Source organism: Pseudomonas sp. S1(2024) (assembly GCF_046557535.1).
The window spans coordinates 1-57671 of the sequence record NZ_JBKGFP010000053.1 but is presented as its reverse complement, the minus strand read 5'-3'; the positions used below and the strand labels follow the sequence as shown (position 1 = coordinate 57671).

The window sequence follows — 57671 nt, the reverse complement described above, 5'->3', positions numbered from 1 at the left end:
CCCAGATAGAACCACGCCGCAGCAAACGATACGCTGGCGTAAAGCTCGCGGCGGAATACCAGGGGGATGTCGTTACAGAAAATGTCCCGCAGGATCCCGCCAAATACTCCGGTGATCACCCCGCTGATCGACGCCACCAGCATGCCCTGCCCCATCTCCAGCGCAGTCATGCAGCCAATCAAGGTAAAAGCCACCAGCCCCAGGGCGTCGAGCACCAGGAACAGCGAGCGCAGGCGGCGCATCATCGGCGCGATGAAAATGGTTAGCAGCGCCGCACAGCTGGTCAGCACCAGGTATTCAGGATGCTTCACCCAGGTCAGCGGGTAATGCCCGAGAAGCACGTCACGCACCGAGCCGCCACCCAGGGCGGTGACGCAGGCAATCAGCACCACGCCGAACCAGTCCATGCCGCGGCGGCCTGCAGACAACGCGCCGGTCATGGCTTCGGCGGTGATGGCGATGAGATAGAGCATCAACAACATGGTGCGGGGTCCGTGCGGGCGTGCGAGAAAGGCGCGCAGTCTAACCAGTTGCCCATGGCACCAAAAGAGGGCGCAGATACAATATCTGCGCCTTTTCGGCTCACACCTTGATGAAGTGCTCGCGATAGTGGCGCAGTTCGGCGATCGATTCGCGGATGTCGTCCAGCGCCAGGTGGGTGTTGCCCTTCTTGAAGCTGTCGCGCACATCAGGTGCCCAGCGTGCAGCCAGTTCCTTCAGGGTCGAAACATCGAGATTGCGGTAATGGAAGTAGTTTTCCAGGTTGCGCATGTGTCGGTACAGGAAACGGCGGTCCTGGCAGATGCTGTTGCCACAGATCGGGGACTTGCCTTTCGGTACCCACTGCTCGAGGAAGGCAATGGTCTGCGCCTCGGCTTCGGCCATGCCGACCTTGCTCTCGCGAACGCGCTGGGTCAGGCCCGAAGCGCCATGGGTGCGGGTATTCCACTCGTCCATGCGCGCCAGCACTTCGTCACTGTGGTGGATGGCAATCACCGGCCCTTCGGCCAGGGTGTTCAGTTCGCTGTCGGTGACAATGGTGGCCATCTCGATGATGACGTCGCTGTCCGGATCCAGGCCGGTCATTTCCAGGTCGATCCAGATCAGGTTCTGTGGGTTTTGCATGCGGGGGCTCCTCGTATAGGCCGTCATAGTAGCGTAGTGGCCAAGGCACGCCCATTCACGGTGCGAAGGTAAGCCAAATGGTCCGGCGCCTGGCGTGGTAAACTGCCTGCCGTTTTCAACCTGCCCCCACGCACGGAACCTTCATGGCCAAACGCCAGCTCAATCGCCGCCAGAACTGGCGCATCGAAAAAATCCAGAACGAGCGCGCCGCGCGTGCGGCCAAACGCGAACAGCACGTGCTGCAGGAACTGGAGGGTGGCGACCTTGGGCCAGAGCAGTTGGGCCTGGTGATTGCGCACTTCGGTGTGCAGGTAGAAGTGGAAGCCCAGGACGGCGAAGCCGCGGGCCAGGTGTTCCGTTGCCACTTGCGCGCCAACCTGCCGGCGCTGGTTACCGGCGACCGCGTGGTATGGCGGGCGGGCAACCAGGGCATTGGTGTGATCGTCGCGCAGATGCCGCGCAGCACCGAGCTGTGCCGGCCTAACAACCACAGCCAGCTGAAGCCGGTGGCGGCCAACGTCGACCTGATCGTGATCGTCTTTGCCCCCGCGCCCGAACCGCACCCCAACCTGATCGACCGTTACCTGGTGGCCGCGGAGCACGCCGGCATTCGCCCGCTGCTGCTGCTGAACAAGGCCGACCTGATCAACGAAGAGAACGGCCCGGGCCTGCATGCGCTGCTGGAGGTTTACCGCGAGCTCGGCTACCCGCTGCTCGAGGTCTCGGCACATCACGGTGACGGCATGCAACGCCTGCAGCAGATGCTCGACGGCCACATCAGCGTGTTCGTCGGCCAGTCGGGGGTGGGCAAGTCGTCGCTGGTCAACAGCCTGCTGCCGGAGGCCGGCACCCGTGTCGGCGACCTGTCGGAATGGTCTGGCCAGGGTACCCACACCACCACCACCGCGCGGCTGTACCACTTCCCCAATGGTGGCGACCTGATCGACTCACCGGGCATCCGCGAGTTCGGCCTGGGTCACGTCAGCCGCAGTGATGTGGAGGATGGTTTCATCGAGTTCCGCGACCTGTTCGGCACCTGCCGCTTCCGCGACTGCAAGCATGATCGCGAACCGGGCTGCGCGCTGCTCAAGGCGCTGGACGAGGGGCGTATCAAGCAGCAACGGATGAACAGCTACCGCTCGATCATCGCCAGTTTGCCGGAAGACGCTTACTGACCACTTGCTCCACAGGTTCTGCGCCGGCTTCAGCTACGGCACGATCCTGTGGGAGCGGCCTTGTGTCGCGAAAGGGGCGCGCAGCGGCCCCAGATATCAGCATTAATGCAAATATTGCCGGGGCCGCGTTGCGGCCCTTTCGCGACACAAGGCCGCTCCCACAAGGGACCGCGCAAGACGAAAAAGGGTTTACTGGTCCTTGGCCTCATCCATCTTCAGCGTCCCCTCTTCGAAGATGTTCAGCTTCTGGCGCAATTCACGCGGCTGCATGGGGGCCTGCCCGGCCTCCCCTGGCGCCGCCGGTGCCGCAGCGGCCGGCGGCGCGGGCTCGGCAGCCGGTGCTTCCGGCGCGCCCTGCTCGCCTTCGATATTGCGCTGGGCTTTTTTGGTCAGCACGATGATGTCGATGCGGCGGTTGACCGGGTTGAACGGGTCCTTGCGGTCGAACAGCGACGACGAGGCATAACCCACCACCCGCGCCACCTGGCCATCCGGGTAGCCGCCGGCCACCAGTGCACGGCGCGCGGCGTTGGCGCGGTTGGCCGACAATTCCCAGTTGCCGAACTCGCCACTGCCGGCATAGGGCTTGGCGTCGGTGTGGCCACTGATGCTGATCTTGTTCGGCACCGCCTTGATGGTGTCGGCCATCGCCAGCAGGATGTCCTCGAAGTACGGCTGCAGGCGCGCGCTGCCAATGTCGAACATCGGCCGGTTCTCGGCGTCCATGATCTGGATGCGCAGGCCGTCCTGGGTGATCTCGAACAGGATCTGGTCCTTGAACTTCTGCAGTTGCGGGTTCTCTTCCACCTTGTTCTGCAGTTCCTGCAGCAGCAACTCCAGACGCTCACGCTCGACCTGCTCGGCCATGGTCTCCACCTGGTCCTTGTCCAGCTGAATGCTGGTATCAGGCGTCGGCTCCGACTTGGCTTCGGGGTTGATGGTCTTTTCCGGCGCCAGCTGAGGCGAGCCGCCCAGGTCGATGACGTAGGGCGTTCCGCTTTCCGAGAAGCCGATCGGGTCCTTGAAGTAGCCGGCAATGGCGATCTTCTGTTCCGGGGTGGCCGTGGACAACAGCCACAGCACCAGGAAGAACGCCATCATCGCCGTGGCGAAGTCGGCGAAGGCGATTTTCCAGGCGCCGCCGTGGTGGCCGCCGCCAAAGCGCTTGACGCGCTTGACGATGATGGGCTGATTGTTCTCCATGACTCAGCGACCGCGAACCGCTTGTTCCAGTTCGGCGAAGCTTGGGCGGTGCTTGGGGTACAACACCTTGCGCCCGAACTCGACCGCCAGCGAAGGCGGCATGCCCGAGGCCGAGGCCACCAGCGAAGCCTTGATCGATTCGTAGAGGTTCAGCTCTTCCTTGGCATCGTGCTCCAGGCACTTGGCCAACGGGCCGAAGAAGCCGTAGGCCGCCAGAATACCGAAGAAGGTACCCACCAGCGCCGCACCCACATGGAGGCCGATGGAGGCCTGGTCACCATCGCCGAGCGAGGCCATGGTCACCACGATACCCAGTACCGCCGCAACGATACCGAAGCCAGGCATACCGTCGGCGATGCCGGTCACCGCATGGGACGGGTGCTCCAGTTCTTCCTTCATGCTCAGCAGTTCCATGTCGAACAGGCCCTCGAGTTCGTGCGGGGCCATGTTGCCGGTGGACATGATGCGCAGATAGTCGCAGACGAACGCGGTCATGCGCTCATCGGCCAGCACCGTCGGGTACTTGGCGAAGATCGGGCTGGCGGCGGCATCCTCGATATCGGCCTCGATGGCCATCATGCCTTCGCGCCGGCTCTTGTTGAGAATTTCGTACACCAGGCCCAGCACTTCCAGGTAGAAGGCGTGAGTGAAGCGCGAGCCGAACATCTTCATCGACTTCTTGATGACGTGCATGGTCATGTGGCCAGGGTTGGCCTGCAGGAATGCACCAAAGGCCGCACCGCCGATGATCAGTACTTCGAACGGCTGGATCAGTGCCGCGATCTTGCCGTGGGAAAGCACGTATCCGCCGAGCACGCTCGCGAATACGACGATGATGCCGATAATTTTAGCCATAGGTTCAAAGCACTTGCTGTCGTGGTCAGGGGAAGAGACGGGAGCTTTAAAACTCTTCTTCTACTTATCGGCAGAACTGCGCCAGACTATAGCCACTCAATGCGAAAAGCCAGTTCGGACTGATGTCAAAATGCCAATTGAAACCAAGGTGCCCGCTCAGGCTCCACGTACGCTAGAGGCCTGGGTAAAGCTGCTCGAGAGTGTTCGCATCCCCGTGCCGAAGCACAGCTACGACCGGGTCATGGCCGCCATCCACGATAACCGCCGCTCACTGCGCGATATCGCCGAACTGATGCAGGATAGCCCGGCGCTGGTGCTGTCGGTGATGCGCGAAGCCAATCACCCCACCAATGCCAGCCTGGCAGAGCCCGCCGAAAGCCTGGAAGTCGCCCTCAACCGCCTGGGCCTGGAGCGCAGCGAACAGCTGCTCAAGCGCCTGCCAGCAGTGCCCGTCGAAGAGATTCCGCCGGTACTGTGCCAGTTCCAGCTGATCAGCCAGCACGCCTCGCAGCAGGCCAGCGGCCTGTTCGCAAGCCGCCTGGCACGGCTGTGGCAGGAAATCCACTGGGGCAGCCTGTTGTTCCTGTCGCCACTCTGGCCGCTGGCGCTGGCCTACCCCAAGCTGCTCGATACCTGGGAGCTGCAGGTTATCCACAAGGGCGAAGACGCCGCCCATGTCGAGGAAGAACTGTTTGGCGTGCGCATCATGGAGCTGTGCCAGACCATGGCGGAGTACTGGCGCCTGCCACAATGGGTGACCCAGGGTTACCGCCTGCTGCTGGAAGAGCGCGAACAACTGGCCCAGGTGCTCAGTATCGCCCGCGACCCGGACCTGCTCAGCCAGCAACACCGCCTGGACGCCGAGCCTGGCCTGCGCCGCTGGTTCAACCAGCCGGCCAACACCGTGCTGCTGGCAAACAACCTGGCCCTGGCGGCACAAGTGGGCTGGGACAACCCGCACCTGTTGCGCTGGCAGCTGCTGACCGCACTGTACCTGCAGACTTCGCTGGACGACGTGCAGCAGCAGGTGCACCAGCAGGCTGCGGCCAGCGCCCGCCGCCATGCCCAGCATGCCTTGTTCCACCCGGCCGAAGCGCTGATCTGGCCCTGGCACCAGCGCCGTCCGCACCCAGACATGCTGGCTCCGCCACCTCCCACAAGCGACGAACTGGCGCGCTGGCGCAAGCTGTGCCAGGACCTTCTGGCCCAGCCCAGCCCGTTCACCAACAGCGTGCACCTGGCCACGCAGGTTATCGAGGCCCTTCTGGCCTCTGGCATGCAGCGGATACTGCTGCTGAGCCTGGACAAGGCCAACGACCAGCTGCGCGTGCAGCAGATGGCCGGCCTGCCAAAGGAAGCCGGGGGGCTGGTACTGCCGGTGGCGCAGAACAAACTGCTGCAAAAGCTGCTGGCCAAAGCCGGGCAATTGCGTATCACCCCGGAAAACCACAGCCAGTTCTCGGCCCTGCTGCCGGCCCCGCTGCGTGCCTTGTTCCGCAGCGAGCACGTGCTGCTACGCTCGCTGGCGGTGGCGGACCAGGTGCTGATGCTGATGGTGGCTGACCAAGGCTGCCGGCCGCTGGCCGATATCAGCGTGCAAGCCTTCGGCAAGACCGCACAGTGCACCGAACGGGCGCTATCGGTGTTTGCCAACCGCAAGGCCTGAGCCTTGCGCTACAATCGCCCCTCTTTCCACACTGGAGACCGTGGATGACTGACTTTTCCGGCCTGCCCCTGGTGATCGAAGCCGCGGACCTGCTGCCGCGCCTGGATTCGCCACAGCTGATCCTGATCGACCTGAGCAGCGCCAACCGCTATGTCAGCGGGCATATCCCCGGCGCACGCTTTGTCGAAGGCAAGCGTACCCAGCTCGGCCAGCCCCCCGCGCCCGGCCTGCTGCCGGCCCTGGGCGAGCTGGAAAAACTGTTCAGCGAACTCGGCCACCGCGACGATGCCGTGTATGTGGTGTATGACGATGAGGGCGGCGGCTGGGCCGGGCGCTTCATCTGGTTGCTCGACGTGATCGGCCACAAGCGTTACCACTATCTCAATGGCGGCATACAGGCCTGGCCCGCCGACAAGCTCTCCACAGAAGTGCCCGCCAGCGGCAATGCGCCGGTGCGCCTGCGCATCGACAGTTCACCCACCGCCACCCGCGAGTACCTTCAAAGCCGCCTGGGCGCCGACGACCTGGTCATCTGGGACGCCCGTGGCCCGCAGGAATTCAGCGGCGAGAAAGTACTGGCAGCCAAGGGCGGTCACATCCCCGGCGCGATCAACTTCGAGTGGACCGCCGGCATGGACCTCAACGACCACCTGCGCATTCGCCAGGACATCGCCGAAGTCCTGAAGAACCTGGGCATCACCCCCGACAAGGAAGTGATCACCCACTGCCAGACCCACCGCCGCTCCGGTTTCACCTACCTGGTGGCCAAGGCCCTTGGCTACCCGCGCGTCAAGGCCTACGCCGGCTCGTGGAGCGAATGGGGCAACCACCCGGACACGCCTGTAGAAGTCTAAGGAACCTGCATGAAATCCCGTTTGTTCATCATCAGCCAGTACCTGCTGCCGCACCACTTGCTGTCGCGCCTGGCCGGCTGCATAGCCGAGTGCCGCGTGCGCTGGTTCAAGAACGCCTTCACCGCCTGGTTCGCCAAGCGTTACCAGGTCAACATGAGCGAAGCGCTGGTCGAGGACCTGAGCGCCTACGAGCACTTCAATGCATTCTTCACCCGCGCCCTGAAGCCGGGTGCCCGTCCGCTGGACGAGACCCCGGGCGCCATCCTTTGCCCGGCCGATGGTGCCGTCAGCCAGCTTGGCCCGATCGAGCACGGCCGCATCTTCCAGGCCAAGGGCCACGGTTTCAGCGCGCAGGAGCTGCTTGGCGGCGACCCGGCCATGGCCGCGCCGTTCATGGGCGGCGAGTTCGCCACCATCTACCTGTCGCCCAAGGACTACCACCGCGTGCACATGCCGCTGGCCGGTACCCTGCGTGAAATGGTCTACGTGCCGGGCCGCCTGTTCTCGGTCAACCAGACCACCGCAGAGAACGTCCCCGAGCTGTTCGCCCGCAACGAGCGCGTGGTCTGCCTGTTCGATACCGAGCGCGGGCCGATGGCCGTGGTGCTGGTGGGCGCGATGATCGTCGCTTCGATCGAAACCGTGTGGGCCGGGTTGGTGACGCCACCCAAGCGTGAACTGAAGACCTTCCGCTACGACGAAGCCAGCCGCGCGCCGATCCACCTGGAGAAAGGTGCCGAACTAGGCCGCTTCAAGCTGGGGTCGACTGCTATCGTGCTGTTCGGGCCGGAGCAGGTGAAGTGGGCGGAGAAGCTGGGTGCGGGTTCAGCGGTGCGCATGGGGCAGCAGTTGGCGGCGCCTGTGCAGGCTTGATTGCCTGATGGAACCTGGGGCCGCTTTGCGGCCCTTTCGCGACACAAGGCCGCTTCTACAGGAGATAAGCGATTCCCTGTAGGAGCGGCCTTGTGTTTTAGAAACGGAAGCTTGTTCAGGGGGGGGAGGGCTGTTCCTTGGGGGGAGCGGCTTTGTGTCGCGATGGGCTGCGAAGCAGCCCCGGATTCTCAAATCAGCCGCGCGCGTCGCGGTCGCGCAGGCCCAGCAGATACAACACTCCATCCAATCCCAGGGTAGAAATCGCCTGCTTGGCCGACTGGCGTACCAGCGGCTTGGCACGAAACGCCACACCCAGGCCGGCCAGCGACAGCATCGGCAGGTCGTTGGCACCGTCACCCACGGCAATGGTCTGCTCCAGCTGCAAGCCTTCTTCGCTGGCCAGCTTCTGCAGCAGCTCGGCCTTGCGCTGGGCATCAACGATCGGCTCCACAGCCACGCCGGTCACCTTGCCATCGACCACTTCCAGCTCGTTGGCGAACACATAGTCGATGCCCAAACGCGCCTGCACCTGGCGAGCAAAGTAAGTGAAGCCACCGGACAGGATCGCGGTCTTGTAACCCAGGCGCTTGAGCTCGGCAAACAGGTTCTCGGCACCTTCGGTCAGACGCAGCGACGCCCCGATCTCATCCAACACGCCCACATCCAGGCCCTTGAGCAGCGCCATGCGCTCCTTGAAGCTGGCGCGGAAGTCCAGCTCGCCGCGCATGGCGCGCTCGGTGATGGCGGCAACCTGCTCACCCACGCCAGCGGCCTTTGCCAGTTCGTCGATGACCTCGGCTTCGATCAGCGTCGAGTCCATGTCGAAGACCGCCAGACGACGGTTGCGGCGGAACAGGTCGTCCTTCTGGAAGGCAATGTCGATGCTCAGCTCTTCGGCCAGGGCGAAGAAGTCGGCACGCAGAGCCTCGGCATCGCTCGGCACGCCGCGCACAGAGATCTCGATGGCCGCCTTGCCCTTGTCGGTCTCGACATCCAGCGCTACACGGGCCGACAGGCGCTCGATGCGCTCGATGGTCAGGCCGTACCGGCTGATCACCGCACTCACCCGCTGCAGTTGCTCTGGAGTGATCTTGCGGCTGAGCAAGGTGACGATGTGGCGCGCCTCGCCCTGGCCATCGGCCCAGTGCTGGTAGTCCGCCTCGGAAATCGGCGTGTAGCGGGCCTGCAGGTTCAGTTCGTGGGCCTTGGCCTGCACGCTCTGCAGCAGGGAGGTGGCCACTTCGTTGTCCGGGATATCGACCAGGATGCCGAACGACAAGGTACCGTGCATGACTGCCAGGCCAATGTCGAGGATGCTCACACCGCCCTGCAGCAGGACGCCGGTGATAGCCGCAGTGAGACCGGGACGGTCCTCACCGGTGATGTTGATCAGGACGATTTCGCGCACAACCTGGCTCCGACTTCGATGAAAAATGCGCATTCTACCGATTTTCCGTGACCGTCGGGCGCCAACGATACTTTGCCGACAAAACCCGGCTCGCTATACTGCCCCACACTTTCATGCCATTAAGAGCCGAGCTCAGTGAACCGGCCCACGCCCGTCAAAGCAGACAACTTCTTCCTGATGATCTATCGCGCCCTGAGTCAACGTCGCGTGCCGCTGGCACTACGCATCGCCTGCACCAACATTTTCCTGGTGGCGCTGGCGTTGGTGATCTACGCCTGCGTGATGGGCCTGCAGTTCAAGCAGGCCATGCACGAGCAGGCCGATGCCCTGGGCCAGAGCCTGACCACCCAGACCGCCACCTCGGCGACCGAGTTGCTGGTGGCCAATGACATCCTCAGCCTGAACGTTCTGCTCGGCAACCTGGTGAAAAACCCACTGGTGGCCCATGCGGCGATCTACAGCGTGGACAACCGCATCCTCGCGGAAGCCGGCCAGCGCCCGCGCAACAGCCTGCTGGGCGAGGCCGAAGGCCTGTACCAGACCAAGATCACCTTCCAGGACGTGACCGCCGGGCAACTGCGCATCAGCCTGGACATGAGCCAGTTCCAGCAGCCGATGCTGATCAGTCTGCAGAGCATGGGCATCCTTGCCGCCATCCTGCTGGTGCTGGCGCTGACCCTGAGCCTGCGCCAGGGCCGCTTCATCACCCTGCCGCTGCTGCAACTGCGGGTGTGGCTGCGCGACCCGCAACCCTATACCCCGGCCACCGACCGCCAGGACGAGATCGGCGACATCGCCCGCCAGCTGCACGCGCGCCTGGCCCCGCCGCCGCCACCTGAGCCAGAGCCCGAAGAAGAAGAAGAAGAAGACGAGCAGTTCGACGACCTGCACGACGCTGCCCCGGCAGCCAAGGTCGCACCGCGCGCCAAGCTTGCCGCCCAGGCGGACGAGGATGACGATGAAGCCTTCGCCGGCCTGCTGGACGACGAAAGCGCGCCCAAGGCCGCCGTGGTCGAATCCGACGAGCCGCAGTACAGCGCCGTGCTTGCCGTGCAACTGGGCTCACAGGAGCAGCTGCGTCGCCTGCCGCGCACGCGCCTGACCGAACTGACCGAGCGCTACCGCGATTGCCTGGAGCATGCCGCCTCACTCTACGACGGTAAAACTCACACGCTCAACGACGGCAGCACCCTGGTGCTGTTCCACAGCCGCGACTGCGGCGAGGACTACCTGACCAACGCCATCTGCTGCGGCGAGCTGTTGCGCGCATTGGGCCATGCCCTGCAGATCGAGGTAGCGGACAGCGGCATTACCCTGCAGCTGCAGCTGGGCCTTGCCCTGGGTAACGACCTGCAAGGGCTGGAGCTGGTAGACCTGCTGATGGCCGAAAAGGCCCAGGACGCTCTGGCACTGTCGCAGCACAGTCGCAACTTGTTGCTGGTAGAACGGCAGATCAGTGATGACACGCTGATTCGCCAGCGCGCCCGCATTCGCCCGATTGCCAGCCCCGAGGGTGCCTGCTGCGTGGAGCGCCTGATGGAACCCTACCCGTCGATGCTGGAGCGTCAGCTCGCGCGGATGCACGAACGCCGGGCCTGATACAGCCCCTTGCGGGAGCGGGCGTGCCCGCGAATCAAGCGCCGCGGTGTATGGCACCGGCTGCGCCGGTGTTCGCGGGCATGCCCGCTCCCACAGGTCCCTGCAAAATCAGCGGTGCATGGTTTACAGCAGATACGAAAAAGCCCGCAATGATGCGGGCTTTTTCGTATCTGGCAGTTAGATCAGAACCGGTAGACTTCCATATCGGTTCGAATCGGCGCAGCCATCGGGATCTTGGATTTCTCAGGCGTCTTCTTCACCTGCACCGGAGCAGCCGATTTTTTAGGCGACTCTTCGGCAATCGCCGGCTGGTTAGCCAGAGGCTTGACCGCTGTGCTCAGCTGTTCGGCCAGTTTCTGAAGCAACTGGCCCTGGGCCTGCACCTGCGACGCCTCGCTGCCCGCGTGCGGCTGTTCGAGGTGAACGATGCGGTTGTCACGCACATGGCCACGGCGGTCCAACAGGCGCCACTGGGCATCCAGGACGGCCGGCTGGTCCTTGCCCGAGTCCAGGCGAGTGATCGACAGCAGCACTTGTACATCCGGGTTGAACCCGGCAGCCGCCGGGGCCAGCACCACGCGCTGGCTGTCCAGGCGCCAGGCGAGCTGGCGCACCAGCAGCTGGTCGATATCCGACGAAAGGCTGCCGGCCCAACGACCGTCGGTCGCCGAACTCAGGCTGCCATCGGCCTGACGCTGCAGGAACGTCTCACGTTGCAGGTAATCGGCAACCGATACCGGACCGAGCACCACGGCCATGCCCGCACTCTGCGAAGGCTGGCCAGGATCACCACTGTCGAGCTGGTACAGGGCAACCGGCTGATGCATGGTGCACCCGCCAAGGCCCAGCAGGCCAGTCATCAACAGCGCAAATGGAAGGCGCAGAAATTTCATCATCCCATCCAGGCGGTCGCCAAAAGGCCAACCGCAGTGATACATATAAATTCAAACGGGCACACGGCCACGCCGGCACCGCAAGGGCCATATCATCCGCGAAATAACCGTCCGACTCCAGCATTTCTGCCCGGAACGACGCTGAAATTGCCGCTCCAGACATTTCAACCGCTTACGCCGGCACTTCCACCTGCAACCCATCGACCCGCTGGAACCCGCGTGGCAGCTTGCTGCCGCGCCGTCCGCGCTCGCCCTTGTAATGCTCCAGGTCGTCCGCTTTCAGAGATAGGGTACGCTTGCCGGCTTGCAATACAAGCGTCGCGCCATCTGCTATTACGGCCAGATCGGTAACAAATTCTTCACGGCTCGCCACCCGGTCGCCCGGCACCCCGATAATCTTGTTGCCCTTGCCTTTGCCCAACTGAGGCAGGTCGCTGACCTTGAATACCAGCAGACGGCCTTCGGTGGTAACCGCCGCCAGCCAGTCCTGCTCGCGGTTGGCCACCGGGCGCGGGGTCATGACCTTGGCACCGTTGGGCAGGCTGAGCAAGCCCTTGCCGGCCTTGTTCTTGGCCTGCAGGTCTTCACCCTTGACCACGAAGCCATAGCCGGCGTCCGAAGCCACCACGTACAGTGCATCGTCGTCTGGCAACAGCACACACTCGAAGGTGGCCCCCGGTGGTGGCGTCAGGCGGCCGGTCAGTGGTTCGCCCTGACCACGCGCCGACGGCAGGCTGTGGGCGGCTAGCGAGTAACTGCGGCCAGTAGAATCGATGAGCACGGCAAACTGGTTTGAGCGCCCGGCAGCAGCGGCCTTGAAGCCATCGCCGGCCTTGTACGACAGGCCGGTGGCATCAATGTCGTGACCCTTGGCGCAGCGCACCCAGCCCTTCTCCGAGAGCACCACGGTGACCGGCTCGGTCGGCATCAGCTCGTTTTCCGACAGCGCCTTGGCCTCGGCACGCTCGACGATCGGCGAGCGGCGGTCGTCGCCATAGGTTTCAGCATCCTTGATCAGCTCGCTGCGTACCAGCTTGCGCAGCTTGGCATCGCTGCCCAGCAGGGCGAGCAGCTTGGCCTGCTCCTTCAGCAATTCATCCTGCTCGCCGCGGATCTTCATCTCTTCCAGGCGTGCCAGCTGCCGCAGGCGGGTCTCGAGAATGTAGTCGGCCTGGATTTCGGTCAGGTCGAAACGGGCGATCAGGGCCTGCTTGGGCTGGTCTTCGGTACGGATGATGTGGATAACTTCATCCAGGTTGAGGAACGCGGTCAGCAAACCTTCCAACAGGTGCAGGCGCTTCTCCACCTTGTCCAGGCGGTGCTGCAGGCGGCGACGGACGGTAGCGGTACGGAACTCCAGCCATTCCAGCAGCAGCGCTCGCAGGTTCTTCAGCTGTGGCCGGCCGTCCAGGCCGATGATGTTGACGTTGACCCGGTAGCTGCTCTCCAGGTCGGTCGTGGCAAACAGGTGCTGCATCAGCTCATCGGCATCCACACGGTTGGAGCGCGGGATGATGACGATGCGGCACGGGTTCTCGTGGTCCGACTCGTCACGCAGGTCGGCGACCATAGGCAGCTTCTTGGCCTGCATCTGCGCAGCGATCTGCTCCAGCACCTTGGCCCCGGAGACCTGGTGCGGCAGCGCGGTGACGACGATGTCGCCATCCTCGACACGGTAGACGGCGCGCATACGGATGGAGCCGCGACCGCTTTCGTACATCTTGAGGATTTCTGCCCGCGGCGTAACGATCTCGGCCTCGGTCGGGTAGTCCGGCCCCTGGATGTGCTCGCACAGCTGCTCGATGGTGGCCTTGGGCTCGTCGAGCAGGCGCACACAGGCAGTGGCCACTTCACGCAGGTTGTGCGGCGGTACGTCAGTGGCCATGCCAACGGCGATACCAGTGGTGCCGTTGAGCAGGATGTTGGGCAGGCGCGCAGGCAGCACGGCCGGCTCCTGCAGGGTGCCGTCGAAGTTGGGCACCCAGTCCACGGTGCCCTGGCCGACTTCGCTGAGCAGCACTTCGGCGTAGCGCGAAAGACGCGCTTCGGTATAACGCATGGCGGCGAACGACTTCGGATCGTCCGGCGCACCCCAGTTGCCCTGGCCGTCGACCAGCGTATAGCGGTAGCTGAACGGCTGGGCCATCAGCACCATGGCCTCGTAGCAGGCCGAGTCACCGTGGGGGTGGAACTTGCCGAGCACGTCACCGACGGTACGCGCCGACTTCTTGTGCTTGGCATCGGCATCGAGCCCCAACTCGCTCATGGCGTAGACGATGCGTCGCTGCACCGGCTTCAGGCCATCGCCGATGTGCGGCAAGGCGCGGTCCATGATCACGTACATGGAGTAGTTGAGGTAGGCCTGTTCGGTGAAGTCAGCCAGCGAGCGGCGTTCTACGCCATCCAGGCTGAGTTCCAGTGAGTCGCTCATGCGGGCCTCGTCATTTCAGGTTCTGGCGCAGCAGCATGGTGCCGCCGCGCTGGGTAAATTCAAGTTGTTTCAGGGCACTCATGCCCAGCAATACGGTCTGCCCGTCCAGGCCCGGCACCACGATGGCGCGCACGTCCTGCAGGCGGATATCCCCCAGCTGCAGGCTGGTCAGGCGCGTGCGGTAGCCTTCGGTACGGCCGTTGGCGGTACTGAGCTGCACCGGGCTGCCACGCTCCAGGCCCAGCTCGCGGCCCAGCGCCTCGGGGATGGCCACGTCGGTAGCACCTGTGTCGAGCATGAAATGCACTACCTGGCCGTTGATTGCGCCATCCATCACGAAGTGGCCCTGGCCGTTGCCCAGCAGGCGCACCTCGATAAAGCCTTCGCCATGCGTCGACTGCACCTGGGCATTGGGGTTGCGCTGGCTGTCTTCCCATTGGCCGAAAAAACGCGTGGCAAGGAACAGCGCCGCCGCCCAGGCGACGATCATCAATACCTTGCCAGCCCGCTTGCCCGGTGCCTGGCTCATGGCTTGGCGCTCCATCCGCCTTCCGGCGCATCGAAGCGCCAGACGATCGGGCGTGCTTCGCCATCGGCGCGGGCGCCGTTGTTGTTGTCCACGCCTATCCAGGCGCCCTTGGCATCGATCACCAGGGCCTCGGCCAGACCGAACGGCTGCTGGTAGCGACGCGACTCGACCAGGGCATCGGCAGCGAACGACCAGCAGCGCTCGACCATGCCGCTGTCGGTATCCCGACGACAGACGCGGTAGGCATTGCGTTCGAGAGTGAACAGCTTGCCTTCGAACCAGGCCAGGTCGGCGAAGTCGCGCGACAGTGCCTGGGCATTGGGCATCTGTGCCGGTTGCATTTCGACCCCGGCCTCGCTCAGCAACACGCAGCTGCGGCCGCAGGTCCACACCGACTGCTGGCGCTCGATAGCCACCAGGCCACGGCGCTCGCGCTCGGCGGCCAGCCACAGGCGGTCACCCGCCGGGTTGATCGCCAGACCTTCGAACAAGGCGTTGAAGTTCAGCAGCATGCCGCTGGCCCGGGCCTGACGAACCATGGCCGGGTCGATCTTCAACCAGTCCGCCTCGCCTTCCAGCGGCAGTTGCAGCACAGCGGCATGAGCTTCGCTGACCAGGTACAGGTTGCCCGCCTGGTCACAGCTGATGCCTTCGAAATCCAGCTCGCCACCACGAATATACGACGCCGCCCAGTTGCGCGACTTCAGGCCCCACGGCAGGCCACTTTCCGGCACCGCTGGCGGGGTGAAGGTGAGCGGCTGCGCGCGCCAGGTCGGGTTTTGCTGGTCGAAGCGGTAGATGCGGTCGTCGTCGCGGTCGGATACGCCCCACAGCCCGCCCCGGCATTCCACCAGGCCAGACAGGTTGCCACCGCGCATGCCTTCGATCGGGTGCTCGGCGCTCAGCTTCAACTCTGGCCAGTTGCCCGCCAGGCTCGGCAAGGCAACCAGCGCCAGGCAGGCAGCCAGAAGCCGCCGAATCAAACCATGACCTCGGCCAGGTTGCCCTTGGTTTCCAGCCAGCTCTTGCGGTCGCCCGCGCGCTTCTTGGCCAGCAGCTTGTCCATCAGCTCGCAGGTGGCCTGCACGTCGTCCAGGGTCAGTTGCACCAGGCGCCGGGTATTCGGGTCCATGGTGGTCTCGCGCAGCTGTGGCGGGTTCATCTCGCCCAGGCCCTTGAAGCGGGTGACCTGTGGCTTGCCGCGCTTCTTCTCGGCCACCAGGCGATCGAGGATACCGTCACGCTCGGCCTCGTCGAGTGCGTAGTAGATTTCCTTGCCCAGGTCGATGCGGTACAGCGGCGGCATGGCCACGTACACATGCCCGGCCTCGACCAGGGCGCGGAAGTGCTGGACAAACAGTGCGCACAGCAACGTGGCGATGTGCAGGCCGTCGGAGTCGGCGTCGGCGAGGATGCAGATCTTGCCGTAGCGCAGCTGCGCAAGGTCGGTGGCCCCCGGGTCGACGCCAATGGCCACGGCGATGTTGTGCACTTCCTGGCTGGCCAGGACTTCGCCACCGTCCACTTCCCAAGTGTTGAGGATCTTGCCACGCAGCGGCAGGATCGCCTGGAATTCCTTGTCGCGAGCCTGCTTGGCCGAGCCACCGGCCGAGTCACCCTCGACCAGGAACAGTTCGGCGCGCATCGGGTCCTGGCCGGCGCAATCGGCCAGTTTGCCGGGAAGTGCCGGCCCCTGGGTTATGCGCTTGCGCTCGACCTTCTTGCTGGCCTTCAGGCGGCGCCCGGCGTTGCTGATGGCCAGCTCCGCCAGCTGCATGCCCAGCTCGGGGTGGGCGTTGAGCCACAGGCTGAACGCGTCCTTGACCACGCCGGAAACGAAGGCAGCCGCCTCGCGCGACGACAGGCGCTCCTTGGTCTGCCCGGAGAACTGCGGGTCCTGCATCTTCATCGACAGCACGAAGGTGATGCGCTCCCAGACGTCTTCCGGCGCCAGCTTCACGCCGCGCGGCAGCAAGTTGCGGAACTCGCAGAATTCACGCATGGCATCCAGCAGGCCCTGGCGCAGACCGTTGACATGGGTGCCGCCTTGGGCGGTAGGGATCAGGTTGACGTAGCTCTCCTGGATGCTGTCGCCGCCTTCTGGCAGCCACAGCAAGGCCCAGTCCACCGCTTCCTTGTTACCGGCCAGGCTGCCGCAGAACGGCTCGTCGGGCAGGCGCTGGAACTCATTGACGGAATCGACCAGGTAAGAACGCAGGCCATCCTCATAGTGCCATTCGACTTTCTCGCCGCTGGCCTTGTCCTCGAAGCTGACCAGCAGGCCCGGGCACAGCACGGCCTTGGCCTTGAGCACATGCTTGAGGCGGCTGATGGAGAATTTCGGCGAATCGAAGTACTTGGGGTCGGGGCTGAAGTACACGCTGGTGCCGGTGTTGCGCTTGCCGACCGAGCCGACCACTTCCAACTCGCTGGCCTTGAAGCCATCGGCGAAAGTCATCTGGTATTCGTTGCCGTCACGTTTGACGCGCACGCGCACCTGGGTCGACAGGGCGTTGACCACAGAGATGCCCACGCCGTGAAGGCCACCGGAGAACTGATAGTTCTTGTTGGAGAACTTGCCGCCGGCGTGCAGCTTGGTGAGGATCAGCTCGACCCCGGACACCCCCTCTTCCGGGTGGATGTCCACCGGCATGCCGCGGCCATCATCGCTGACTTCCAGCGAGTGGTCGGCATGGAGGATGACCTGTACCGAACGGGCATGACCGGCCAGGGCTTCGTCGACACTGTTGTCGATGACTTCCTGGGCCAGGTGGTTGGGGCGGCTGGTATCGGTGTACATGCCCGGCCGCTTGCGGACCGGGTCAAGGCCCGAGAGGACTTCGATGGCGTCTGCGTTATAGGCGCTAGCGCTGGGAGTGGCCATAGGGTCTCGTCGTCAGTCTGGTGAATGCAAAAAAGTCAAAATACAGAAAAATCGAGCGCTGCGTACTGCCCACGGGCAATGCCGGCGAAGGCCAGCAGTGCCGGCAGGCGCTCGGCGAAGCCCTGGAAGCTGTGGTCGCCACCGGCCTGGATGCGCAGGGCACAAGCACGGTAATAGCGCTCGGCATGGCGATAGTCCAGGGTTTCATCGGCGGTCTGCAGCCACACTTGATAGCGGCTGGCATCCACCGGGGCTGGTACCTCAAGCTCGGCCAGGGCCTGCACATGATCGTGGGTCAGCTCCCACGCTTCACCGGTGTAGTGATTGTGCTGGATGCCCAGGTAGCCGTCGAAATGCTTGTGCGGTGTTACCGCCGGGTTCACCAGCAAGGCCTTGAGGCCGTGGCGCTCGGCCAGATAGGTGGCATAGTAGCCGCCGAGCGAACTACCTACCAACAATGGTGCGCCCAGTTCGGCGATGGCCGCTTCGAGCTGCGCGATGGCCTGCCGTGGGTGGTGGTGCAAGGCGGGCACCCGCAGTTGGGCCGACAGGCCCAGTTGCTGCATCACGGCCTCGAGTTGGCGCGCCTTGGTCGAAAGTGGCGAGCTGTTGAAGCCATGGATATAGAGGATGGAACCCGACATGCTGCCCCCGGAATCTGTGGCTTCGCGCCCAGTGATATGGGCGCAGGGACGCGCAGTGTAGCGCGTTCGCCGGGTTTTGACGCAGTGTCACGGGTTTCGCAACAATTTCTTCACCGAAGGCGCAACCACAGTTCCCTGTAGGAGCGGCCTTGTGTCGCGATGGGGCGCGAAGCGGCCCCAGGGTTTCAGCTGCGCCACAAATATTGCCGGGGCCGCTCTGCGGCCCATCGCGACACAAGGCCGCTCCTACAATTGACCGCGTCTGCAGGCGCAGCTCAATAGCCAGGGCTATCGAAGTCGAGCTTCACCTGGAAATCCACTGCCCGCTCCACCCCGGTCTCCAACCGCCCGTCGGTGTGGAGGCGCAGCCAGCGGTATCCAGGCTGCTCCTCGCTCACCTTGAAATCCTCGCTGCGCGCCGCGAACTGGATGCAGGTCGACGGAGTGGCCAGCAGGCGACGACCGTCGCGCACTTCATCCCACTCCTGGTGCACATGCCCCCACAGCAGCGCCCGCACCTGTGGATAACCCTCGACGATATCGAACAGCGCCTGGGCATTGCGCAAGCCGATCGGCGCAATCCAGGCACAGCCGATATCCACCGGCTGATGGTGGAAGCACACCAGGCAATGCCGTTCACCCGCCTCTCGCAAGGCCGTTTCCAGCACTGCCAGCTGGTCATCCTCCAGCAGCCCATGCGTCGCCCCGGGTACGGCCGTGTTGAGCATGACGATGCGCCACGCACCGATATCGGTCACCGCCTGTACCAACTCCGGTGCCACTTGCGCCATGACTCGGGCCTCGTCATGGTTGCCAGGCAACCAGCGGGTGGGCGCGGCAAACGGTGCGGTCAGCTCACGGAACGCTTCATAGGACGCCACGCTGGCGTCCTGGGACAGGTCGCCAGTGCACAGCAGCAGGTCGACAAGCGGTTGCTCCCGCCGCACCTGGGCCACTACATGGCGCAGGCTGTCACGGGTATTGAGGCCCAGCATGCTGCCGGCCGGGTCGGCGAACAGGTGGGCATCGGTCAGTTGCACCACATGCACGGGGCGCGATTGGTTTGGCTGCGGCAACGGCCGTCTCCTCGAACGGATTCAGCGCGAATTATGGCTGCACAACGGGTGCTAGCAAACACCCACGAACGACCTGCGTCACACTTCAGCGAACGCTCGCCAGCTCGTGACCACAAGCCAGGCAGTGGCTCAGCCATTCACCGAGGAACAGGTTGAGCTGGGCCTTTTCGTCCGGCTGGTGCATGGCCTCGTTCGGATACGGGTAGATGCTGCGCAGGCGCCGGGTGTGTTCGGCACTGACCACTTCGGCCATGCGCGCATCGTGGTACACCTGCACTTCCAGATGCGGTACCGGCAACCACGGCAGGCTGTGCTCCTGGCGCACGTGCAGGGTGGTGGTGTACGGGCAGGCCAGCACCACGTCGAGCACCAGCACGCCGAGCATCTGGTCGCCCTGGGTCATGCCGATGCGGCGCGAGCTCTGGGTGGTGCGCATGTCGGGCAACAGGCGCATCAGCCGGGCGTAGTTGGCCTCGCAGGCTGCCTGCAGCCCGACCAGGTCGACCCGATAACGCTCGCGCAGCAGGTTCACTTCCACATACCTCGTACTTCATCACGGTTCAGCGCCAGCCATTGCAGGCCGATGATGGTCGCCGCGTTGCAGATGCGCCCGTCGCGCACCGCCTGCATGGCATCCTCGAACGACCACACGCGCACGCGAATGTCCTCGCCCTCTTCTTCCAGGCCATGCAGGCCGCCCGCCCCTTCACTACTGCAACGGCCGAGGAACAGGTGAACGTACTCGTCACTGCCGCCGGGCGACGGGAAGTAACGGGTCATCGGCCACAGGGCGCTAAAGGCCAGGCCGGCTTCTTCTTCGGCTTCGCGGTGGGCGACTTCCTCGGGTTGCTCGTCCTTGTCGATCAGCCCGGCCACCATCTCGATCAGCCAGGGGTTGTCGACCTTGTCCAGTGCACCGACGCGGAACTGCTCGATCAGCACCACTTCATCGCGCAACGGGTCGTACGGCAGCACGCACACCGCATCATGGCGCACGAACAGTTCACGGCTGATCTCGCGGCCCATGCCCCCGGCAAACAACTCGTGGCGCAGACGTAGCTTGTCGAGCTTGTAAAAGCCCTGGAAGCAGTTGGCCCGCTCAATGATTTCGAAGCCCTTGGGCACTGAGTTCAACGCGTCTGACATGGAAATCCTCATTACCTCGAATACCGCATCGCGCCATCCTACTCTGCGCGCCTGCCGGTTTCACCCCTTTCCGGCAACCGTTCGCGCACTCGGGACAGCGCGCCTTCTCTCTGTTAGCTTAGTGGCGAACTGAAGGCCGCGCAGACGGTCAAAGGCCGACTTTTCCCTGTTCTGCAAGGATCCTCATGACACTTGTCAAACTGACTTCCGTGGCTGTGCTGGCCCTGGCCCTGGGTGCCTGCCAAAGCCTGTTCACGCCCAACTACCGGGCGCCGCTCGAGGTCAAGCGCGATGCCTGGGAGCATGTCAAACCCGGCTGTAGCGAAAGCGACTGCCCGCTGGTGAACATCGACATGATCCACTTCCCGGCCTTGCCCAAGCTCGATGGCATCGTCGAGAAACGCCTGCTGCAACTGACCGAAGACAACCAGCGCGGCAACGCACCGACCACCCTGCAAGCCTACGAGCAGCAGTACCTGGCCAGTGCCGACAAGCGCAACAGCAGCTACCTGCAGGCCAAGGTACGCGAGCAGCATGACGGACTGGTGATCATCGAATTGTCCAGCTACCTGGACAGCGGCGGCGCCCACGGCATGCCCGGGCGTGGCTTCATCAACTATTCGCGCAAGCTGGACAAGGTGCTGACCCTGCAGGACATGCTGGTGCCCGGCCAGGAAGACACCTTCTGGAAAACCGTCGAGGAATCGCACCACGCCTGGCTGATCAGCGTAGGCATGGACAAGGATGCCGAGTTCATCAAGACCTGGCCGTTCAAGCAGTCGCCGCACGTCGCCCTGACGTACGGCGCGGTGGTGGTCAAGTACGAGGTCTATTCCATCGCGCCCTACTCCATGGGCCACGTGGAGTTGAAGATCCCGTACCCACGCCTGAATGGCGTGCTCAAGCCCGAGCTGTTTCCCGGCCGCGGCTGAAGCTCAGCAGCCCGTGCAGTAGCCCTGCCAGCAGCAATGCCGGCAGGGTCGCACCCAGGTTCGGCGCTTGCGCGGCGATCAGATGGTACGCGGCAACGCCCACCGCCCAGGCCAGCAGTGCCTGCCAGTGCAAGCCATGCACCTGTGCCGGCAAGCGGCGGCGACGGATCACGTAATGGTCCATCAATACCACACCGAACAGCGGTGCAAACACCGAGCCGATCAGCAGCAGGAAGTTCTCGTACTGTGCCAGTGGCGCCAGCAAGGCGATCAGCGTGCACAGCACGCCAATGGCCAGCGCCAGGTGCTCGACCTTCAGGCGCACCAGCACGCCGGTGGAAACGGCCGCCGAGTGAATGTCGGCAAAAGCCTTTTCCGACTCGTCCAGCAGAATCAGCAGCAGTGGAATGCCCATGCCGGCGCCCGCCAGGGCCAGCAGCAGGGCGTTGGCTTCGCCACTGCCGGCGAAGGCCAAGGTATAGCCCACGCCCAGGCTCATCAGCCAGGTGTTGCCGATGAAGTAGCCCACCACCGTACCGCCGAATACATGTTTGCCGTTACGGGCAAAACGCGAGTAGTCGGCGATCAGCGGCAACCAGGACAGCGGCATGGCGATGGCGATGTCGAAACCCACAGCCAGCGACATCGATCCGTCGCCGGCGCGGTTCCACAGTGCCGCAAGATCGGCCTTGGCGAACAGGTTCCAGGTCAGCCAAAGGCAAGCGCCCAGCAGCAGCCAGATACCCCAAGTGCGTAGCACCTTGCGCACGAACGCCAGCGGCCCACCGACTGCGAGCAAGGTGGCCAGGGCGCCGAAGCACAGGGTCCAGAGCACAGGGCTGTTCCAGGCGCTGGCTTCGCCGAACGCCCGCGCGCCCAGCAGGCTGGCGGCATCGCGCATGACGATGATCTCGAACGCGCCCCAGCCCACCAGTTGCAGCAGGTTGAGCAGCGCCGGCAAGCGAGCGCCATGGCCACCCAGGCTCAGTTTCAGCGTGCCCATGGCCGACAGGCCGGTATCGCTGCCGATGACACCGGCAGCCCCCAGCAGCAGCACACCCACACCGGTGCCCAGGGCGATAGCCAGCACCGCGTCGGCAAGGCCCAGGCCAGGGGCCAGCATGGCGCCGACCTGCAGCACCATCAGGCCGATACCGAGGGAGAACCATAGCGAGAACAGGTCGCGGGCGCCGAAGATGCGCTGGGCGGTGGGGACCGGGTGGTCGGGGGAGAATTGGCTGGGGGTGGTCATGCTTTGACACTCGGCAAGGTATTGGATTGGACGCGGTCGCTGTAGGAGCGGCCTTGTGTCGCGAAAGGGCCGCAAAGCGGCCCCAGGTTTTCAGCTTCGCGACTGAAATTGCCGGGGCCGCTTTGCGGCCCATCGCGACACAAGGCCGCCCCTACAGGGGTCAGCGCTGCGACTTAGACTTTGTGATACAGCTGGCTGCCTTCCTGGCGGAACCGCTCGGCCTGCTCACGCATGCCTTGCTCGACCGTCACATCCACGGTTTCGATCTTGGCGGCGTATTCACGCACTTCCTGGGTGATCTTCATCGAGCAGAACTTCGGCCCGCACATCGAGCAGAAGTGCGCGACCTTGGCCGATTCCTTAGGCAGGGTCTCGTCGTGGTAGGCACGGGCAGTGTCCGGGTCCAGGCCGAGGTTGAACTGGTCTTCCCAACGGAACTCGAAGCGTGCCTTGGACAAGGCGTTGTCACGGATCTGCGCACCCGGGTGGCCCTTGGCGAGGTCGGCGGCATGAGCGGCGATCTTGTAGGTGATGATGCCGGTCTTCACGTCATCCTTGTTTGGTAGGCCCAGGTGTTCCTTGGGCGTGACGTAGCAGAGCATCGCGCAACCGAACCAGCCGATCATAGCCGCACCAATGCCCGAGGTGATGTGATCGTAGCCAGGAGCGATATCGGTGGTCAGCGGGCCGAGGGTGTAGAACGGCGCCTCGTCGCAGCATTCCAACTGCTTGTCCATGTTCTCCTTGATCAGTTGCATCGGCACGTGGCCGGGTCCTTCGATCATGCACTGCACGTCGTGCTTCCAGGCGATCTTGGTCAGCTCGCCGAGGGTCTCCAGTTCACCGAACTGCGCGGCATCGTTGGCGTCGGCAATCGAGCCGGGACGCAGGCCGTCGCCCAGCGAGAAGCTGACGTCGTAGGCCTTCATGATTTCGCAGATTTCTTCGAAGTGGGTGTACAGGAAGTTTTCCTTGTGGTGTGCCAGGCACCACTTGGCCATGATCGAGCCACCACGGCTGACGATACCGGTGACACGCTTGGCAGTCAGCGGCACATAACGCAGCAGTACGCCGGCATGGATGGTGAAGTAGTCCACGCCCTGCTCGGCCTGCTCGATCAGGGTGTCGCGGAACAGCTCCCAGGTCAGGTCCTCGGCCACGCCGTTGACTTTTTCCAGGGCCTGGTAGATCGGTACGGTACCAATCGGCACCGGCGAGTTGCGGATGATCCACTCACGGGTTTCGTGAATGTGCTTGCCGGTGGACAGGTCCATGACCGTGTCCGAACCCCAGCGGATGCCCCAGGTCAGCTTGGCCACTTCTTCCTCGATCGAGGAACCCAGCGCGCTATTGCCGATGTTGCCGTTGATCTTCACCAGGAAGTTGCGGCCGATGATCATCGGTTCCACTTCCGGGTGGTTGATGTTGGCAGGGATGATCGCGCGGCCACGGGCAATTTCCTGGCGGACGAACTCAGGGGTGATTTCTTTCGGGATGTTGGCCCCGAAGCTGTGGCCGGCGTGCTGCTCGTCGAGCAGACCAGCGGCACGTGCCTCTTGCAGCTTCATGTTTTCGCGGATGGCCACGTACTCCATCTCGGCAGTGATGATGCCTTGGCGGGCATAGTGCATCTGCGAGACGTTGGCACCAGCCTTGGCACGGCGCGGGTTGCGCACGTGGGCGAAACGCAGCTTGGCCAGTTCGGCATCGTTCAGGCGCTGCTGGCCGAAGTCGGAGCTCAGGCCGGCCAGGCGCTCGGTGTCACCGCGTGCCTCGATCCACGCCGAACGCACATCGGCCAGGCCCTTGCGCACGTCGATGACAACGTTGGGGTCGGTGTACGGGCCGGAAGTATCGTAGACCAGCACCGGGGCATTGGACTCGCCACCGAAATCGGTCGGGGTGTCGTCCAGGCTGATTTCACGCATGGGCACGCGGATGTCCGGGCGCGAACCTTCGACATACACCTTGCGCGAACGCGGGAATGGTTGCACGGACTGCTGATCGACTTGTGCCGATTCGCTGAGGTTGATCGCTTTTTCTTGTTTGGTCATCACAGGCTCTCCAGACGGCTTCCTAGCAGTGGAATGTCGGGGTGAACCTGAAAGGCGCGGACGCACCCTTGATGGGTGCAGTGCCGGATTTGGGGTGCCTGAAGCTGCATGCAGCTGTGACATTCCCGGACCTGGCACAAGAGGCTCCCCGGGAAGGCGAGCAATCTTGTTCCCTACGCAGGCGCTAACCTGATCAGGTTCAACGGGATCCGCAACTTTGCGATCTCAGCCTTTGCTTCAAGGCACCCCGACAAGAACATGCGCAGTCTAGACTGGAGTGGTCGGCAAAGCCAAGCAGGTAAATGCGCGGATGATGAAAGGCACCCCGAGCGATTGTTGCCGGGTGCGCATGGCACTACACTGGCCCGTCGCTCGATACTCAACAGTTCAGTAATTAAATTTCGTACAAGGATTGCCTCTATGCTGCGCAAACTCTCACTGGCAATAGCCGTGTCTTGTGCGTCCAACGGAGTGGTCTGGGCAGCGGACGTGCCCACTACAGTGAAAACCGACCTGGTCAGCGTCTATCAGGAGGCGGTCGACAACAACGCTGACCTGGCTGCGGCCCGCGCCGATTACGGCGCCCGCCGCGAAGTGGTACCGCAGGCTCGCGCCGGGTTGCTGCCTAACCTGTCGGCCGGTGCCGAAATGCTGAACACCCGCACCAAGCTGGACGAACCATCGGCCACCAGCAACCGCAGCGGCAACACCTGGAGCGCAACCCTGGCGCAACCTATATTCCGCGCTGATCGCTGGTTCCAGTTGCAGGCAGCCGAAGCGGTCAACGAACAGGCGGCGCTGGAGCTGTCGGCGACCGAGCAGAACCTGATCCTGCAAACCGCGCAGAATTACTTCGCCGTGCTCCGTGCCCAGGACAACCTGGCCGCGACCAAGGCCGAGGAAGCGGCCTTCAAGCGCCAGCTGGACCAGTCCAACGAACGATTCGACGTCGGCCTCTCCGACAAGACCGACGTGCTGCAATCCCAGGCCAGCTACGATACAGCGCGGGCCAACCGAATCATTGCCGAGCGCCAGGTACAGGATGCCTTCGAGGCCCTGGTGACCCTGACCAACCGGGAATACACATCGATTCAAGGCGTGGTCCATACCTTGCCAGTGCAGGTGCCTACGCCCAACGACGCCAAGGCCTGGGTCGAAACCGCCGGGCGCCAGAACCTCAACCTGCTGGCCACCAACCACGCGGTCGTCGCTGCCGAGGAAACCCTGCGCCAGCGCAAGGCCGGCCACGCGCCGACCCTGGACGCAGTTGCCAAGTACCAGAAGGGTGACAACGACAACTTCGGTTTCACCAATCCCGCGCCGGCCCCCGTTACGCGCTATAGCGGCGACGTCGAGCAGACCAGCATCGGCCTGCAGTTGAACATCCCGATCTACAGCGGCGGCCTGACCAGTTCGCAGGTGCGCGAGGCCTACCAGCGCCTGAGCCAGACCGAGCAGCAGCGTGAAAGCCTGCGCCGCCAGGTGGTGGAAAACACCCGCAACCTGCACCGCGCAGTGAATACCGACGTGGAACAGGTGCAGGCGCGCAAGCAGTCGATCATCTCCAACCAGAGCGCGCTGGAAGCCACCGAGATCGGCTACCAGGTGGGTACCCGCAATATCGTCGACGTGCTTGACGCCCAGCGTCAGCTCTACACCTCGGTGCGCGACTATAACAACAGCCGCTATGACTACATCCTCGACAACCTGAGCCTCAAGCAGGCAGCCGGCACCTTGAGCCCGCAGGACCTGCAGGACCTCAAGCGGTACCTGAAGCCAGACTACAACCCGGACAAGGACTTCCTGCCGCCGGACCTGGCGGCTGCAGCGGCGAAGAACTTCGAGCGCAGGCCTTGAGATAGGTGTTGGACCAGTCGCGGGCAAGCCCGCTCCCACCGCGGGGTAACCTGGGGGAGTTGGCGTGCCGGCGATAGGGCCATCAAATATCACTCCAGCCGCTACAGGACAGCGACTAGGCTGCTACGGCAATCGTCGAGTCGATGCGTTGAACCGACATATCCCCGATCAGCGCAGAGCCAGCCGGCTCAGGGGCGAACGCAGCCATTGCATCAACAAGATTTCCCAGGCTCGGCAGCGAGTGCTCGACAGCAAACAGAGATGCCCCCGCTGAAAGGGCCAAGGCCTCAGGCATGGCAACCATTTCAGAGGTGACTATTGCCGGCTGCGCAAAGATGAAGTCCTCCGCTGTCACTTGCGCAACTTCGAGCGCATCCAGGTACAGTATATTCACGATACCTTCCTGCCCCGGCACTGCCTGGGTATCAACGGCCACACCATGAATCTGCGCAAAGTCATTGAGCATGAAGCGCTCGACTTTGCTGACCTGCAGATCCTCGAAGCGACTGATGCCTACCTGGCTGAGGTCAATCTTGTCGATACCGTGCCGGAACCCCCGCAAGGTGTTCCTGTAATCGCTCACGCCTTCTTGTTTTGTCACCAGGAACACGCTGGGCGCAACCGTTGGCGGGGCATAGATCGTGCCTGCCAGAGAAGCCACCAACTGCCCCGATTCGTCGCTTGTAAGCGACACGCCATCTGCACCACCGGTAAGCAGAACATTCGCGTTGACAGGCGGGGGCGCCTGCACTTCAGGGCTGCCCTCGAAGTAACCTGGCGCAGCAGTGAATGCGTCAAGGAAGCGGAAGTTCGCTGGCTGCAGTTCGGCGATCGGTTTGCCCGCAAGCGTCAGCTTCTGCCCATCGCCAAGGTCTAGCACAGCCGCATTGCCGTCCTGTCGCATCTGCAGGTCAGCAAACCCTAAACCACCAAAACCGACCAGATCGATCACTTCACGCGAAGTTTCGAATTGCTCGAGTACATCGTTTCCGGCTGCACGCCTGTGGATAACATAGCGGTCAGTACCCTCCCCGCCCTTGAGCAGGTTGTATCCACGGCCACCATCCAGTAATGCCCCGGTGGGCCCAGCGATCAAGGTATCGTCGCCGTCGCCACTGATGAGGTTCTGCACCGAACCAGAGGCTATGGTCAGCGCCACTCCGGCGATATTGGCACTGCCGCTGGCCAAATCCACCGAAATACTGCGACTTACCGCAGCCGCATTCAACGTATTACGCCCGCCAGCGGTGCCGCTGATTGCGTCGTCAAGCAGCGCTCGCCCGGCGTTTTCTGCCACCAGGTTCGCATAGTCATCGGTGAAGTAATAAGTATCATCGATGGTGCCGGGGCTGCCAACTAGGCGCAACGTCCAGCGATCGAGTGTCAACGGCAAACCAGCATCGGCATTGCGCACCTCGAGCTTCCACTCCCCCGCTGAGCGCTCTGCGCGATGATGGGTCGACATGAACCCATATTTGAACGCTCCTGAGCGCGAATCGCCCAGATCGTCATCACCGGAGCCCGGTGCCTTGCCCGTGCGATCGAGCAGCACGCTTCGCGTGCCGCCAGGCGACACCAGCGTGAGCGTCATGTCACCAAGACGGCCCACCATCGAATGGATATCGACCTCCACATGCTCCACCAGCACATCAGCCGGCAGGGTCAAGGACAAAGTCGCGACCTGCCCCGCCGCAACCTGGTGGGCAAGCGGCTCACTGGCAGCGGTCAGCACCCGTTCATTGGCCTTGGTCGCCTGGCTACCCCATGACTCGGCAAGACGCACAGCCGCACGGGCGTCGACCATACCAAAACCGTAGTCGTGACTGGTGTGCATGCCACCGCCATTCCAGTTGCGCCCTGCGTTGTAGGCCCATTGGGTGGATGCGTCATCCACCTTGCGCGCAGACAGTGCGAGGATCTGCTGGACATCCCGATAACCGAGCCCCGGATTGGCCTGCAGCATCAACGCCACCACGCCTGATACAATCGGCGCAGCGAAACTGGTGCCCTGGGTCGTGCTATAGGCGCTGCCCACCGATGCACCGCGCTCCGCTTCAAGGCTGACGCCAGTGGACAACACATGGCTGCCTGGTGCAGCGACCAGCAAGCTGGAACCTGGGTTGGAAAAGGGTGCAGTGGCAGCTTGCAGCACCGAGAGGTCTGCCTTTGCATTGATGGCCGCTACTTCTATGGCGTGACGGTTGTTGTTGGTCAGCGAGCCCTGCGCACTACCACCTTTGTCGCGCTGGTTGCCGCCAGAGGCGACGACGATGGTGCCAAGCCCGCCACGACCATTGGTGGCCGCAAGCGTAGTACTGAAAGCGAGCGCCAGAGCGGTATCGACCTTGCCTTCCGGTACATTCCCCAATGCGAAGTCCTTTTTGAACCCCCAACTGTTGTTGGCAATGTCGTAGTTGACCATTTGCCCCAGGTTGGTCAGGTCGTCGCCTTTGTTGGCCAGGTAGTGCCCGCCGATCGTCGCATCGTATGCAATGCCGATTCCCCCTTGATCATTGCGCGCTCCAACCATGACACCCGCCACTTGGGTGGCATGATTGGACGCCAGGGCAGCCAGCGTGCCATTGGTACGTTGGGTTTGCAGCCAGATGGGGTCGATATTCGGCTTGAGATCGGGGTGCTCGATATCGAAGATTTCCGGCGCGACGGCAAATTCACCGCCAGGCTCGAACTGCCCGATCCTCACGCCCTTGCCCGTGAAGTCACGCCATACTGGCGCGACATCGATCTCGTCCAGATACCACTGCCGCCCAGAGAGCGGGTCACCAGGCGATTGCTCATGGCGCAACGTTACCGTCGCGCGCAAGGGCGCCGATGCACCGCTGCCCACCTCGGTAACACTTATGGAGGCGTTGCCGGCCGCATCGACCAGGTCGTAGCGGAAACTGACATCACCGTCATGGCCAGGCAACGGCGTGACCTCTACATCACCCTGCTCGTTCAGCCGCACTGTAGCGCCCTTCCCAGCACTGACCGACGCGATGCGCAACGGCCCACTGCTGTTGAATGGCTGGTCGTTGGCCAGCAGCGCCGTCGCAGGGACTATCAGCGCGATGTCAGTGGTGGTGAAGGTAGCCAGTTGCTCAGGCAACAGCCTGTCGCCGATTGGCATGGCGCCCGCGCCGAGAAGATCGATAGCGGCAATATCGGCGAAGCTGAGCTTCTGGATGTTGCTCACGGTCAGGCGGCCGTCTCGCCCCGCCACGGTGTCGGTGATCTGGTGACCCGATTCGGTACGCGTGATCAGGTACTCGTCGTGTGCACCATGCAAGCTGACCAAGTTGGTTCCCGCGCCTCCATCGATCGTGGCATCGCCCCGACCGGCTTCGATCACGTCATCGGCCGCCCCACCCGTAATCCGATCCGCGCCACCACCAGCGTAAATAATGCTGCCGCCCGCCGAGGCCTGGATGCGATCACCATTTGGGCCTGCGTAGATAACGGACTTGCCGGTACCACCAATGATGTCGTTGCGGCCGCTGCCACCGACGAGCACATCGTTGCCACCGCCACCGATCAGCAAGCTATCGCCCGAGCCGCCCTTGATGAAAACTCCGCGTTGACCGCCGCTGGCGATGATGTCCCTACCCCGCCCTCCTTGCGCGATGGTCAACCCGGCCTTGGCCATGTTCAGCCCAACGCCCTGCTCCCCCACGATCAGCGCCGTGTCACGCCCGCCATTGCCGTGCATGTTCGCCCAATCGTCACTGGCGCTGATCACGAATACATCATCGCCCGCCCCGCCGTGATAGGTATTGCTACCAGCGCCGCCGACCAGCCAGCTGCCACCCGGGGCTGCGGTCAAGACATCATCGCCTGCGGCGCCGTACAGCGTGTCCACGCCGAGCGCAGCGGCGTCCAGAGTGCTGCCTTGAGGACTCTGGCTGATATAAGCCCGCCGGGAAGTGGGCCCACTTGATGAAGTCAGTACCGTACCATCCCCCTGGGCCTCGATCCGATTGCCGACGGTATCGGCGAGGAACCTCACCGCCAGTACTTCCCGGTCCTCGCCATTGACGGTGAATGCACTGCGGGAGATGACCTGGTTACCCTGACGTGCTTCCCCCACCGGCTCGACCTGACCGAGCTTGATTTGGCTGATGCCATGCTCCTGCAATGCCTTCAATTCTCCGGCATCGGCACGCCCGTCGTGGTTGCCATCGACCCACACCTTCAATTGTGCCCAGACAGCATCTTCAACGTTGATACTGCCATCGGCGTTGGCGTCCACGCTTGCCAGGGCGGCGAAGCCATCTTTGAACGGTGTTTCGCCGGAACTGCCATCACTACCGGCTTTGCCTCCGTAGTATTCGGAAAACAGTTGGCTGATGTTGCTCACCTGCCCGGTGCCGTTGTCATGTACCAGCATCCCGGTCACACGATCTGCCCAGCCTGTACGACGTAACGTACCGCTGTTATCGACATCGAACAGCACGCCGTCCTCGATACCGGCCAAGCCCACACCTTGCCCGCTCAGATCGAGTAACAGAGGGTCGACGAAGGTGTTCACCGTGGTCATCGCCGCCAGCCCGTTGAGCACCACTGCGTTACGCAGGCTGAAGTCCGGCTGTTCGCTACCCTCCCGATAGAACTGGGCGAGGTGCTGGTTCGGCCGCACGTTGGGGTCGAGCTGGATCTCGCCGGGGCGGATACCCCCGGTGGTCAAGCTGCCCAACTGGGCGGAGGTGAAGTCGGTGTTGTCGAGGGTGCTGTCGGTGAAAGCGATGCTGTGGGTCAGGCGGCGGTTGACGTAGCCGCTGGAGACGTCGTTGCGGATGTCATCTTGGCCTTGGAGGTCGCGACGGGATTCAGTTGCGGGGGTAATTTCGATATCCAAGGATGAATCCATAGGTTCTACTTTTTCAGTACTTATGAGTTCGGATATCGCACTGGCCAAGCCATTTCCCGTAACCTCGCTTATCGAATAAAGAAACGATGCGATGGCCCCCGGCGAGTCAATACGGGATTTCCAATACTTGGCCAGGGGACGTAAATCATCCGGAGCCATTGCAGTAGTGTTAGCCATGATACTATCAGTTCGAATTGACAACCATAGCTCACTAACAGGGCTTCCCGCCGCGTCAAGTACCTCTTTCCAATATGACTCACGCCGCTCCGGATAGGTTAATTCAAATACAGCATTCAGAGTCCAGGCATCTTTCGATCTGCCTAGACCCTCAAAAACCTTACTGTGAAATGTCCAAACTTCCATATGATCTGGATCACCACCAGCCCTCCCTTCGCTCACCCTGCGCTCTTGAAGTTCCAGATAAGCCTTTCCCATCTCCAACCTTACTTGCTCTACATCTGCTTCACTCATGGGACGCCCGGCATCTGCTTCAGTTCTCCTCATGAAATTTATAGCAGCCAACCCTGCTATGGAGTTACCCTTAGCAACGCCGTTGGCAAGTATCGCATATCGATCCCCCTTCATAGCCATGTAATCATACATATCGCCAACACCTTTGGAATCCAAGATATTACGCGCCTTTTCTAAATCTTCCTTGGTCAACCCAGACATTATTCACCTCGCTTTATACTAGCAATTAAAAACTCTTCCACTGAGCGTCTAACCTTCAACCATTGCCCCAACTTGTCAGGGCGCATTATCACCTTGACCAGTACGTCCCCGAACACCACGAAAGTCATTTCGCATGAATAGTAATTCGGTATTTTTGGCCGCCAGTCGCAATACCCCACAGAAGTCATATCATCGAGCTCGCCTTCCCAGTAGATAAGCTTCTTGTGATTTTCAAAGACAGCGTCACGCGCCTCTACGCGATAGAGGCTGTATGACTCATCGTATTCAGCAACCGTTATTGTTTCTGCAGGGCTCTTCCGCAGAAGAAATTCGAGCTTAAGTCGTAAATCTCCCTCTCTTGCAGTTATCGGGGCCACAGCGACCAATAACCCTTCATGCTCCAAGCCCTGCCTAAACACCAAGCTATCGTCCGCCGGAGCAAGTCCCGGCCAGGTCATTGATAAAAAAACAGATACAAGACTTGCGTCACAGCCTTTTTTGTTATTGACAAAATCAGGATCAAAAGAGCTTTTTCCTTCGTACTCTGGCCAGAACGGAAAATACAACCTTGAAAATTCGTATACCTTCCCTGATATTTTCCCACATACTATAGGATCAACGGCTATCCTCTCCCTTTTCTTCCACGGCTCACTTTTCCAGGCCACACTTATCATCACGACCACGGGAATCAATAAGAGTACAGCAGCACAAACTCTTAGAAAATTCCAAGCCCACAGGCAAAACCGAAAGAACAGTTTCCTCATAATCACTCAGCGCTCCTTCAAGCTTTCTTGCATATGCCACCGCATGGGGCCCAGGAAGTAACTTATAATTCTGCGCCTATCTACAACGACCTCCGCCCGCTATGTCATACCCGCAGCAAGTGGCAACTCTTCATCTCCTACGCCCCCCTGAGCGAGCTCTGCATATTTATCTCCATTTGCAGCCAACAGGTCGTAAATCGCTGACAGCCCCTTACCCTCTAGAGCGACACTCGCCTCTTCAATATCTGCAACCTCGAGCCTGATCATTTACCTTCTCCTTGTTTTACACTTCGCTTTAGAAATTCCTCAACTCTATTTACCATACTCCTCCACTCCCCTAGCTTACCCCGCAGAAACTTAACACTCACAAGAGCATCCCCACCAGAAAGCACAAACTTCAAATCGCAGTAAGAATTATCTTCATCATACGCCCTTACACAATAAACTATGTATTGCATGCGCCCATCCTTTTCCAGCCAGAAAAAGTCCTGCTTATCTCCAGGAAAAACTCTACTGACACCCTCTACATATGTCATTCCAATGTTTGGTTCGTAACCTGCCTGTTCAAACGCCGTTATCGGGGTTGCCCGAAGATAACTTTTGAGTCTCTTTTCTAACCCGGTCGCCCCATGAACCCAGGGCTCGACGGCAACGGTCACGCCACCAAAACTGAAAGATGTTGCCTCACCGTAAGGGACAGGCTGCATCTCCGGCCAACTCATTGCCATATAGAGCGAGACCAAATTTGCACCACAGCCTTTTTTGTTGTTTACGAAACCCGGCTCCCAGGAACTTTCACCTTCATATTCCGGCCAATAGATTACATATCTCCTAGGAAGCTCATAAACAACACCTGAGATCTTTCCACATACCATTGGACTAGAGGCAGTGAATTTCTTGGGTGCCCAAGTCGAGGTAGTAGCAACGGCAACCAACAGCCAGACGATACTTAGAAATAACAATAGCTTGCTGAGGCGCCACAACACACGACCAAAAAAATTGCCAATCGCACTCAGCCTCCCGAGCAGCACCTTCAAAAAAAACAAAAAATATTTGAACGTAACCATTACCCCCCTAGAGCCAGCCTACCTATATCAGGCACTAGGCCAACTGAGCTTCAGACAAATCATAAGCGACTTCGAAATTTCTTTCGCACAGCACGGATATCCTGCCCCTAGCTCCGAAAGTATCTGAACCCATGAGTCCAACACCATGAAAACCTGCTATAGCAGCCAAAATTACTGCGCAGGGTACATCGCCGACAGGCCTTCATTTTTCAGCAAGACCCTCGCAAGTTCTATATCAGAATGGCTTAGCCTCGTCACACCTCCCTATTTTTCATTAGACTTCAAGAAATTCTTGGATTGCAAAGCTATTTCATTCCATTTATCTAGCTTATCCCACCCACATTCGATCTTCACAATACTTTGCCTGTCATCATATGGTGCAATTGGCCTTGGTTTTCCACTGAGCATGACATATCCGAAAGCCAGCCCCGCACAACCAGCAGGAACACATAAAGCGACTGCCGCACTAACTCTAAGTGCATTCCATACAATCTCGTATAGCATTATCCAGCCGCCTTTTTTTTGCGCTCGCTCCGAACTCATTTTTATCGCTCCACTAGACTTTCATTCATATGCCGCTGCAGCGGGCTCAGGAAATAACTTATAACTTTCCGCCTATCTACAATTACTTCCGCACGCACAGACATTCCCGCTGTCAACGGCATATCCTTTTCCCCTATGCGCAACGTTTCCTTACCCAATTGGACCCGAGCGCTATAGACCAAGCCCCGCCGCTCGTCCTCAATGGCGTCATGTGAAATGCTCTGAACTACACCAGGCACAACCCCGTACTTGGTAAACGTGAACGTCTCGACTTTCACTTCCACCGGCTGCCCCGGATACACAAAGCCGATATCCTTGTTCTCGACTTTCACTTCCACTTCCACCGGCTGGCCCGTTGGCACAATGACCATCAATGTCTGCGCGGGTGTAACCACACCACCTTGGGTATGGATGGCCAATTGCTGGACGGTACCGTCAACGGGTGATGTCAGAACCTTGAGGCGATGGCGCTGCTCGGCCTTGTTCAATTCCTGTTCAAGGGTTGCAATGCGCCGCTGCGCATCACCGTGAAGATCGAGCATGGCTCTGCGCAGCTGGGCAATGGCACCGCTTCGACGGTGCTGAGCGGCAAGCCGTGCAGCGTTCAGTTCGTCGATGCGTGAGCGCTGGAGTGCCAGTTCGCGCTCTTGCTCCAGGCGGGCCTGTTCCTTTTCCAGGTAGGTGTGCTTGGCCACGGCCGATTCACTGAACAAAAGCTTGTAATCCGCCGTCAGTTGGCGGGTGATAACCAGCAGTTGCCGGAGCGCGTCAGCCCGGCCCTGGGCAGAACGGATTTCGGCAGCGCGTTGACCGATTTCGGCATCAGCCTGCTCCAACGTGGCCTGAAGCTCGAGGTACTGCCCTTCCAGCCAGCGTTGCGCGTTTGCCTGCTGCGCGGCCGTGGCCTGCGGTATCAGTGGTGCCAGGGAAGCAGGCGCGTCATCGCCGTCCAGCGCACTCAGCAGTGTGCTGGCTCGTGCCTGGTCGATCCGCGCCGCCAGCAGTTCGCTGCCCAAGCGCTTTACATCGGCCTCGGTCAACTGCCCTTCCAGCTCGACCAACGCATCGCCTTTGCGCACTGCCTGGCCATCGACGACATGGATCGCCTGCACCACCGCGACCTCGCTGGCCTGGATCAGCTTGCTCCTGCCGCTGGGTACGATCTTGCCCTCGGCACTGGCAACGACGTCGATCTCACCGATGCAAGCCCAGACAAGCGCCAGCCCGATGAACGTCAGCAGGCTCCACTGCAGGTAGCGCGGCAAGGGATGTACTGGTGTTTCCTGCAGGGACAGTGCCGCAGGCAAAAAGGCCAGCTCATCCGGCTCACGGATGGGGCCATCCATGCGTCGGCGCTGTCTCCAGGCCCCTCGCCACGCTTCTCGATAGCGCTCGAAAAGCTCCTTGAAGGCCGTGCTCATACGGCAGCCCCAAGTTGCAGCCGATACAGATAGGCGTAGGTGCCTTGTGGCTTGCCCACCAACTCGTCATGAGGCCCTTGCTCGATGATCTGCCCGCGCTCCATGACCACGATACGGTCGGCGTGACGTACAGCCGAAAGCCGGTGGGCAATTATGATCACCGTGCGCTGCGCGCAGATCCGCGCCATGTTCTGCTGGATGATCCGTTCGGACTCATAGTCCAGCGCGCTGGTGGCCTCGTCGAAAATCAGGATGCGTGGGTTGCCGAACAGCGCCCGGGCGATGGCAATGCGCTGTCGCTGGCCACCTGACAGGCTGGCACCGTGCTCGCCGACCAAGGTTTCATAGCCATCCGGCAATTCGAGGATGAACTCGTGGGCCCCCGCCAGCGTCGCTGCGGCGATGACCTCTTCAAGCGGTGCCGCCGGGTTGCCAAGGGCGATGTTCTCCCGCACGGTGCGCCGAAATAGCACGTTCTCCTGCAGCACCACACCGATATGCCGACGCAGTGAAGCCACATCGGCTACCGCCAAGTCAGCACCGTCGAGCAATACCCGCCCCCGCTCGGGTGAGTACAACCTCTGGATCAGGCGTGTCAGCGTGCTCTTGCCTGACCCCGAGCGACCTACAATGCCAACCACTTCTCCGGCAGCAATCTTCAGGCTGACATCGCGCACGACTTCCCCCCCGTCCGGCCGGTAGCGAAAACACACACGATCGAGCTCGATCTGCCCGGCTAGTGCTGGCAGCACCGTACCCTTGCCCTGGTTGACCTCGGTACGGGTGTTGAGAATGTCGCCCAGGCGTTGAATCGATACGCCTGTCTGCTGGAAGCTGGTCCAGAGTTGAGCCAGCCGGATAATGGGTTGCGAGACGCGCCCTGCCAGCATGTTGAAGGCGATCAGTTCGCCCACCGTGAGTTCGCCGTCGATGACCAGGCGAGCCCCCAGCCACAACGTGGCGACCGTGACCAGCTTGCCGATCAGGCCTACGCTCTCATTCGCGAGGTTGGAAAGGCTCTGGGTCTTGAAGCTGGCCGATACATAAGCTGCCAACTGATTGTTCCAGCGCCGGGTAATCTGCGGTTCCACGGCCATCGACTTCAGCGTATCGATGCCGTTCACCGCCTCCACCAGAAATGCTTGATTCTCGGCGCCGCGCTGGAAACTCTGATCGATCCGCGCCCGCAGCAGTGGGGTAACGACCAGGGATACGAGAAAATATAAAGGCAATGAGCCGACGACCACCAACGTCAACCAGCCGCTATAAAGGAACATGACAGCGATGAAGACCACCGTGAACACTACATCCAGCAACAGCGTGATACTGTTGTTGGTCAGGAAACTTCTGATGTTCTCCAGTTCGCGTACTCGGGCAACCGAGTCACCGACTCGCCTGGCCTGAAAGTAGGCGGCGGGAAGATCGACCAAGTGCCTGAACAGTCTTGCACCTAGTTCGACATCAATCCTTGACGCTGTATGAGCTGCCACATAAGTACGCAAACCACTCAGCAATGTTTCAAATAGAACCACGACCAACAAGCCCAGGGCGATAACATCCAGTGTGGTCAACCCACGATGCACCAGTACTTTGTCCATTACCACTTGGAAGAACAGAGGTGTCAGCAACGCCAATATCTGAATGACCAAGGAGACAACAAGCACTTCGCCAAATAGCCGCCTGTACTTCACCACGGCTGGAATGAACCAGGTCAGATCGAAACGCGACAGCCCATGCGGCAACTGGGCATCGGAGCGAACCAGAATGAGTTCTCCCGACCAGCGCATGGCAAGTTCTGCCAAGGTCAGTGCTTGTGGTGCACGGGAATCTGGGTCTTGCACCAGAACCTGCTCACCTTCCGCGCGAGCGATGATGAAATACTCACCACGCGTATCCACGGCTATGGCAGGCAATGGCGCATGCTTAAGCCGATTCGGATCGATGCTGCGATGCTTGGCCTTGAGACCTAGTTGCTGAAATGCCCGGAGTATTGCGCCAGTCGAGAATCGCTCACCCGCTGGTGCATGGTCGTGCTGCAACTGCTCGGCAGAGACAGCTATATCATGATAACGCGCCAGCGTGATCAGACAGACCAGCCCACTTTCAATAGCGCTGGTATTACACCCATAAGTCAAATCAGGCACCACGCCACCTCATATAAAAACTGAATATGAGGTGATACTAGCCTGAAGCAATAGGACAAGCGTCCTACAAGGCTCCGACAGATGCGTGGGACACTTCTGACTTTAAAGCAATATTCGTAGGAAATTTCCTATTGACGAAAAATTCAATGTAGGAAGTTATACCTAGCGTCGTAGGAAAGAATGACTAAAATTAATCATATCCACTCTAGAATGGGCATTTGAGTGGATATGTCGGAAATCAACGGATCAAGGCACCCAGCCCATCGAGCAACCGCTGCAAAGCCCCTTGATTGGCCCGCATTACCGCCCTGCCCGCCTCGCCCATGCGCTGTGCATCCTGCGGCAACTCGACCAGCCGCCGCACTGCTTCGGCCAGCCCGTCGGCATCATCCACCTGCTGCAACGCCCCCGCCTCGCGCAGCATCGCGCTGATTTCAAGGAAGTTGAACACATGCGGCCCCATCAGTACCGGCAAGGCCAGCGCCGCGGGCTCCAGCGGGTTGTGCCCGCCGGTCGCCACCAGGCTGCCACCGACGAAGGCAATGTCGGCCAGGGCATAGAGGAACAGCAGTTCGCCCATGGTATCGCCGAGCAATACGCGAGTCTGCGCATCGACCGGCGTGCCGGCAGAGCGGCGCGCGGTGGTGAACTGTTCGCTGCACAGCGCATGCACCGCTGCGAAGCGCTCCGGGTGGCGCGGCACCAGGATCAGCAAGGCATCACCATGCACCTGCAGCAACTGCCGGTGCGCCTGCAGGATCAGCGCATCCTCGCCTTCATGTGTACTGGCCGCGATCCACACCGGGCGCTGTGCAGCCCCCCACTGTTCACGCAATGCCTTGGCACGCGGCAACAGTTGCTCATCGATCTTCAGGTCGAACTTGATCGAACCGGTGACCTGCACGCACTCCGGACGCGCACCCAGGTCACGGAAGCGCTGGGCCTCGGTTTCGGTCTGCACGGCAATCAGGCTCATCTCGGCCAGCATCGGCCGGGTCAGCCCGGCAAAGCGCCCATAGCCACGGGCCGAGCGCTCAGACAAGCGTGCGTTGGCCAGCGCTACCGGAATGCCGCGCTTCGCACACTGGTGGATGTGGTTGGGCCACAGCTCGGTTTCCATGATGATGCCCAGCTTCGGCCGCACATGGTCGAGAAAGCGCCCTGCCGCCCAAGGCAGGTCGTAGGGCAGGTAGCAATGCTGCACGCGAGGTTCGTCGGCGAACATGGCGCGAATGCGCTCTGAACCGGTCGGGGTCATGCAGGTAAGCGTGATTGGCATTTCCGGGTAGGCCTTGAGCAAGGCGCGCACCATCGGTGCCGCCGCAATGCTCTCGCCCACCGATACCGCGTGCACCCAGATGCCGCCCCGGCGCATGGGCGGCAGCCTGAAAGCAAAGCGCTCGCCAATGCGTTGACCATAGGCCGGCGCCTTGCGCGCGCGCAGATAAAGGCGCAGCGCAACCAGCGGCAGGCCCAGGTGAAACAACAAGGTATAGAGAGTTCTGTTCATGGCCGCGGAGTTTACCCGATCGCGCGCAGGTGCACCGCAAAGCGCTCGGCCAGCCACTGCGCAGCAGGCCCCAGCGGCTCGTCGCGGCGCCAGGCCAGTTCCACCACCAAGGCCGGTGGCCGCCACTCGCTGTCCAGTTCGACCATGTGCGCCTGATAGGTCGGGTACTGCACCACGTGCCGCGGCAGCCAGGCCCAGCCCAGGCCACGCATCAGCAGTTCGGCCATGGCGTAGAAGCTGTCGGCGCGCCATACCTGCGGGCTGATCGCTTCGCCGCCGGGGTAGCCGCTTTGCTGCGGGGCAATCAGCAATTGTCGGTGGCGCGCCAGTTGCTGCCGGGTAACCCGGCCTTCGCCGGCGAGCGGGTGACCGACCGCGCATACCGTGACCATTTCGACGCTACCCAAGGCGCGCCGCTCCAGCGAAGCCGGGATGCTCTCGTGGTGGAAGAACAGTCCAAGATCGGCGCGCCGCTCCACCAGCTTGCGCGCCACATCGCCCTGGGCACCGCTGGCCAGCTGCACCTCCAGGAACGGGTAGCGGCTGGCCAGTTCGTCGAGGCTGTCAATGACCGGCTGATAGGGCATGGCTTCGTCCTGGGCGACCCGCAACAAGGCCTCCTGCCCGCGCATCAGCGCCAACGCACGGCCATCCAGACGCTCGCACTGGCGCAACAGTTCGCGGGCATCTTCCAACAGGGCGCTGCCGTTCTCGGTCAGCTTGGGTTGCCGGCCACTGCTGCGCTCGAACAAGGTTACCCCCAGGTCGGTTTCGAGCAGGGCGATCGCGCTGCTGATTGCCGACTGGGCCTTGCGCTGCTCGCGGGCCACGGCAGAGAACGAGCGCAGTTCTGCAACGCGCAGGAAAGTACGCAACTGTTCAAGGTTCCAGTGCTCGGCCATCGACCTATCTCGCATAGTGATAGGTAATGACTTTACCCCATTCGGGGTGGGACTAGAATCTGCGGCCAGCTAACGGAGGATCTCGCCATGAATGCCTACACCTACCTCGCCATCGCCATCTGCGCCGAAGTCATCGCCACCGCTTCCATGAAAGCGGTGAAAGGCTTGAGTACGCCCTTGCCGTTGCTGCTGATGGTGGTTGGTTACGGCATTGCTTTCTGGATGCTGACCCTGGTGGTGCGCAGCATTCCGGTGGGGATCGCCTATGCCATCTGGTCGGGGCTGGGGATTGTGCTGATCAGTGTGGCAGCGCTGGTGATCTATGGGCAGAAGCTGGATGTGCCAGCGATGCTGGGGATGGCCATGATTGTGGGTGGGGTGGTGGTGATTCAGCTGTTTTCGAAGACGGCTGGGCATTGAGGCAGCCTGTACGGGCCTTATCGCCGGCAAGCCAGCTCCCACAGAGTTGATACAGGCCGCAGGGTCAACGCCATCCCTGTGGGAGCTGGCTTGCCGGCGATAGGGCCATCACAGGTATACCCTGTATACTTGCCAGCTGTCCCAGTCTTCGAGGTACCGCCATGCCATCCGCCATTTCCACTGACGTACTGATCGTCGGCGCAGGGGTCGCAGGCCTCTGGCTCAATGCCCGCCTGCGCCGGCTGGGCTACTCGACAGTACTGGTGGAACGCGCCAGCCTTGGCGGCGAGCAGACCATCAAGTCTCAGGGCATCATCCATGGCGGCACCAAGTACGCCCTGCATGGCGCCCTCACCGGCGCTTCGGAAGCCATCGCCGACATGCCGCGACGCTGGCGCGAAGCGCTGAGCGGCAGCGGCGAGCTGGACCTGACCCGCACTCGCCTGCTGTCCGACGCCCATTACCTGTGGTCGCCTGGCACCCTGGCCGGCAATCTCACCAGTTTCTTCGCCAGCAAGGCCGTGCGCGGCCGGGTCGACCAGGTGAAGGGCGAGCAACTACCGCCCGCGCTGCAGGACCGCGCCTTCAAGGGCAAGGTCTATCGCCTGGCCGAGCTGGTCATCGACGTGCCCAGCCTGCTGGCCAACCTGGCTGAGCTGGCAGGCGACAGCCTGCTGGCCGGTGAGCACATCGAGCCGCTGCGCGAGGGCGAAGACCTGGTTGGCCTGCGCGTCGACGAGCGCGACATCCGCGCACAGCGTATCGTGCTCAGCGCCGGCGCCGGCACCGAGCAGCTGCTGCATGCCCTGGGCCTGAACCAGCCAGCCATGCAGACACGCCCGCTGCATATGGTGATGGCCAAGGGTACCAACCTTAAACCGCTTTATGCCCATTGCCTGGGCGGCGGGCCGAAGCCACGGGTGACGGTGACCACCCACCCGGCCGCCGATGGCCAGTGGGTCTGGTACCTGGGTGGCGACCTGGCCGAAGCCGACGGCGTTGCCCGCGAGCCGGCTGCGCAAATCGCCGCGGCACAGAAAGAAATCGCCAGCCTGCTGCCATGGGTCGACCAGAGCCAAGTGCGCTGGGCCACCCTGCGGGTCGACCGAGCGGAACCGGCGCAATCGGGCCTGGTACGCCCGGACAACGCCTTCCTCGCCGACCAGCAACGCCTGCTGGTGGGCTGGCCGACCAAGCTGGCCCTGGCACCGGACTTCAGCGACCGGGTCATCAGCCACCTGGAGCGCGACGGTATCCGCCCACAGGCGCAGGCCGACCTGGCTGACCTGCCACGCCCACCGCTGGGCGTACCGGCCTGGGAGCAACTGCTGCCATGAGCCTGCCGACCCTGCACGACTTCCATCGCCCCTTGGGCAGCACCGGTTTAAAGGTTTCGCCGCTGGGCCTGGGCACGGTCAAGCTGGGCCGCGATCAGGGCGTCAAGTACCCTACCGGTTTCACCATCCCCGGCGACGACGAAGCCCGCCTGCTGCTGGCCCAGGCCCACGAGCTGGGTATCAACCTGATCGACACCGCCCCAGCCTACGGCCGCAGCGAAGAACGCCTGGGCCCGCTACTGCGCGGCCAGCGCGATGAATGGGTGATCGTCAGCAAGGTTGGCGAAGAGTTCGACAACGGCCAATCGCACTTCGATTTCAGCGCCGCCCATACCCGCCGCTCGGTGGAGCGAAGCCTGCGCCGCCTGGAAACCGACCGCATCGAATTGGTGCTGGTGCATTCGGACGGCAACGACCTGGCGATCCTCGAACAGCAGGAGGTTTACCAGACCCTTGCCGAGCTCAAGCAGGAGGGCAAGATCCTCGGCTTCGGCCTGTCTGGCAAGACCGTCGCCGGCGGCCTGAAGGCACTGGAGCAAGGCGACTGCGCCATGGTCACCTACAACCTCAACGAACAGGCAGAACGCCCGGTGCTGGACTACGCTGCCGAACACGGCAAGGCCATCCTGGTGAAGAAGGCACTGGCCAGTGGGCATATCTGCCTTGCCCCGGGCGTTGACCCGGTACAAGCCAGTTTCGAGCTGCTGTTCGCCCACCCGGGCGTGAGCAGTGCTATCGTCGGCACCATCAATCCGTTGCACCTGGCCCACAACGTGGCCACCGTCGCCCGTATTCTGGGCCAGCATTGAGTTGCCCCAGGCCCATGGGCCTGGACTGACCCGACGCAAGGAGGAGCCTCGTGGCGCGAACGCTGATCCGCAAGAACCCGAGCAACTTCAAGACACTACCGCTACATGTCGAGGCCACGCCCGAAGGTCTGATCTACCAGAGCATCGGGATGCCGCTGAATTTTGCCCAGATCCAACAACGACGCAAGGCTATCCAGCTGCCCGACGTGCAGCGCTTCGTGATCGAACTGGCCAACCTTGGCGTGTCGGTACGGCTGACCCTGCATTGGCAGAACCGCGATTACTGGGTGCTGGTACGTCAGCGCCGGCAAGACCGTGGCGATGTGGTGCTGAAACTGATTTCCGGCTATGTGCCGGCGCAGGAGCTGAACCTGCCATTGCACACGGCCGTGCAGGAAGTGGCCGAGGAATGCTTGCTGGAAACCCCGGAAGGCTGGCTGGGCGGGCGCTTCAATGACACCTGGCTGCCGATTCCCTACGCTGCTGCCCTGCATTACCGCGAAACGCCGCACTTCGTGCTGGCCCCGGAGTCCGGTGCCGCGCGCCCGGTGCACTGCGGCAAGCTGATGCTGCTGGAGCGGCCACGCGCGTATGTGCACTTGCCCACCGCCTCGCTGCAACTGATCTACGATATGCGCCTGCAGGTACCACGGGACGCCAAGAAGCTCAGCCTGTTCCACGTTGATGAGCGGCTGGAGGGCGACCAACTGGTGGCGCGGCTAAATCGCAAACGACCAGACCTGTACCTGATGCCATTGAAGGACGGCCAGCCACTGGCTGAGCTGTATACCGTGAAGAAGGACGAACTGGTGCCGGCAAGCACGCGCGGGCTGTACCTGGCCGAAAGTTTTGCCCGGCAGGATGGCTGGGTGGTCACGGACGAGCGGGTGCGCTGGAAGGATTGGGTGAAGCAGCAGGGGTTGGTGGAGAACAAGCCGGTGCGGGCATCGCACCTGCAGCGGTTTGGCGACAAGGCGCTAGCGCTGCTGGAGCGGGCGCGTACTTCGCTGCATAAATGATGATTGGGGCCGCCAGGCGGCCCTTCGCGGGCATGCCCGCTCCCACAGGAGCGGTGTAATCCTCAAGCCTGCGCCGTACTTGTGGGAGCGGGCACGCCCGCGAAGGGCTGCACAGCAGCCCCAAAGCATCAGTTCTTGCGAATCTTCTCGACGATCGCCGTGGTCGAGCTGTTCTCGACCAGCCCCAGCACCTTCACGGTACCGCCATAGGCCTTGACGATATCGGCACCCACCACCTGGTCGATGCCATAGTCGCCACCCTTGACCAGCACGTCCGGCTTGACCTGGCTCAGCAGGTTCTCCGGCGTGCCCTCGGGGAAGCTGATGACCCAATCCACTGCCCCCAACCCGGCCAGTACGGCCATGCGCCGGTCGACGCTGTTGATCGGCCGGCCCGGCCCTTTCAGGCGGCTGACCGAGGCATCGTCATTGACCGCGACGATCAGGCGATCGCCTTGGGCCCGCGCCTGTTCCAGGTAAGTGACATGCCCGGCATGCAGGATGTCGAAGCAACCATTGGTGAAGACGATCTTCTCTTTGTGCGCCCGCGCGTCGTCGATGGCCAGCAGCAGTTGCTCCAGGCCCAGCACGCCGCGCTCGGAGCCTTCCTCACGCTGGATCGCCCGGCGCAGCTCGGGGGCGCTGATCGCAGCCGTACCCAGCTTTCCGACCACGATGCCCGCTGCCAGATTGGCCAGGGCCACCGCGTGGGGCAGGTCCTCGCCGGCAGCGATGGCCGCGGCGAGAGTGGAGATGACGGTATCACCGGCACCGGTCACATCGAACACTTCACGCGCCCGCGCCGGTAGGTGCAGGGCCGGCTGGCCGCTGCGCAGCAGGGTCATGCCGTGCTCGCCACGTGTCACCAGCAAGGCGCCCAGGTCCAGGTCCTGCAGCAGCTGCAAGCCCTTGGCTACCAGCTCGGCCTCATCGGCGCAACGGCCGACGATGGTCTCGAACTCGCTGAGGTTGGGAGTGATCAGGCTGGCGCCACGGTAGATGGAAAAATCCTTGCCCTTGGGGTCGGCCAGCACCGGAATGCCCTTGGCCCGCGCGGCCTGGATCAGGCTCTGGTGGTTTTTCAGTGCGCCCTTGCCGTAGTCGGACAGGACCAGCACCTTGACGCCCTCGAGCAGGCTGTCGACCTCCGCACCCAGCGACAGCGGGTCGGTAGCGAATGGCTCTTCGAAATCGATGCGCAGCAACTGCTGGTGACGGCTCATTACCCGCAGCTTGACGATGGTCGGCTGGTGCGCAATGCGCTGGAACACCGAGCGCACGCCTGCAGCTTGCAGGCTGTTGGCCAGGCTGTCGGCGGCCTCATCCTGGCCGGTGACGCCAATCAGCGAAGCCGGTGCACCCAGGGCGGCGATGTTCAAGGCAACGTTGGCCGCGCCGCCGGGGCGATCCTCGATCTGATCGACCTTGACCACCGGGACTGGCGCTTCAGGCGAGATACGTGAAGTACCGCCATGCCAGTAGCGGTCGAGCATGACATCGCCGACCACCAGTACCGGGGCTTGATCGAAACGCGGCATGGACAACTTCATGGGCAACCCATATGGAAATAATGAACAGGGACAGGATATTAGCACAGGGTAGACGACGGCTTTATGGCCAGATCACCCCAGGAAAATTCCCGTGACAATCGGGGCCGCGATGGCCCCGATCAGCGAGGGGTCAGGTGATATCGGCCTTGGCCGGCTCATCCAGGCCCATGGCATGCAGGCGGGCATAATGGCCATTGGCCGCAAGCAGCTCGGCATGGGTGCCGCGCTCGACCAGGCGCCCCTGGTCCATGACCAGGATCTGGTCAGCTTTCTCGATGGTCGACAGACGGTGGGCGATCACCAGCGTGGTACGGCCCTGCATCACATGGTCCAGGGCAGCCTGGATATGCCGCTCGGACTCGGTATCCAGCGCCGAGGTGGCTTCGTCGAGGATCAGCAGCGGCGCATTCTTCAGCAGTGCCCGGGCAATCGCCAGGCGCTGGCGCTGGCCGCCGGAGAGCAGTACGCCGTTCTCACCCACTTCGGTATCGAAGCCTTTCGGCAGCCGGTCGACGAACTCCTTGGCATAGGCATCGGCCGCAGCGGCTTCGATGTCGGCGCGCGGGGCGCCGGCCAGGTCGCCATAGGCGATGTTGTTGGCCACGGTATCGTTGAACAGGGTGACATGCTGGGTCACCTGCGAAACGTGGCGACGCAGGTTGCGCAGGCGATAGTTCTCGATCTCCACGCCATCGAGCAGGATCTGCCCCTGGTCGTGGTGATAGAAGCGCGGTATCAGCGCTGCAAGCGTAGACTTGCCACTGCCGGAGCGGCCGACCAGTGCAATCATCTGCCCTGGCTCGGCTACGAAGCTGATATCGCTCAGCACCTCACGCTCGGTACCCGGGTAGGTGAAGCTGAGGTTGCGCACTTCCAGGCGCCCTTCCACCCGCTCCTTCTCGACGGTACCGGTATCCACTTCAGGCTCTTCGTCCAGTTGCTCGAAGATGCTTTCGGCGCCGGCCAGGCCCTTCTGGATGGTCGAGCTGACTTCCGAAAGCTGACGTATCGGCTTGGGCAACAGGCCGGCGGCGGTGATGTAAGCCACCAGATCACCGGCAGTGGAATCACCGCGCAGGAACAGCACCAGGAACATCAGCGCGGCCATGGCGGTGTAGATCACCAGCTGCAGCATCGGCGTGTACAGCGAGCCGGTCTTGGTCATGTGCAACTGCTTGTCGGTATTGCTCTGGCTGGCCTTGCCGAAACGCTGCTCCTCGTAGGCCTCGCCGCCGAAGCTGCGCACCACGCGGTAGCCCTGGATGGTTTCCGAGGCGACATGGGTGACGTCGCCCATGGCTACCTGGATTTTTTTGCTCTGCTTGCGGAATTTCTTGCTGGCGACGCTGACCATCACCGCGATTACCGGCAGGATGGCGACCATAACGAGGGTCAGGTGCCAGTTCATCCACAGCAGGTAACCAAACAGGAACACCACGGTCAGGCCTTCGCGGATCACCACCTTGATCGCATCGGTCGCAGCACCAGTGACCATGGTCACGTTGAAGGTGATGCGCGAGATCAGGTGCCCGGAGTTGTGGTTGTCGAAGTAGCGGTTAGGCAGCACCAGCAGCTTGTTGAACAGTTCCACACGCAGGTCGTGCACCAGGCACAGGGAAACCTTGGCCAGGAAGTAGTTGCCGAGGAACGAGCCCAGACCCTGCCACGCGGCGATCAGGATAATCAGCAGCGGCACCGCCTGCAGCAGTTGCAGGTCGCGCAGGTAAGGAACGTTTGGGAACAACACCGCTTCGGGGTTGCTCAACCCATCTACGAAATACTTCAGGATCCCGGCCAGCATCGGCTGGGTCGAGGCAAAGATCACGAAACCGATGATGCTCAGCAGGAAAATGCCGACATAGGGTTTCACATAGCTCAGCAGCCGGAAGTAGATCTTCAGGCTGGAGGTGTGTTCCGCCGGTCGCGGTGTTTCGGCCATTATCAAGCTCGCTGTTCAGGTTGAACCGGAAATTTTACCACAGGCATCATTTTCGGCACTCCCCCATGGCAGCAACATGGCCAGGCCCACGGGCAGCCAGCTGATGAACCATTCGGCACGGGGCGTACCAGTGAGGCTGGCGGCATCGAACTGCATGGCCAGGGTGGAGTACACCCAGAAACCGAGCAGGATCTTGCCGAACAATGTGCCACGTGCGCGGACGATTTCGCCCAGGGTGTACAGCCACACCATGACCCACAGCAGCATGCCGGGCAGGCCCATCTCCACTGCGATGTGGGTGAACATGTTGTGGGTATGGTCGAAGTGCATGCCCACTGCATTCACGTCGTAGGCAGCGCCCAGGCCAAGGCCGGTCCAGGGATGTGCGGCAATCATGTCGGCCACGGCATGGAAGATTTCCGGCCGGTAGGACGAACCGCGCTGGGCGATAAGGTCGTAAACGAGATAGAAGGCCAGGCCGGTGGCAATGGCCGCCAGGACGGCAAAAACCCGGCTGTGGCGGTCACGGAACCACAACGGGGCCAGGATCACGGTGAGCACCAGGGCCAGGACTGCCCCACGGCTCTGGCTGAGCATGACAAACAACCCCAGGCACACCAGCGCTACCAGCCACAGCAACTGCAGGCCACGTTGCCGCGGCGGCTCGTAAAGCAGGAAAAGCACGGCTGAACCGATGACATAGGCGCCCAGAATCGGGTGCGATATCTCGCCAATGCCCTCCAGGCGGGCCAGCAAAGGCATGCCCAGCACGCCGTAGAAATGGACTATCGAGATCAGCGCGGCAACGGCCAGCAAAGCGCTGCCGGCCTGCAACAGCTGACGAACGCGGGCTTGGCCAAGCTGGCCCAGCAGCGGGAACGCCAGCAGGAATACCAGGATGTAGAGCAGGCGCTTGGCCTCGCGCCCCGGGTTTTCTGCGGCCGACCAGACCAGGCTGAGCCCACTCCATACCAGCAACAGCAACACACTTCCCCACAAGGCCGGCTGACGCCGCCAGGCCTGCATTATTACGTGCCTTGCGGACCACGCCATTGCCAGGGTCGGCAACCACAGGAACAGCACCAGCCCTTGCTGATAGACCTTGTTGCTCGGTGCCAGGGCAATCGCAGCCAGGAACCAGACCAGACCAAATCCCAACCAGGCTCGCGCCCAGCTTTTTTGATACAACATCCTTTCCCCCGATGAATCAAAGCACCATCCAATGGTGCTACAACATTATTTTCGGCATTATTGCCGGTCATTCTGTTCGCCCGACGACAAGGCTCTATTCATGCAATGCTCCCGGCTCCCCCAGGTCGACTTCGATCAGCTGACACAAGGCGCACAGGTGCTTGAGGCAGATAGCCATGGCGCCAAAGTCTACCTGCTCGCGGATGGTAATTTCCTCAAGGTTTTTCGTAGGAAGCGGCTGATTTCATCTGCACTGCTGCGCCCGTACTCGCAGCGCTTTGTCGACAACGCCGCGCGCCTTGCACAACTGGGCATCCCCACTCTGGAGGTGATCAGCCAGCATAAGCTCGAGCTACCGGGACGAACTGCCGTACTGTACCGCCCGCTGCCTGGGCGTACCTTGCTGCAGATGTCGCGCGATGAGGGTTTCAGCTGGGATACCTATCTGCCACGCCTGATCGAACTGATCCGCCAGCTGCACCGCAGCGGCGTGTATTTCCGCTCGTTGCACCTGGGTAATGTGGTGGTCACACCCGACCAGCAGTTGGGCCTGATCGACGTGGCCGACATGCGCTTCCTGCGCCCACCACTGTCGGCGCGCATGATTCGGCGCAATGTGCAGCATATGGTGCGCTATATCGAGCGGGAGAACCTGGGCGACCGCTTCCCCCTTGCCGCCTTCGAGGCAGCTTTGCTCGAGCGCTGAGCGTCAGCTGCGCAAAAGGCTCTGCGAGCCGTTGCAGAACGCCTGCCAGGCCTGCTCCGGGGCCAGCGCCTGGCGCTGCCGGGCTGCTACCGCCGGGGCACCTATAACCGAGCAACGCTCGATCGCCTCGGCCCAGGCATTTTCATCGGCAACGGGCAGGTAGCCACCGGTGTCCTGCAACTGCTCGCGGAACACCTGCAGGTCGCTGCATACCACCGGCACGTCGGCCATGACCGCCTCCTGCACCACCAGCCCAAGGCCTTCAGAACGCGAAGGCACCAATAGCCAGTCGAATGCCCGATACAGTCGCTGCAGGTCATCGCGGTGACCACTCAGGTGAACGCGCCCGGCCAGGCCCAGCGCGTCGATACGGGCTTGCAGCACCTCACGCAGAGGGCCTTCGCCGATGATTGCCAACTGCAGGTCCGACTGCCGCACACAGGCCTTGGCGAACGCCTCGATCAGCATCTCGAAACCTTTGCTTTCCACCAGTCGCCCGACCGCGCCCAGCATCACCCCTGTTACCTGTGGCAGCTGCAGGGCTTGCCTGGCCGCATCCCTGCTCAACAACGGTTCGGCGAAAGCCAGCGGGTCAAGGGCCATGCGCAAGGTCTGCACCGGCCTGCCCAGGTCGTGTTCGAGTGACGTGGCAAGTGTCTGTGAAACGGCGGCAATACTCAGCCGCTCGACCGGAAACATACGCAGCAGGCGAACATCACTGGCACTCAGACGCGTCTTGCCATGGAACAGCACCTTGGCACGTACTTGCGGAACTTGATGCATCAATGGCAACACCAACCGCGCCACACCGACACCGTCGATCAGCACGACTTCAGCCTGTGCCTCTTTCAGAGCCTTGCGCAAACGCATTCGCAACCATGGGCGCAACAGGCGCCAGAAGTGCCGCCCTTTCAGCGCCCGTGACGGCATATGCCACTCCCGGGTCGAACCAAGCCCACAGCAGAGTCCGCTACCCAGCAGCAGCCAATTACTGATCCGGGCATCGGCACCCGCATGTGACAGAATCTGCCGATGCACCTTGTGGATGGACATGTACGGCGATCCACCCGCCCACATCATATTGACGATGTTCATGGGCCCTCTCCCGCTCACGTAAGGTGGGACAGCGACTTCATTGAACAAAAATGGTGATTCCCATGCCAATCACGGCACCCGCCACCAGCGTCAATGCCAACTTTATCCGATCACGCTTACGACGTTTGGCCTTGCGTTCCACTTCGATGGGCAAGGTCACGTGATTACCAAATCCAGTGTGCAATACTGCATCACCCTCCAAGGTGACCGCTGTCAGATTTAACTCAGCATAGCGTCGGGAAAGTGCCTTCTCTCCAGCATAGGCGGCAAATGGCGCGCAACGCTGGTAATCGCTCAAACGGCGCAACCCGGGGTTGAGCGAAAATGCCTGCCACTCGGCCTTATCGGACAGCAGCGGGTAGCAAGGCACACCGGCGATCAACCGGCGATCCCCCAGGTGGATGTACGGGCTGTGGATGGCCAGGTCATGGGCATGGCTGCGCAGCCACACCTGCAACAGGTCGGGGCTGGCCTCCAGGATGGCCCGAGAGTCCTCGACGAAGCCCTGGCGATAGAAGTGCCAGTCGTCCTCGCAGTGAAAGATGTAGGGCGTCTTGACATGGCTGTAGGCCAGGTCGATAGACGGCAACTGCCCCAACTTGGGCCGGTTTACGAACACCTTGCAGTGCGGTTTCCAGTGCTCAGGCACAGCGGCATGCACGGCATCGTCACCGGAATCTTCGGTGATGAACACTTCGCGAATGGGCGCGGTATTGTAGCGATCGAAACTCTCAAGGGTGTCTTTGAGCAGATCGAACCGCCCACAACTGGTCACGACGAGCGTGACGTCACTCTCATTTGAAAAGCGCACCGGACTCCCTCCGCATTGCGACTATCGACTTTCAACGCCCGCTCCGTAGGCGCGAAAGTTCTAATGTTAGATGCCCAGCTTCAGGCGCAGCCGCTGCCATGCAGACAACGGCGGATGGGGCCTGAGCGCCGGGCGCATGTGGTCGACGATGCTACGTCCAACTGCCCCGAAACTGAAACGGGAAACCGCCAGGTGGCGGCCATTTTCTGCAATCTGCCGGGCCAGTTCAGGGTCCGCACGCAAACGGCGGAGCTTCTCCTGAAGGGTCGGGATGCTGTCATAGAACACTACGTTGTGCATGTCCTGCAGGCCCAGCGCGCGGTTCTCTTCCTCGCCTTGGTCATACGCCAGCAACACACAGCCGCAGGCCATGGCTTCGAAGTTCTTGATCATGTATTCGCCCATGCCAACGTCGGCACTGACGAAGAAGCGGATCCGGTTGAGTGTGTTGCAGTAATCTTCACCCGACTTGGTACGGGTCACCACCAGGTTCTCGACCCGACCCAACTCGTCCAGCAATGCCTTGCGGCCGCTGTAGGCCACGCTGTTGGTGCTGCCGACGAAGGCCAGCTCGATGTCGCGCTCACGCCCCTGGTCGGCCAGCAATTGCTCGTCGTAGCCCTTGGGCACGAACACGGCGTCGAAACCTTCCTGACGCAGGCGCTCGCTGACCATGTAGCCTGAGCTGATCACTCGCGCCCAGGGCAACTTGCGGTAATGGGCGCTGAACTTGCCTGTGTACTTGCACGGGATGTAGTTCTGGTAGGCATCGTGCTCGAGTATGACCAGGTTCGGCACGGTACGGATGAATGCCGCCTGACGGATTTCCTGCTTGAAACGCAGGAAGAAGACAATGCGGTCATAGCGCTCGACCTGCACTTCGCGCTTGAAATAGCGGCGCAGATTGCGCTGGTCTTCGCTGGTCAGCCAGCGCAGGTCGCACTCGCAGTTGGCCGCGACGCCATCGTACAGACGGTCGAGAATCGCCCGCTGTTCCTTCTGCACCAGAAATAGGACTTTCATTGGGTTCCTTGGGCGCTCTGCGCCATCGCGGTCAACCATGGGGCGCGGCTACAGCTCACGCCGCCAGAACAGTTCATGTCGGCGCACAGCCTTGCGAAAGAATTCGTTCTCGCCGTAAGGCGACAGGTGCCGCCCGGCCAACCAGCGCTGCAACAAGCGGCGCAGGCGGCGTTTGAACGGTGCTGGCGGCTGCAGGTCGTGCATCATGCCCAGGGCCATGGCCTTGTCGCGCTGGGTCGCAAGGTCCAGTACCAGGCTGCAAGGAGCCCAGGCCTGGACAGCGTCCAGCTGTGGCGGCAGGGCCACGCCATCACCACTGTCGCCCATCGGCCAGCGGTCGTTGTCATGCAGGTGGTTGGCGTAGCACAGCAGGGTTTGCGGCTGCCAGGCCAGGCCTTGCAAGGCTTCCAGCACCGCTGCCTGGGCACAGATGTGGTCGGGGTGCGGGTCGAGCTGCGGGTGCGGCATCACCAGCACCTCTGGCCTGGCCATTTCCAGCAAGGCCCGCAGGTCGGCGAGCAGGTTGCGCCAGGTCGGCGCGCCATCGCCATCGGCCGGCAGCGGGAACGGGTTGAATCGGCGGAATACGCGAATGTCGGCGAGGTCGGCCTCGCGAGAAGCGGCCGGCTGGTCTGGCGCAGCCTGCATGGCAGGTAGTTGCAGACAGAAGTAGCCCAGCTGCACGCAACGCGATTCCGCCACACCGGCCCAGCGTGGCACGGCGACACTATCCCAGGCCCTCAGGCGGCCCTTCAGGCGCGCGGCCTCGGCCTTTGCCAAGCCCATCTGCTGATAGTGCTCGGCCTCGATTTCACCAGCGGTCAGGGTCACTACCCAGGTTTCGTCGGCCTGGCTGTAAAGGCCGTAAGCGGCCAGCTCGGCATCATCGGCATGTGGCGCGATCACCATCACCCGGCGCCGTTGCAGCTCGACCGCCGGGGTTATCCACAAGCGCGGCTGGCCCGCCAGCCGGCAATGCCGGCCACGCACGCGCAACGCGCCAGCCTGTAGAGGTGCGGCGAGGCCGGTGAGGTTGAGGAAGCGCACGCCATCGACGCCGCGCTCGAAGGTTTGCCGGTCGGCCTGCTCGCCAGCCACCAGCTCGACCTGCGGGTCGAGGAAGCGCCCCAGCCAGCTGCTTTTTACCCGCAGCTCGAGGACCAGGGTTTCGTTGCCCTGCAGCACGCACTCAGCCTTGAGCAAGCCGCCGCTCAGGCTGGCAGGAGCCTCCCGGGTCTGCTCGCCGAAGTCGTAGGCGTAGTCCTCGCCTGGCGCGTAGAACAGGTGGTCGGAAAACCAGGCCTCGTGAGCCGCCCATAACAGCGGCAACAGCAGCAGTGGCAACCACCACCAGCTGAACGCACCTATGGCCACCAGCGCGATCAGGCCCGCCAACAGGCCCAGGCGCTTGTTGCGCCGGTGGCGCTTGAGCAACTGCTGCTTGCGACTCACGCCTGATACACCGGTACGGGGTTGCACCAGCGGTCCTTGTACTCGCGGTCGGCACGGCCGAACGAGAACCGCAGCGGCTTGTTGCGTGCACGGGCGTCTTCCCAGGCGGCCTGGGTATTGAGGAAGCTCAGCACGCTGCCGGGGCTGAAGGCCTTGGTTTCAGGGTCGACACCGCCATTGATGTACTCGACGCTGATCCATTCCGGCGCTTCGACACGGTATACCAGCTGGATGGCAATCGGCTTGCCGTCCAGCAGCAGCACCGAGCCGATCAGCAACTCACGCAGGCGTTCCAGCACTTCGGCCATGCGCTCGGCACCGGTCGCAGGGAAGCCCCAGCGGCGCTGGAACAGGTCGCAGTACATGCTGGCGATTTCCTGCGCGCTGAAGTCGCCGATCGGGCGCACCACACCGCCCGCCTCTTCCAGCAGGCGCAGTTCGCGGCGCTGGTTGTAGCGGAACTTCTTCGACAGGTCTTCATGGGCGCGGGCCATGGCCAGCTGTTCCTTCTGCGCCTTGAGGCCGCTGAAGCGGCCCAGGTTCAGTTCGGACAGGTAGCGCGCGGCATGGCGCAACGGTGCAGCGGCGTCGGCCGCCGCCGGCAGGATGATCTCGGCGTTGCCCAGATCGAATAGGGCCTTTTTGCCGGCACGCTTGAGCACGTCCTTGGACAGCGCAAGGTGGCGCCCCCAGGTAGGAATGGCGGCTTTCAGCTCGCCGGCCTGGTGCCAGCCCAGGTAACGCACAGGGATCTGCGCCAGGTCCGCCAGCTGCTCGACCACCTGGGGATGGGTGGCGACACTGCCACCAAACCGGGCCCATGCCTCGGCATAGGCCTTGGCGTCGATAACTTGCCAACCGCGTTCGCGGAAGGCCTGGATACGGTTGAGCATCAGGCCTGCCCCACCAACGCGCGGACTTGCGGCAGTTGCCAGAATGCTTCGCGCACCGCCTGGTCGGAAAAGCGTTCACGCAGGCGCTGCAGCATGTGCTCGGCACAGGCCTGGCGTTGCTGCCCATCGAGCACAGCCATGTGTTTCAGGCCCTGGGCCAATTGCCCCGCATCGCCCAGAGGGAACAGCACGCCAACACCCTCCACCACTTCGCGGGCACCACCACAGGCCGTGGCCAGTACCGGCACACCGGCGACCATGGCTTCGAGCAGGACCATGCCGAACGGCTCATGGTCGGAGCTCAGGGCGAATACGTCGAACGCCTGGAAGTAACGGCGCGCATCCGGCACCTGGCCAAGGAAGTCCACTTGCCCGGCAATGCCCAGCTCGGCGGCCAGTGCCTTGAGCCTGGCTTCCAGGCGGCCCTTGCCCATGATTGCCAAGCGGGCGCCAGCCGGCAGCCCCGGTAGCGCTTCGGCAAAGCCACGCAGCAGGGTGGCCTGGTCCTTGTCCGGGTGCAGGCGCCCGACGTTACCGACAATCCACGCCTGTGCGTCCAGCCCCAAGGCCTGACGGGCCTCGGCGCGTGGCACCAAGGCCGCTTGCAGGGCGTCGATGTCGATGCGGTTGTACAAGGTCTGGATACGCTCTGCCGGCCACTGCGGCAGACAGCGGCGCATGTCGTCACGCACTGCGTCCGACACGCCCAGCAAGCTCAGGCGTTTGCTGAACAGGTTGGCGAAGATGCGTCGCCCCTTGCGCTCGTAGTCACCGAAAGCATGGTGCACGCCGATCACCGGCAAGCCGGTGCCCAGCAACGCCACGTAGATCGGTTTGAAGCGATGGGCAATGCAAAAGGCAAAATTGCGCTCGGCCGCGATCCGCCGCAATGCACGGATGGCGCCGAGTTTCAGGCCGCGCACGGCCTTGGAGCTGAACTCCAGGAACAGCACCTCGTCCGAGGCGCAGCCTGCCGCTACCAGCGGGTCGGCGGCGCCGGTGAGGAACACCGTGGTGACCTGGTAGCCACGCCCCTGGAACAGGCTGGCGTATTGACGGGCGCAGTCCAGGAACGGCCCGTCATAGCCATGGCAGAACTGCAGGATGCGCGGTTCAGAGCGGCTGGTCATACGGGGCCGCGCCGTCCTTCACAACCAGGATGTCTTCCATGATCAGGTACTGCAGGTCCGAGCCGAAGAACATGTTCAGGGCGTCGGTCGGCGAGCAGATCATCGGTTCACCACGGCGGTTCAACGAGGTGTTCAGCGACACGCCGTTGCCGGTCAGTTCTTCCAGTGCCTTCATCATGTCGTAGTAGCGCGGGTTGTACTCGCGCTTGAGCACCTGGGCACGCGAAGTGCCGTCCTCGTGGACCACTTCCGGCACGCGGGTCTTCCACTCTTCAGCCACTTCGAAGGTGAAGGTCATGAACGGCGCCGGGTGGTCGACCTTGATCATTTGCGGGGCGACGGTGTCGAGCATCGACGGGCAGAAAGGTCTCCAGCGTTCGCGGAACTTGATCTGCTCGTTGATGCGGTCGGCTACGCCCGGCACGCTCGGGCAACCAATGATCGAACGGCCGCCCAGGGCACGAGGGCCGAACTCCATGCGGCCCTGGAACCAGGCCACCGGGTTGCCGTCGACCATGATTTTGGCGATGCGCTGCGGCATGTCGTCGAGCTTGCGCCACTTCGGTGCGTTCGGGTGACGGGCACAGGCAGCGATCACGTCTTCGTTGGAGTACGAAGGGCCGAGGTAGACGTGTTCCATCTTCTCGACCGGTACGCCACGGGCGTGGGAAACGTAGGCGGCAGCACCCACGGCGGTACCGGCGTCACCGGAAGCCGGCTGAACGAACAGCTCTTTCAGGTCTGGGCGGGCAATGATCTTCTGGTTGAGCTTGACGTTCAGCGCGCAACCGCCGGCAAAGGCCAGCTTGCCGGTTTCACGCAGCACGTCGCCCAGGTAGTGGTCGATCATCTGCAGGGCGATCTTTTCGAACAGCGCCTGCATGCTGGCCGCGTAATGGATGTACGGCTCGTCGGCGATGTCGCCTTCGCGCTTGGGGCCCAGCCACTCGATCAGCTTCGGCGAGAAGTAGAAGCCCTTGCCCTTCTCTTTATAGCGGCGCAGGCCAATGACGTTGGCGTATTCGGTGTTGATCACCAGTTCGCCGTTTTCGAAGCTGGCCAGACGCGAGAAGTCGTACTTGCTGGCGTCACCATACGGCGCCATGCCCATGACCTTGAACTCGCCATCGAGCATCTCGAAGCCGAGGAACTCGGTGATTGCGCCGTACAGGCCGCCCAGCGAGTCCGGGTCGAAGAATTCCTTGATCTTGTGGATCTTGCCGTTTTCGCCGTAGCCAAAGAAGGTGGTGGCGTATTCGCCCTTACCGTCGATGCCGAGGATTGCGGTTTTTTCCTTGAACCCCGAGCAGTGGTAGGCACTGGAGGCATGGGCCAGGTGGTGCTCAACCGGCTCGATCTTGACCTTTTTCGGGTCGAAGCCCAGTTGCTCCAGGCACCAGACGATCTTCTTGCGGTAGCGTTTGTAGCGACGGTTGCCCATCAGAATAGCGTCGAGGGCGCGATCCGGGGCGTACCAGTAGCGCTTGGCATAGTGCCAGCGCGCCTTGCCGAACAGGCTGATCGGGGCGAACGGGATGGCTACCACGTCGACGTCGGATGGCTTGATGCCAGCCTGTTCCAGGCAGAACTTCGCCGACTCGTAGGGCATGCGGTTCTTCGCATGCTTGTCACGCACGAAGCGCTCTTCTTCGGCGGCGGCAATCAGTTTGCCGTCAATGTACAAGGCCGCGGAAGGGTCATGGCTAAGGGCGCCGGACAGGCCAAGAATCGTCAATGCCAAGGGATTAGCCTCTTCATTCGGTAGAAATGCGCCAGCGGCCTCTTGGGCGGGTGGCGGCTAAAGGGCGGGATTATAACGCAAACATGTGCGCAACGCGGCAACCTGTACTGGCCTCATCGCCGGCAAGCCAGCTCCCACAGGTACACCGCCGACCTTGAGGCCCGCGCTGTATCTTTGGGGGGTGGTTTGTTGGCGGGTGGGGCTGTACA

Annotated in this window: 47 protein-coding genes and 1 riboswitch (1 of these 48 running past the window's edge); of the genes, 12 read left to right on the top strand and 35 right to left on the bottom strand. The window is 62.2% G+C overall.

Features of this window, described 5'->3' with window-relative positions; translation table 11 throughout:
* Together ACLCGK_RS14605 and orn are read right to left on the bottom strand one after the other, a co-directional pair.
* On the bottom strand, window positions 1-482 hold the 5' portion of the coding sequence (locus ACLCGK_RS14605) for a trimeric intracellular cation channel family protein (protein ID WP_046613337.1). Its footprint begins 130 nt before the window's first position; the window shows 482 of its 612 coding nt (coding positions 1-482); its start codon is at window positions 480-482; the stop codon falls past the left edge of the window.
* A gap of 100 nt (window positions 483-582) precedes the next feature.
* Window positions 583-1125: an oligoribonuclease gene (gene orn / locus ACLCGK_RS14600; protein WP_003258152.1), complete on the bottom strand. Its 543-nt coding sequence runs from the start codon at window positions 1123-1125 to the stop codon at window positions 583-585.
* Between the two features lie 143 nt (window positions 1126-1268).
* On the opposite strand from orn, the gene rsgA reads away from it, so the two are divergent.
* Complete coding sequence (rsgA, locus tag ACLCGK_RS14595) at window positions 1269-2300, top strand: small ribosomal subunit biogenesis GTPase RsgA (protein ID WP_410952251.1); 1032 nt, start codon at window positions 1269-1271, stop codon at window positions 2298-2300.
* 189 nt (window positions 2301-2489) lie between these two features.
* Here the strand turns inward: rsgA and motB are convergent, their stop codons facing one another.
* A complete protein-coding gene (gene motB, locus ACLCGK_RS14590; protein ID WP_013974445.1) occupies window positions 2490-3503 on the bottom strand; it encodes a flagellar motor protein MotB in 1014 nt (337 codons plus the stop codon).
* Between the two features lie 3 nt (window positions 3504-3506).
* Window positions 3507-4358, bottom strand: a complete 852-nt coding sequence (motA, locus tag ACLCGK_RS14585; RefSeq protein WP_015272014.1) for a flagellar motor stator protein MotA — start codon at window positions 4356-4358, stop codon at window positions 3507-3509.
* Window positions 4359-4488: 130 nt separating this feature from the next.
* Between motA and ACLCGK_RS14580 the strand changes: the two genes are divergently transcribed.
* From ACLCGK_RS14580 to asd, 3 genes are read left to right on the top strand one after another with little or no spacing between them, the layout of a single operon-like run.
* Window positions 4489-6024 (top strand): HDOD domain-containing protein, encoded by a 1536-nt coding sequence (locus ACLCGK_RS14580; protein WP_410952250.1) that lies wholly within the window; start codon window positions 4489-4491, stop codon window positions 6022-6024.
* A 44-nt stretch (window positions 6025-6068) separates the two neighbouring features.
* Window positions 6069-6878 (top strand): rhodanese-like domain-containing protein, encoded by an 810-nt coding sequence (locus ACLCGK_RS14575; RefSeq protein ID WP_410952249.1) that lies wholly within the window; start codon window positions 6069-6071, stop codon window positions 6876-6878.
* A 9-nt stretch (window positions 6879-6887) separates the two neighbouring features.
* A complete protein-coding gene (asd, locus tag ACLCGK_RS14570; RefSeq protein ID WP_410952248.1) occupies window positions 6888-7751 on the top strand; it encodes an archaetidylserine decarboxylase in 864 nt (287 codons plus the stop codon).
* A gap of 193 nt (window positions 7752-7944) precedes the next feature.
* On the opposite strand, the gene serB is transcribed toward asd, so the two are convergent.
* Window positions 7945-9159 (bottom strand): phosphoserine phosphatase SerB, encoded by a 1215-nt coding sequence (gene serB, locus ACLCGK_RS14565; RefSeq protein ID WP_410952247.1) that lies wholly within the window; start codon window positions 9157-9159, stop codon window positions 7945-7947.
* A 135-nt stretch (window positions 9160-9294) separates the two neighbouring features.
* On the opposite strand from serB, the gene ACLCGK_RS14560 reads away from it, so the two are divergent.
* Complete coding sequence (locus ACLCGK_RS14560) at window positions 9295-10758, top strand: histidine kinase (RefSeq protein ID WP_410952246.1); 1464 nt, start codon at window positions 9295-9297, stop codon at window positions 10756-10758.
* 182 nt (window positions 10759-10940) lie between these two features.
* On the opposite strand, the gene ACLCGK_RS14555 is transcribed toward ACLCGK_RS14560, so the two are convergent.
* The 9 genes from ACLCGK_RS14555 to ACLCGK_RS14515 all read right to left on the bottom strand — a co-directional run bounded on the left by ACLCGK_RS14555 (window position 10941) and on the right by ACLCGK_RS14515 (window position 20361).
* Complete coding sequence (locus ACLCGK_RS14555; RefSeq protein WP_031324184.1) at window positions 10941-11651, bottom strand: membrane integrity-associated transporter subunit PqiC; 711 nt, start codon at window positions 11649-11651, stop codon at window positions 10941-10943.
* Between the two features lie 172 nt (window positions 11652-11823).
* Window positions 11824-14082, bottom strand: coding sequence for a DNA topoisomerase IV subunit A (gene parC, locus ACLCGK_RS14550; RefSeq protein ID WP_023660490.1), 2259 nt, complete (start codon window positions 14080-14082; stop codon window positions 11824-11826).
* A gap of 10 nt (window positions 14083-14092) precedes the next feature.
* Complete coding sequence (locus ACLCGK_RS14545) at window positions 14093-14611, bottom strand: TIGR02281 family clan AA aspartic protease (protein WP_015272019.1); 519 nt, start codon at window positions 14609-14611, stop codon at window positions 14093-14095.
* Entirely contained in the window at window positions 14608-15594 is a 987-nt protein-coding gene (locus ACLCGK_RS14540) for an esterase-like activity of phytase family protein (protein ID WP_013974455.1), read from the bottom strand. Before ACLCGK_RS14540 ends, ACLCGK_RS14545 begins: the two co-directional genes overlap by 4 nt.
* Window positions 15591-17495, bottom strand: a complete 1905-nt coding sequence (parE, locus tag ACLCGK_RS14535) for a DNA topoisomerase IV subunit B (protein ID WP_015272020.1) — start codon at window positions 17493-17495, stop codon at window positions 15591-15593. The genes ACLCGK_RS14540 and parE overlap by 4 nt, the downstream gene beginning before the upstream one ends.
* 35 nt (window positions 17496-17530) lie before the next feature.
* Window positions 17531-18139: a YqiA/YcfP family alpha/beta fold hydrolase gene (locus tag ACLCGK_RS14530; protein WP_410952245.1), complete on the bottom strand. Its 609-nt coding sequence runs from the start codon at window positions 18137-18139 to the stop codon at window positions 17531-17533.
* Between the two features lie 275 nt (window positions 18140-18414).
* Complete coding sequence (gene cpdA, locus ACLCGK_RS14525; protein ID WP_410952244.1) at window positions 18415-19215, bottom strand: 3',5'-cyclic-AMP phosphodiesterase; 801 nt, start codon at window positions 19213-19215, stop codon at window positions 18415-18417.
* 85 nt (window positions 19216-19300) lie between these two features.
* A complete protein-coding gene (locus tag ACLCGK_RS14520; protein ID WP_016501905.1) occupies window positions 19301-19753 on the bottom strand; it encodes a DUF1249 domain-containing protein in 453 nt (150 codons plus the stop codon).
* Complete coding sequence (locus ACLCGK_RS14515) at window positions 19744-20361, bottom strand: NUDIX domain-containing protein (RefSeq protein ID WP_015272022.1); 618 nt, start codon at window positions 20359-20361, stop codon at window positions 19744-19746. The genes ACLCGK_RS14520 and ACLCGK_RS14515 overlap by 10 nt, the downstream gene beginning before the upstream one ends.
* Before the next feature lie 185 nt (window positions 20362-20546).
* Here ACLCGK_RS14515 and ACLCGK_RS14510 point away from each other — a divergent pair, with 185 nt between their 5' ends.
* Window positions 20547-21293: an RsiV family protein gene (locus tag ACLCGK_RS14510; protein ID WP_023660486.1), complete on the top strand. Its 747-nt coding sequence runs from the start codon at window positions 20547-20549 to the stop codon at window positions 21291-21293.
* Here the strand turns inward: ACLCGK_RS14510 and cytX are convergent.
* Both cytX and thiC read right to left on the bottom strand, forming a co-directional pair.
* Window positions 21262-22545 (bottom strand): putative hydroxymethylpyrimidine transporter CytX, encoded by a 1284-nt coding sequence (gene cytX, locus ACLCGK_RS14505; RefSeq protein WP_410952243.1) that lies wholly within the window; start codon window positions 22543-22545, stop codon window positions 21262-21264. The two genes, ACLCGK_RS14510 and cytX, sit on opposite strands and share 32 nt — an antisense overlap.
* A 173-nt stretch (window positions 22546-22718) precedes the next feature.
* On the bottom strand, window positions 22719-24599 hold the full coding sequence (thiC, locus tag ACLCGK_RS14500; RefSeq protein WP_015272025.1) for a phosphomethylpyrimidine synthase ThiC: 1881 nt from the start codon (window positions 24597-24599) through the stop codon (window positions 22719-22721).
* 153 nt (window positions 24600-24752) lie between these two features.
* Window positions 24753-24859: riboswitch (TPP riboswitch) on the bottom strand.
* Window positions 24860-25019: 160 nt separating this feature from the next.
* Between thiC and ACLCGK_RS14495 the strand changes: the two genes are divergently transcribed.
* Window positions 25020-26456, top strand: a complete 1437-nt coding sequence (locus ACLCGK_RS14495) for a TolC family outer membrane protein (protein WP_003258125.1) — start codon at window positions 25020-25022, stop codon at window positions 26454-26456.
* 115 nt (window positions 26457-26571) lie between these two features.
* On the opposite strand, the gene ACLCGK_RS14490 is transcribed toward ACLCGK_RS14495, so the two are convergent.
* The 9 genes from ACLCGK_RS14490 to ACLCGK_RS14450 form a co-directional block, all read right to left on the bottom strand.
* Window positions 26572-31323 carry a S8 family serine peptidase gene (locus tag ACLCGK_RS14490; protein ID WP_410952258.1) on the bottom strand — a complete coding sequence of 1584 codons (4752 nt, stop codon included), beginning with the start codon at window positions 31321-31323 and terminating at the stop codon, window positions 26572-26574.
* A 671-nt stretch (window positions 31324-31994) separates the two neighbouring features.
* The gene (locus tag ACLCGK_RS14485; protein ID WP_410952242.1) at window positions 31995-32759 is read right to left on the bottom strand and encodes a hypothetical protein; all 765 of its coding nucleotides are present in this window, start codon (window positions 32757-32759) and stop codon (window positions 31995-31997) included.
* A gap of 99 nt (window positions 32760-32858) precedes the next feature.
* Window positions 32859-33026: a hypothetical protein gene (locus ACLCGK_RS14480; RefSeq protein WP_232880758.1), complete on the bottom strand. Its 168-nt coding sequence runs from the start codon at window positions 33024-33026 to the stop codon at window positions 32859-32861.
* Entirely contained in the window at window positions 33023-33826 is an 804-nt protein-coding gene (locus ACLCGK_RS14475) for a hypothetical protein (RefSeq protein ID WP_410952241.1), read from the bottom strand. The genes ACLCGK_RS14480 and ACLCGK_RS14475 overlap by 4 nt, the downstream gene beginning before the upstream one ends.
* A 264-nt stretch (window positions 33827-34090) precedes the next feature.
* Complete coding sequence (locus ACLCGK_RS14470; protein ID WP_410952240.1) at window positions 34091-34369, bottom strand: hypothetical protein; 279 nt, start codon at window positions 34367-34369, stop codon at window positions 34091-34093.
* A 2-nt stretch (window positions 34370-34371) separates the two neighbouring features.
* On the bottom strand, window positions 34372-35790 hold the full coding sequence (locus ACLCGK_RS14465) for an HlyD family type I secretion periplasmic adaptor subunit (RefSeq protein ID WP_410952239.1): 1419 nt from the start codon (window positions 35788-35790) through the stop codon (window positions 34372-34374).
* Window positions 35787-37934 (bottom strand): type I secretion system permease/ATPase, encoded by a 2148-nt coding sequence (locus ACLCGK_RS14460; RefSeq protein WP_410952238.1) that lies wholly within the window; start codon window positions 37932-37934, stop codon window positions 35787-35789. The genes ACLCGK_RS14465 and ACLCGK_RS14460 overlap by 4 nt, the downstream gene beginning before the upstream one ends.
* Before the next feature lie 238 nt (window positions 37935-38172).
* The gene (gene waaA / locus ACLCGK_RS14455) at window positions 38173-39444 is read right to left on the bottom strand and encodes a lipid IV(A) 3-deoxy-D-manno-octulosonic acid transferase (protein WP_410952237.1); all 1272 of its coding nucleotides are present in this window, start codon (window positions 39442-39444) and stop codon (window positions 38173-38175) included.
* Window positions 39445-39455: 11 nt separating this feature from the next.
* Window positions 39456-40346 (bottom strand): LysR family transcriptional regulator, encoded by an 891-nt coding sequence (locus ACLCGK_RS14450; RefSeq protein ID WP_013974467.1) that lies wholly within the window; start codon window positions 40344-40346, stop codon window positions 39456-39458.
* Between the two features lie 87 nt (window positions 40347-40433).
* On the opposite strand from ACLCGK_RS14450, the gene ACLCGK_RS14445 reads away from it, so the two are divergent.
* From ACLCGK_RS14445 to ACLCGK_RS14430, 4 genes are all read left to right on the top strand, one after another.
* Complete coding sequence (locus ACLCGK_RS14445; RefSeq protein WP_008095055.1) at window positions 40434-40766, top strand: DMT family transporter; 333 nt, start codon at window positions 40434-40436, stop codon at window positions 40764-40766.
* A gap of 161 nt (window positions 40767-40927) precedes the next feature.
* Window positions 40928-42103, top strand: a complete 1176-nt coding sequence (locus tag ACLCGK_RS14440; protein ID WP_410952236.1) for an NAD(P)/FAD-dependent oxidoreductase — start codon at window positions 40928-40930, stop codon at window positions 42101-42103.
* Window positions 42100-42912: an aldo/keto reductase gene (locus ACLCGK_RS14435; protein WP_410952235.1), complete on the top strand. Its 813-nt coding sequence runs from the start codon at window positions 42100-42102 to the stop codon at window positions 42910-42912. The genes ACLCGK_RS14440 and ACLCGK_RS14435 overlap by 4 nt, the downstream gene beginning before the upstream one ends.
* A gap of 50 nt (window positions 42913-42962) precedes the next feature.
* The gene (locus ACLCGK_RS14430) at window positions 42963-43931 is read left to right on the top strand and encodes a metal ABC transporter ATPase (RefSeq protein ID WP_410952234.1); all 969 of its coding nucleotides are present in this window, start codon (window positions 42963-42965) and stop codon (window positions 43929-43931) included.
* Window positions 43932-44059: 128 nt separating this feature from the next.
* Here the strand turns inward: ACLCGK_RS14430 and hldE are convergent, their stop codons facing one another.
* From hldE to ACLCGK_RS14415, 3 genes are all read right to left on the bottom strand, one after another.
* A complete protein-coding gene (hldE, locus tag ACLCGK_RS14425) occupies window positions 44060-45481 on the bottom strand; it encodes a bifunctional D-glycero-beta-D-manno-heptose-7-phosphate kinase/D-glycero-beta-D-manno-heptose 1-phosphate adenylyltransferase HldE (RefSeq protein ID WP_013974472.1) in 1422 nt (473 codons plus the stop codon).
* A gap of 130 nt (window positions 45482-45611) precedes the next feature.
* Window positions 45612-47420 carry a lipid A export permease/ATP-binding protein MsbA gene (msbA, locus tag ACLCGK_RS14420; RefSeq protein WP_013974473.1) on the bottom strand — a complete coding sequence of 603 codons (1809 nt, stop codon included), beginning with the start codon at window positions 47418-47420 and terminating at the stop codon, window positions 45612-45614.
* Between the two features lie 15 nt (window positions 47421-47435).
* Window positions 47436-48611, bottom strand: a complete 1176-nt coding sequence (locus ACLCGK_RS14415; protein ID WP_410952233.1) for an O-antigen ligase family protein — start codon at window positions 48609-48611, stop codon at window positions 47436-47438.
* A gap of 100 nt (window positions 48612-48711) precedes the next feature.
* Between ACLCGK_RS14415 and ACLCGK_RS14410 the strand changes: the two genes are divergently transcribed.
* On the top strand, window positions 48712-49317 hold the full coding sequence (locus ACLCGK_RS14410) for a toluene tolerance protein (protein WP_410952232.1): 606 nt from the start codon (window positions 48712-48714) through the stop codon (window positions 49315-49317).
* A gap of 3 nt (window positions 49318-49320) precedes the next feature.
* On the opposite strand, the gene ACLCGK_RS14405 is transcribed toward ACLCGK_RS14410, so the two are convergent.
* The 7 genes from ACLCGK_RS14405 to ACLCGK_RS14375 form a co-directional block, all read right to left on the bottom strand.
* On the bottom strand, window positions 49321-50412 hold the full coding sequence (locus ACLCGK_RS14405) for a glycosyltransferase (RefSeq protein ID WP_013974476.1): 1092 nt from the start codon (window positions 50410-50412) through the stop codon (window positions 49321-49323).
* A 37-nt stretch (window positions 50413-50449) separates the two neighbouring features.
* The gene (locus ACLCGK_RS14400; protein ID WP_023663307.1) at window positions 50450-51223 is read right to left on the bottom strand and encodes a glycosyltransferase family 2 protein; all 774 of its coding nucleotides are present in this window, start codon (window positions 51221-51223) and stop codon (window positions 50450-50452) included.
* A 66-nt stretch (window positions 51224-51289) separates the two neighbouring features.
* Window positions 51290-52246 carry a glycosyltransferase gene (locus ACLCGK_RS14395; protein ID WP_015272035.1) on the bottom strand — a complete coding sequence of 319 codons (957 nt, stop codon included), beginning with the start codon at window positions 52244-52246 and terminating at the stop codon, window positions 51290-51292.
* A 48-nt stretch (window positions 52247-52294) separates the two neighbouring features.
* Entirely contained in the window at window positions 52295-53698 is a 1404-nt protein-coding gene (locus ACLCGK_RS14390) for a PIG-L deacetylase family protein (protein WP_410952231.1), read from the bottom strand.
* Window positions 53695-54591 (bottom strand): antimicrobial resistance protein Mig-14, encoded by an 897-nt coding sequence (locus tag ACLCGK_RS14385; protein ID WP_410952230.1) that lies wholly within the window; start codon window positions 54589-54591, stop codon window positions 53695-53697. Before ACLCGK_RS14385 ends, ACLCGK_RS14390 begins: the two co-directional genes overlap by 4 nt.
* Entirely contained in the window at window positions 54591-55721 is a 1131-nt protein-coding gene (locus ACLCGK_RS14380; RefSeq protein WP_410952229.1) for a glycosyltransferase, read from the bottom strand. The genes ACLCGK_RS14385 and ACLCGK_RS14380 overlap by 1 nt, the downstream gene beginning before the upstream one ends.
* A complete protein-coding gene (locus tag ACLCGK_RS14375) occupies window positions 55705-57462 on the bottom strand; it encodes a carbamoyltransferase (RefSeq protein WP_247846638.1) in 1758 nt (585 codons plus the stop codon). The genes ACLCGK_RS14380 and ACLCGK_RS14375 overlap by 17 nt, the downstream gene beginning before the upstream one ends.
* Window positions 57463-57671: the final 209 nt, after the last annotated feature.

What these genes read in the sequence shown, in the direction of transcription:
- orn (WP_003258152.1), bottom strand. Translation starts at nt 1,125, where the DNA reads ATGCAAAACCCACAGAACCTGATCTGGATCGACCTGGAAATGACCGGC.
- rsgA (WP_410952251.1), top strand. Translation starts at nt 1,269, where the DNA reads ATGGCCAAACGCCAGCTCAATCGCCGCCAGAACTGGCGCATCGAAAAA.
- motB (WP_013974445.1), bottom strand. Translation starts at nt 3,503, where the DNA reads ATGGAGAACAATCAGCCCATCATCGTCAAGCGCGTCAAGCGCTTTGGC.
- motA (WP_015272014.1), bottom strand. Translation starts at nt 4,358, where the DNA reads ATGGCTAAAATTATCGGCATCATCGTCGTATTCGCGAGCGTGCTCGGC.
- ACLCGK_RS14580 (WP_410952250.1), top strand. Translation starts at nt 4,489, where the DNA reads ATGCCAATTGAAACCAAGGTGCCCGCTCAGGCTCCACGTACGCTAGAG.
- ACLCGK_RS14575 (WP_410952249.1), top strand. Translation starts at nt 6,069, where the DNA reads ATGACTGACTTTTCCGGCCTGCCCCTGGTGATCGAAGCCGCGGACCTG.
- asd (WP_410952248.1), top strand. Translation starts at nt 6,888, where the DNA reads ATGAAATCCCGTTTGTTCATCATCAGCCAGTACCTGCTGCCGCACCAC.
- ACLCGK_RS14555 (WP_031324184.1), bottom strand. Translation starts at nt 11,651, where the DNA reads ATGAAATTTCTGCGCCTTCCATTTGCGCTGTTGATGACTGGCCTGCTG.
- parC (WP_023660490.1), bottom strand. Translation starts at nt 14,082, where the DNA reads ATGAGCGACTCACTGGAACTCAGCCTGGATGGCGTAGAACGCCGCTCG.
- ACLCGK_RS14545 (WP_015272019.1), bottom strand. Translation starts at nt 14,611, where the DNA reads ATGAGCCAGGCACCGGGCAAGCGGGCTGGCAAGGTATTGATGATCGTC.
- parE (WP_015272020.1), bottom strand. Translation starts at nt 17,495, where the DNA reads ATGGCCACTCCCAGCGCTAGCGCCTATAACGCAGACGCCATCGAAGTC.
- ACLCGK_RS14530 (WP_410952245.1), bottom strand. Translation starts at nt 18,139, where the DNA reads ATGTCGGGTTCCATCCTCTATATCCATGGCTTCAACAGCTCGCCACTT.
- ACLCGK_RS14515 (WP_015272022.1), bottom strand. Translation starts at nt 20,361, where the DNA reads ATGTCAGACGCGTTGAACTCAGTGCCCAAGGGCTTCGAAATCATTGAG.
- ACLCGK_RS14510 (WP_023660486.1), top strand. Translation starts at nt 20,547, where the DNA reads ATGACACTTGTCAAACTGACTTCCGTGGCTGTGCTGGCCCTGGCCCTG.
- cytX (WP_410952243.1), bottom strand. Translation starts at nt 22,545, where the DNA reads ATGACCACCCCCAGCCAATTCTCCCCCGACCACCCGGTCCCCACCGCC.
- thiC (WP_015272025.1), bottom strand. Translation starts at nt 24,599, where the DNA reads ATGACCAAACAAGAAAAAGCGATCAACCTCAGCGAATCGGCACAAGTC.
- ACLCGK_RS14495 (WP_003258125.1), top strand. Translation starts at nt 25,020, where the DNA reads ATGCTGCGCAAACTCTCACTGGCAATAGCCGTGTCTTGTGCGTCCAAC.
- ACLCGK_RS14490 (WP_410952258.1), bottom strand. Translation starts at nt 31,323, where the DNA reads ATGGATTCATCCTTGGATATCGAAATTACCCCCGCAACTGAATCCCGT.
- ACLCGK_RS14485 (WP_410952242.1), bottom strand. Translation starts at nt 32,759, where the DNA reads ATGAGGAAACTGTTCTTTCGGTTTTGCCTGTGGGCTTGGAATTTTCTA.
- ACLCGK_RS14480 (WP_232880758.1), bottom strand. Translation starts at nt 33,026, where the DNA reads ATGATCAGGCTCGAGGTTGCAGATATTGAAGAGGCGAGTGTCGCTCTA.
- ACLCGK_RS14475 (WP_410952241.1), bottom strand. Translation starts at nt 33,826, where the DNA reads ATGGTTACGTTCAAATATTTTTTGTTTTTTTTGAAGGTGCTGCTCGGG.
- ACLCGK_RS14470 (WP_410952240.1), bottom strand. Translation starts at nt 34,369, where the DNA reads ATGAGTTCGGAGCGAGCGCAAAAAAAAGGCGGCTGGATAATGCTATAC.
- ACLCGK_RS14465 (WP_410952239.1), bottom strand. Translation starts at nt 35,790, where the DNA reads ATGAGCACGGCCTTCAAGGAGCTTTTCGAGCGCTATCGAGAAGCGTGG.
- waaA (WP_410952237.1), bottom strand. Translation starts at nt 39,444, where the DNA reads ATGAACAGAACTCTCTATACCTTGTTGTTTCACCTGGGCCTGCCGCTG.
- ACLCGK_RS14450 (WP_013974467.1), bottom strand. Translation starts at nt 40,346, where the DNA reads ATGGCCGAGCACTGGAACCTTGAACAGTTGCGTACTTTCCTGCGCGTT.
- ACLCGK_RS14445 (WP_008095055.1), top strand. Translation starts at nt 40,434, where the DNA reads ATGAATGCCTACACCTACCTCGCCATCGCCATCTGCGCCGAAGTCATC.
- ACLCGK_RS14440 (WP_410952236.1), top strand. Translation starts at nt 40,928, where the DNA reads ATGCCATCCGCCATTTCCACTGACGTACTGATCGTCGGCGCAGGGGTC.
- ACLCGK_RS14435 (WP_410952235.1), top strand. Translation starts at nt 42,100, where the DNA reads ATGAGCCTGCCGACCCTGCACGACTTCCATCGCCCCTTGGGCAGCACC.
- hldE (WP_013974472.1), bottom strand. Translation starts at nt 45,481, where the DNA reads ATGAAGTTGTCCATGCCGCGTTTCGATCAAGCCCCGGTACTGGTGGTC.
- msbA (WP_013974473.1), bottom strand. Translation starts at nt 47,420, where the DNA reads ATGGCCGAAACACCGCGACCGGCGGAACACACCTCCAGCCTGAAGATC.
- ACLCGK_RS14415 (WP_410952233.1), bottom strand. Translation starts at nt 48,611, where the DNA reads ATGTTGTATCAAAAAAGCTGGGCGCGAGCCTGGTTGGGATTTGGTCTG.
- ACLCGK_RS14410 (WP_410952232.1), top strand. Translation starts at nt 48,712, where the DNA reads ATGCAATGCTCCCGGCTCCCCCAGGTCGACTTCGATCAGCTGACACAA.
- ACLCGK_RS14405 (WP_013974476.1), bottom strand. Translation starts at nt 50,412, where the DNA reads ATGAACATCGTCAATATGATGTGGGCGGGTGGATCGCCGTACATGTCC.
- ACLCGK_RS14395 (WP_015272035.1), bottom strand. Translation starts at nt 52,246, where the DNA reads ATGAAAGTCCTATTTCTGGTGCAGAAGGAACAGCGGGCGATTCTCGAC.
- ACLCGK_RS14385 (WP_410952230.1), bottom strand. Translation starts at nt 54,591, where the DNA reads ATGCTCAACCGTATCCAGGCCTTCCGCGAACGCGGTTGGCAAGTTATC.
- ACLCGK_RS14380 (WP_410952229.1), bottom strand. Translation starts at nt 55,721, where the DNA reads ATGACCAGCCGCTCTGAACCGCGCATCCTGCAGTTCTGCCATGGCTAT.